Genomic DNA, 45,070 nt, shown 5'->3' on the forward strand with positions numbered 1-45,070 from the left:
CAAAGAACAGCTTGAGTCGATCGAGAAAAAAGAAAAAGAATCCGGTCAAGATCGCAAGCCGAAAGACTTTTACGAAGAACTCAGGACCGATCCGATCGAAATCGAAGTCGGTTATCACCTCATACCGCTCGTCGACGCTTCTCAAGGGGGAGCGCTTCTGGATCAGATCAGCAACCTTCGTAAAAAATTCGCACAGGACAACGGGGTCGTCATTCCTCCGGTAAGAATATTAGACAATCTTGATCTTAATCCGGATACATACTCGATCAAGATCAACGGAACCGAGGTCGGAGCCTCGACCGTAAAACCGGACAAACTCATGGCTCTCAATACGAGTCCGGGAAATGCGGAAGCGATCCAAGGAGAAGATTTCTTGGAACCATCCTTCGGGCAAAAAGCGAAGTGGATTTCTTCCGAAGACAAGTCCGAAGCGGAAGCAAAGGGTTATACGGTCGTCGACGCTTCGACGGTGGTAGTCACTCATCTCAAAGAACTTCTTGCTACACACGCATCCACGTTGCTCGGTCGAGAGGAAGTCAAAAAACTTCTGGATCATTACAAGGCCACCTATCCGACTCTTGTCAACGAGCTGGACGCGGACAAACCGGGTAACTTGGGAATCATTCAGCAGGTCTTGCAGAATCTTCTCAGAGAAGGATTGGGGATTCGAAATCTTGTTCCGATCTTAGAATCGATCGCGAACAATCTTTCCAAGTATCAGAATCCCTATATTCTCACGGAACTCGTCCGTCAGTCTGTCTCTAGGACTGTGGTTCGCGACTATCTTTCGATGGACGGTAAACTCCGAGTGATCACATTAGAGAGTAGAATTTTGGATCGTCTGAACAAGTCGATCACTCAGGACCGGATCGAAAACAGAGATGTCCTTTCTCTTCCTCCCGATTTTTACAGAAGACTCGTCGACGGAGTCGCTGAACTCTATCGAAACTTTAGAACCGAAGGAAAGTTTCCGATCTTTGTGGTCAACAGGGAAGTAAGACTTCCCTTTTCTTACCTTCTCGCAAAGGAATTTCCTCCCCGCAATTTCGGAGTTCTTGCCTATGAGGAAATTCATTCTTCCGTGGATTCCGTGATCGAAGCGGAACTAAAACTTCCCCAGGCTCAAGCCGCGGCGGCGGGAGTGGGAGAAGAAGCATGAAATCATTAGAATATTCGATTTTTCTAAAGCTGAAAGATCAAGGAGCCAAACATGGAGTTTGCTAAAATTCGCGGTAAAAGTTATCAAGACTGTTTGATGGAAATGAAAATGAAATACGGTCCCGAAGCGACCGTGATCTCCCAGACCGTAGTTACGGAAGGTGGAGTGATGGGAACGGGACTTCTCGCAAAAAAAGTCATCGAGATTCAGATCGGGATACCCGAAAAACAGGCTTCTCGTGAAAAGATCGAACGAAAACTTCAGGACTTAAAGGATCTTCTCAAACAAAAGTCTTACGCGGCTCCGGAAAGAAAGAGAACTCTTCAGACCTTAAAACCTCTTTCTCGGACTCTCGAAGAAAAGGAAACCGCGACTCTGGCTTCGGAAGACAACTGGGAACTCGAGGAGATCACGACCGAACCCGAAAGAGTGGGAATCTCCTTTGAAAAAGAACTCTTGGATCGCACTTCTCGAACTTCCAAAGAAACGTCCCCCGTTCGCGGGAGGAAGGATTCTCCGCTCACAAGGCTTGGAGAACGATGGGTTCGCGAAGGTATGAGCCAAGTTTATGTGGACGAGATTCTTTCCAAAATCGAAGAAAGACTTTCTCCGATCGATCAAGGTCGTAATCACACGGTTAGCGAAAGAGCGATCGAGGTTTTGAAAGAAAGGGTGAGTGTGGATTCCGATCTTTTTCGAGGTACGGGAAAGAATCAGAGAAAGGTAGTCTTTTTAGTGGGACCGACGGGTTCCGGAAAAACCACAAGTGTTGCCAAACTTGCGGCAAAATATTTCCTTCATATGGGAAAATCCGTTTCGCTTTATACGACGGACAACTATAGAATCGCGGCGATCGAACAACTCAAACGTTACGCAGACACGATGGGAATGCCGTTCTATCCCGTAAAAGACATAAAAAAGTTTAAGGAAACTCTCGCCCGCGACGGATCCGAACTGATCCTCATCGACACAGCGGGTTATAGTCATCGCAACTTGGAACAACTTGAAAGAATGAATTCTTTTCTTTCGTGTTTTGGAGAAAAGGACTCCGTGGAAAATCTTCTTGTCCTTTCCGCGACTTCTTCCTATCATCATACAAGTGCGGTATTGAAAGCCTATGAGTCTTTGAACTATCGAAGAATTCTTCTCACCAAATTGGACGAAGCAGATTTTTTAGGTGGTTTTCTCGAACTGGCCGATACATACTCTAAGAGTTTCACATACTTCAGCGTTGGTCAGGAAGTTCCTTTTGATATTCTTCCTTCCGATAAAAAGCTCTTGGCTGAATGTGTTGTAATTCCGGAGAAAATTGCTGAGCTGAGAGGAGAAGTCTTCACCGTTGCCGGTGGCTGATCCGATCAGGCTGGAAAGAGGTAAAGAATGGACCAGGCGACTCATTTACGGAAACTCACCGAGGGGAACACGAGTCTAAAAGTTCTGTCATCCAGAAAGCCCACGACTAAGATCATCGCGATCGCGTCCGGGAAAGGAGGGGTTGGTAAGAGTACCATCTCCGTCAACCTCGCTATCTCTATGGCGCGAGCCGGACAAAAGGTTCTCGTATTCGACGGGGACTTGGGTCTTGCAAATGTAAACGTAATTCTCGGGATCATTCCCAAATACAATCTCTATCACGTAGTCAAGGGCCATAAGAGCCTCAAGGACATCGTAATCCAGACTCCGGAAGGAGTGGATATCATCGCGGGGGCTTCGGGTTATTCCCAACTCGCGAACCTAAACGATACACAGAGAAACACCCTGATCAAAGGTTTTTCCGAATTAGACAATTATGATATCATGATCATCGATACCGGAGCCGGGATCAGTTCGAACGTGATCGGTCTTACACTTCCTGCGGACGACGTGATCGTCGTCACGACCCCGGAGCCGACTGCGATTACGGATTCTTACGGACTGATCAAAGCGATCGTATCCCAGAGTCGGGATAAGAATCTAAAGATGGTTGTAAACCGAGTAAGAAGCGCGATCGAAGGAAAAAAAGTCGCCGATCGAGTGATCGATATCAGCGGACAATTTCTCGAAGTCAAGGTGGAAAATCTCGGATTTATCTTTCAAGACGAGGAAGTGGAGAAGAGTATTCGGGAACAAAAACCGTATATCATCAATTCTCCGAAAAGTAAGGCGGCGGCTTGTCTGAATCGTATAACGTATTCCCTTTTGAATCAGGAGATGGAACCTCTGGAAGACGCCGGCATCAGCGGATTTTTCAAAAAATTCTTCAACTTTATGGACGTCCGAGAAAAAGAACTCAAAGACGACGAAGAATAGTCCTTGAACCTCCAGGTTTTATTTATCGCAGTTTTCGCAGTCATTGCGCTCATCGTCAGTCCGATCTGCGGATTTCTCGCAGGGAACCAAGTCGGTCATATCGTTTTAGTCTCCATTCTTTCCACCTTCGCTTTTGCAATTTTCGGTTTTGGAGTACATGCGATCTTAGAAATGAAAGTCCCCGAGTTCTTGGATTTTCTTTCCAATCTTACCGGAGAGTTTTCATCGGCTTCTTCCGGTGACGAAGGTTCTGGAGCCGCCGGGTTTCGGGATTATACAAGCCAAGCCGGAGATTCCGAGTTTGCAACCGCTTCCGCAGACGGTCCTTCCTCATCCGAAGTCTTTGCTTCTTCCACTCCGAAACGCCAGAAAAACGGTAACTTTGGAGATCATATCATGGTCGAAAATATAGCGATCAAAAACGAACCAAAACTGATGGCCGAAGCGATCCGTACGATGCTTGCAAAAGACGACATGGGAGAAAAGTAACAATTTCTTTCCTAAATACCGTTCAAAGCGGTCAAGAACTGCAATGAGACAAAAAACTGCTTGATTTCCCTGTTTTTGCCTCAAAAAATGCTATTGCAATTTTCTGAGAAGCTCGACACTTTAGAATGAAGGTCAAGGTTTTTCCAGATCCGAGCTTATGTCCAAAAAGTATGATAAATATAACCAGCAGGATGAGACGGAACTATGGAAATCCTATCGGGATACCAAAGATCAGGACATCCGAGCTTACCTCGTAGAGAAATATTCTCCCTTAGTCAAACACGTTGCGGGTAGAATCGCAATCGGGATGCCGCAGAACGTCGAGTTTGACGATCTTGTATCTTACGGAGTTTTCGGACTTCTCGATGCGATCGAAAAATTCGATCCGGACAGACTCATCAAATTCAAAACCTATGCGATGACTCGGATTCGAGGAAGTATCTTCGACGAACTTCGATCGATCGATTGGATTCCAAGATCCATCCGTCAAAAAGCAAAACAACTCGAACAGATTATCGGAATGTTGGAGAATAAAGAAGGCCAACAGGTGGACGACGAGGCCATCGCGAAAGAGTTGGGGATTTCGATGGAAGAATACAATACTCTTCTCACCAAGATCAGCGGCACCTCTCTCGTCTCCTTAAACGATATCTGGTTTCTCGGCGACGAAAACGACGAAGTTTCTTTTATGGAAACTCTCGAATCTCCGATGAACATGAATCCGGATACGATCATAGAAAAAGAAGAGATCAAAAACGTAATCGTAGAAGCTATCAAAACCCTCCCGGAAAAGGAAAAGAAAGTCATCGTATTATACTATTATGAAGATCTCACTTTGAAAGAGATTGGAGAAGTTTTGGAAGTAACCGAATCTAGAATTTCCCAACTTCACACAAGAGCGGTTTCTCGTCTGAGAAGCAAACTCGGCAAAGTGAAATCCGTAATCACCCGTAAATAAAGAATTTATTTACCAGGACAAAAATCTATATGGGTTCCCTGATTCCATTCTTAGAAGACCAAAGCCGGGAACTGGATCGAATCCAGAAAGAGCAGGTGGAGGTCTACGGGGATACTCTTGAAAATTCCCTCAAACTCGCCGCAAAACATCTTAAAAAACAAATCCACGAACTCGATTACGTGGTTCTCAAACGGGGAAAGAAAAAACTCTTCGGTCACGAACCCTGGCATATCCGGGTTTCGATTCTTCCGGAAGATAATTTCTTAGACGAACTCACCGAACTCGACAAAAAATTGACCGGAGGTTCCGGAAAGTTAGTTTCCAAGGATCTCAAAGAATTCATTCAACCTAAGGACAAGGACGGAAGATCTCTTGTTCAAATTTTCAGAAACGGAGTTTATCTTACCGTTTTCCCACCGTTAGGCGAAGGTCGTCGTGTGGAGATGGAGGAAGTGACAAAAAAACTTTCTCTAAAAGGTGTTTCCATAGAAGACGAAAAACTCATTCGCAGGCTTGTAAAGGATGCGAAAGGAGAAGCGGAGATGATCTCGGAACAAAAACCGAGACAGGGAATGGAAGCCAAGATGATCTTGGATATCACTCCCGATAAGATGAAAGCCAAGGTCACCATTCTTCCCCCAAGACCGGGAGGAAGAGATCTGGACATGAAAGACGTAGTCAATCATCTCAAAAACGCGGGAGTCAAATACGGATTCAAAGAGGAAGAGATTCAAAAAAGACTCGAAGAAGAATATTTTAATCAGCCCTTTCTTGCCGCGGAAGGCGATTATCCGATCAACGGAAAAAACGCTCAAATCATCTATCACGTTCGAACATCCAAAAACGTTTCTTTCCGAGAGGACGAATCGGGAAGGGTCGACTTCAAAGATCTCGATCTCATCGAAAACGTGGTAGTTGGTCAGCTTCTCGCGGAAAAAATTCCCGCAGAAAAAGGAAAATACGGACGAACTCTTTTTAACGAACTTCTTCCCGCAAAAGACGGAGTGGATACGGATCTCAAACAAGGAAAAGGGACGATTCTTTCGGAAGACAGAAGTAAACTCACCGCCGAAGTCAACGGCCAGGTAGTCTACGCAACCGGAAGATTGTCCGTGGAAACCGTCTACCGAGTTAACGGGGACGTCGGTATCAAAACGGGTAACGTCACATTCTTAGGTTCGATCGTGATTACGGGTAACGTGGAAGATAATTATTCCGTAAAAGCCGCGGGCAATATCGAAATCTACGGAACCGTTCAGAAGGCCAGAGTCGAGGCGGACGGCGATATCATCATACGCCAAGGAATCTCCGGAAGAGAAGAGGCTCATATCGAGTCGACGGGCGGAAACGTAATCGCAAAGTTTATCCAGAGCGCGACCGTAATTACGGAGAAAGACGTTCTCGTTCAGGAAGGAATTCTTCATTCTTTCGTAAGTGCGGGTGGAAAGATTCTCTGCAACGGAAAACGCGGACAAATTGTGGGCGGAACGGTGCGTGCATCCGAGTTGATCGGCGCCAGAAGTATCGGTTCCTCCGCAAACCCCGCGACCGAACTCGTGGTTGGGATCGATCCAAAAGTCCTCAAACAGATCGCAGACTACGAAGCAAAGATGCACGAGAGTCAGTCCAAACACGAACAGGTTTTTAAAAGTCTCAAGACCCTCCAGGCGAGAAAAGAATCGGATCCCGCTTCCTTTACCGAGGATCATCAGAACCAATTGGTGAAGATGCAGAAAGCGGTCGAGAAACTCGATTCCAGAATTAAGGAGTTCGAGACCGAAATCAACAATCTCAAAAGTTATATGGAGGAAAAGTCCTCTCACGGTAAGATCAGCATCGAAAAGGTCCTCTACGGCGGCGTAACGATGAAGATTCGAAACTCCGATTTTAAAACCCGGAACGAGATTAAGAACAAGACCTTTGTGGAAGAAAACGGAATGATTCGCCAGGTTCCTTACGAGGATCCAGATCCGGATAATAAAAAAGACTGGAGAAAAAAACGAAACCGTGGTAATTAAACCATAGGATGCGCCTCAGTGATACTCTTTTAGGCTATGGACAGGCTCCGGACATGATTCGGAGACAACAGGTGGAAAACCCTTTCACCATGCCCCATACGATCTCCGAAACGGCTCGGGTGGTAAAAGAGTACAACGATACCAGAAAATACGCGGTCGAATTGTACACCGACGTATTCTCCCTTTCTCCCGAATCCAGGGAAAGAATGGTTTCCGCTCGCAATCAGAAAATCGATCAGATCCGGGACAAACTCAAAACATACAAACCCGCGTCGGAAGGTCAGTCTGAATTGGTCACGTATTCTGCGGGCGGCGCAAAGGCGACTAACGCACCATCCAATCGAGGAAGAATCGAATTCTTCGCTTAATCTTATTTCCGTGGGAATGTTGTTGGAGACGGTTCCGGGGGAAAAGATATGGAGCTTTTTGCAGTTTTAGCGATCAACGCCGTCATTTCGGTGGTATTGTACTATACGATTACATCCAAGGTTACGGAGAGAATCCGGACTCACATGCTAAAAAAGATCAACGAAGAAATTCGGGATTTTGTGGACGAGTTGGAAACAGAATCGATGAGACAAGTGGATCTGATCGGTTCCCGAATTTTAACCTTTAAAGAAATGACTCTGAAAGCTGAAGAACTGGTCAAGAGGATCGAACAAGCCACGGCCCCGGGAATCCTCGATCCGATTCAAAAGGAAACTTCCGTTTTGAAAAACGATTCTTCCCCTTCCTACTTAGATTCTCAGTTTCAAGAAGCGCCGAAGGTTTTTGAAAAAAATCCGAATCCTCGCGTTTCCGGTTCCGTTCAACAAGGGATCGGAAATATCTATAAGGAGAATTTAGATCTGATCAAGGAAGAAGTCGAATTCGAAATTCCGAAATCACAAAAAGAGACTGTTGCACGGACCAATCCTTATTCTCAAAAGCCAGCGGTAAAAGTGCAAATTCCCAAAAAAGAAATTCCGGTTTCGAAAGGGAACGAAGCGGTAATTCCCGGTTCTACTTCCAATTTAGTTTTGGAAACGATCGGAAAGGGGGTAAGAAAGTTTTTTGGAATTCAAGAAATCAAAGCGGTTTCGGAAGAAGAATCCGATAGAAATGATTTCTTCCCCGGGACCAGAAATACTACCCTCGACATCTCTTTGAACGAAGATCCTTTTGCACCGGTCGCGGAAAATTCAAACGCGTTAGGCGGAACACCGGTCTTTAAGGACAATCTCAAATCGAAGGAATCCGATTTTGGAAGAATTCTCCAGGAGAATGTGACCGGTTACAAACCTCCGAAACCGGATTCCGCTAAAATTTCGGCGGAAGCGGCGTTGTTGGAAATCGGAGAAGACTCCACAAAAATCGAGAAAGTTGTTTTCCTTTTAAAAAGAAAATATTCTCATGAAGAAATTTCCGAAGTCCTGGATTTGGCGCTCGGAGAAGTGGATATCATAGAAAGATTCAGGTTAGACAGAAATAGGAGGTTCTGATGTCCCAGTTTAGCGTATTGAACGTAGGATTCGGGAATATCGTTCTGGTTTCTAAGATCGTAAGCATCATTCATTCGGATTCAGCGTCTGCGAAAAGAATTCGGAATGAAGCAAAAACAAACAACAGTTTGATCGATGCGACTCAAGGTAAAAAGACCCGTTCGATCATCGTGACCGACAGCAATCATCTGATTCTTTCCAATCTGAGAGTGGAATCTCTCACGAGAAGAATCGAGTCCCGCGATAATTCGATCGCATCCGAAGAGGAAGAACTAGACTGAATTCTCCCAAACTTTTTGTTCTCTCTTCCGTTGCCGGAGGAGGGAAGTCGACCCTGATTCAAAAACTGCGACAGAAACACCCGGAGATTTTGTTCTCCATTTCCTGCACGACTCGCGCACCACGCCCCGGAGACAAGGATGGTGTGACCTATCACTTTCTTTCCAGAGAAGAATTTGAAAAAGGCATCGCAGAATCCGCATTCTTAGAATACGCGATCGTTCACGATCAATATTACGGAACTCCCATTAAGTTTATAGAAGACGCTTTTCAAAAAGGAGCGTCCGTGATCATGGACATCGACGTCCAAGGAGCGAAGATCATCCAAGAGAAAATGCCTGAAAGAATCGTAACGATTTTTATTCTTCCGCCTAACGAAGAAGAATGGGAAAAACGTTTGCGCGGGCGTGGGACCGACTCGGAAGAAAATATTTTGAAAAGAATCAAAAACGGAAAAGCTGAACTGGCACGCCAAGACGAATTTAATTTTAAGATCGTAAACGACGATTTGGAAGCTGCTTTCAAAGAATTGGAGGAAATCGTTCTTACGAATTCGAAGTAAGCTTTTTGGAAAGTTTTTTTTGTGAAATTTTGTCGGAGTTCCGACGGGAAGTGTTGCAGAATTTTTTCTTGAAGAATTTTAATTTTCTGATATGGGTGGCTTTGTGGATTTTTCCCGCCACCTCTCCCCTCCACCCAAAATCAGCATAACCTTACCCACAAAGTGGACTGAATCTTTAAAAGAATCTGTCGGAACTACGACAATCCTCCGTGAAACGAAATCCCCGCCCTGTTTTTGGGTGGCGGGGCGGGTGGTGGGAGGCTCCGGGTGACTTTGCTCTATCATAAAATCAATATTTTGCAAGTAAAAAGTCTCGAATGTAGGAACTCCTACAAAAATTTTGATTGGATCGCCCTGATTCGAAATCGCTTTTTTAACTTGTGGGTAAGGTTATGCAAAATCAGGGTGGGCGCGCGTGATTTTTCGGCAAAGTCGTAGTTCCGACCGGGAGGTTTTTACGGAAGGACGTTTCCTCTTCAATCGGTTTTATGTTTCTAAGAAATTCCTTTCTGATAGCAAGCTCCCTTTTTTTCGTAACTTCCATTTCTTTAGGTGAAAAAAACATGAAGATGAAAGACTCTAAAGAATTTCTAAAACGTTTAAAAGAAATTCCGAACCTATTCCTGGAATCGAAAAAGTTAGCTGAAAAAAATTCTGTCACGGATCCATATCCTTATCTGGAAAGTCTTACAAAGGAATTTAGGGAGGCGAGAAAGTCTTACCAGATTGGAATCCCTTATCGACACATTGCGACTTGCTCCACTGGAGAACATCGATTTGTAGAGGTAAAATACGAAGTTTTTATCTTCGCCAAAGGTAAAGAACTGAAATTTTCAATTTTAGAAAGTAAACTTCACGAAATCGAAAAACATCGGGATCAGTTTTTTAAGGAAGAAGAGAAAATCTTAGACAACTTCCATCTGTGATTGTAAATCCGACCTTGATTCGATCCTGAAAATCGAGGAAGTCGAATTCTTATTTTTCCAAATTCTGTTTTGAGTCGAAAACCTAAGTCGTTTTTTTATTTCGAATCGGTCTTTCTACGTTATCTGCAATCGGGTGAATCGACTAAAATAAAGGGCATCGAAGTCGCGACCCCGTTCGCTTTGAGTTCGCGGTCCTTGAGATAAAATCCGCAAACCGAAACGGAACTTCCCACCTGGACGTTGGAAATCAAGGACGGAGAATCCGAATCTAACGCGACCGGTTTTCCGGAGAAATAAACCACAAAACGAATCGAGTTTCCTTTGTATAAAATTTCGGAAACGGTTCCCGCGATTTGGATCGTCTTTCCGAAGGCTGCGGATGGATTGGAGACTAATTCGTATCCGCTAACTTTCGGAGGAGGCGAGTTTTTTTTCTTTCCTAAAACCGGAAGTGTTGCCAAAAGAAAAAAAATACAAAGAAGAATTAGAACTTTATGATATTGTCTCATCGTTTACTCCGTTTATGGATTTGTTTCGACCGCGTCGTCGGGAATTCCGGGTGTTTTGATTCCGCCCGATCTACTCAGCCATTTGTTAGTGATCATAGCTCTTCTGTCCGCCGGAAAAAGAGTCAAAAGATAAGTCGTGATCGTGGGCCTTCCGTCGTCTTCCGCATCCTTATCCATCTGAATAAAGACGTCGATGATGTCTCCGTCCGGCCAGTTTAAAAGCATTCCGACCGCCGAATCGGGAGGCATGTTCCCAACCTTATCCGCGAGAACTTTGACCAGCTTCTGACGACTGTTCTTTTCCGCTTCGGTGGATTTCATGTCCTTCTCTTTTGTGATAAGGCCTTTTCTCATCTCTTCGAGTTTTTCCATCTCGGCTTCGAGTCTTGCTTTTTCGGTGAGGAGTTCGGCTTTTCTTTTTTCCAACTCGTCCAATTCTTCCGCGAAACGTTCTTGTGCTTTCGTAAATTCCAATTTTTGAAGTTCGGAAGGGGATTCGCTGTCTTGATTTACGAGACCCGGTTCCTTTCTGAGGAAAGGAAAAATTTCGGATGCGTTGATGATTTGAAAGTAATCAAAAACAAAAAAACCGATTCCCAAGAGGAAGAAGATAAGAAGAACCAGATAGATTGCTCTTGCTTTGTCGCTTAACGATGCCATATTAAACCTTTAGGTCGATCCGGTTCCTATTGATCTTATTTTCCAATTGTTCGGCCTTTTCTTGAAAATCGGTAATTTTTCTCTGAAGGCTAAGCATAGAATCCGGAGGAACCGAAGAATTTCCCGATGTCGCGTTCAAAATTTTTTGAAAAAACGACTCATTTTTTGAATCGTTCGTAGAGCTTTTTAAGCTCTGAGAGCCCTGCGTCGTCGTTTGCACTTTCAGGGTTTGTTCCCGTATCGAATGTAAAGATTCTCGGAGGCGGTTCAGATTGAGTGGATTCATGGATTTCTCTCCATTGGATGGATTTTAGCTGATTGTAATGTTCTTCGAGCTCGAACTTTTCTTTTTTGAAATAGAGCTTTCTATATTGTTTGTATTGATTGTCTTTTAGAATTTCCAGGATCTTTCGATCCTTCTGAGCAAGAATCAACTCTGTTCTTTTGGAATCGAGCTCGGGCTTTTTTTTATCGATATCCGATTCTAAATTCTCATTTTGAGTGATGAGAGAACGAATATAACCTTGGTGCAATTGATAGTCCCGTAAAGACGCTCCGCGAAGAGAATAAGATTCTCCCGTGAGGAGATCGATCTGTTTCTCATTCTCCAGAATCTCGTTTCGAATCTGATTGATTTCACCCGCGACGAGGGAGAATGCTTTGAGTTTTTCGTCTTCCTTTTTCTTTCTAAGATTGAGGACGGGTTCTAAATTGAATGCAAAACGTTTCAAAGGATTAGAATTCCTCGTCTTCTTGTTCTTCTTCTAAGATTTCTTTGAGGCCTTTGACGGCTTGTGCAAAGGTGCTTCTTTCCTGGATCCTTTGTTTTAGATAACGATCGATCTTGTCCTTTTTTCGGATCGCCATATCGACTCTTGGATCGGAACCGGAGACGTAAGCGTTTAGACGAATCAATTCTTCAGCTGAGTTATAAACGCTGATGAGTTCTCGAATCATTCCCGCTCTTAAGTTTTGATCCTCCGGTGCAATTCTTGCCATAACCCGGGAGAGAGAAGCAGGGACGTCCACGGCGGGATAATGATTTCTTTCGGCGAGTTTTCGACTGAGGATAATATGTCCGTCGATATAACCCCGAACCGCATCGGCAACGGGGTCTTCCATTTCGTCGGCTTCGGTGAGGACTGTGTAAAAGCCCGTAATCGTTCCTCCGGATTTAGAAGTTCCGGAACGTTCTACTAATTTTGCAAGTTTGGAAAAGACGGAGGAACTAAAACCTCTTGTGATGGGAGGTTCGTGATTTGACGCTGAAATTTCCCGATTGGCTTGGGCGAATCTCGTCAAAGAATCCATCATAAGGTTTACGTGTTTTCCTTGGTCTCGAAAGTATTCCGCGATTGCGGTTGCGAGGAGGGCGCAGTTGACCTGTTCCATCTTGGGAGAATCGGACGTTGCGGCGAGGACGACGGATTTCTGAAGTCCTTCTTTCCCGAGATCCAATTCTATGAATTCGTTTACTTCTCGTCCGCGCTCTCCGACGAGCGCGATGACGTTAACGTCCGCGTCCGTGTAACGGGCTATCATTCCTAAAAGGCTGGACTTACCGACGCCGGAACCGGAAAAAATTCCGACACGTTGTCCTCTTCCTATGGTAAGAATTCCGTCGATTGCACGAACTCCGGTCATAAGAATATCTCGAATGATCGGTCTATCGAGAGGATTGGGAACCTCTGCATCCGGTGGACGTTCTTCCTTTGTGATAATATGACCTTTTTTATCGATCGGTCTTCCCACTCCGTTGAGAACCCGACCTAGGAGTTCTTTTCCTACAGGAATGGAGAGTTTACGGCCGGAAGAAAAAACAAAGGCTTCGGGATAAATACCTTCCACCGGTCCGAGAGGCATGAGAGTATAGACGTGCCCTTCAAAGCCGACAATCTCGCACTGGAGATAACCTTCCTTTCCGCTTTTCTGAACGTCCATGAGTTCGCCAATTTTAGAATCCGGAGGGCCCTCCGAATAAATAACATTTCCTGAAACACGAATTACCTTTCCCGATTTTCGGATCGTCTCCGTGCGATCCATGATCAGGAAGTATTTGGACATTACGTCGATTTTCTCGTGAAATTTTTTTTCAATCATAGAAAGACCGGAATTAATCTCTTGGTATCTAGGAATTGTCGGAAAGTCAAGTATCTATGTGAAAATAAAAGAATTATGTCTCTAAGGAAAGAAAACGACTCTGAGATGAATTCGTGATTCTTTCGGGAGAGATTCTTGTCGGAGATACGACGATTTTCTGTGGAAGTCGCGCGCCCCACCCTCGTTGGGTGGTGGAGGCGGGTTGGCGGGGAAAAATCGGTGGAATTTCCCTTAGCACAAAAAGAGCAATTTGTAAAAGCAAAAAAACGAGCGCTCTTTTTGTAGGAGTTCCCACGAGGTTTCACATTCTCTTTGCCAGTTGGAAATAGGCTCACAAATCTCCTTTTCCACAAAGTAGATTTTAAATCGCAAAAGTAGGAACTCACACAATCCGTAAAAGACAGCCTTAATTTCACTGAACACCTCCACTTCTTCCAACCTTTTCGGCATGCTGTGGGAACTCCTAAAAAAAGAAAAGATCTCCCGGAGAACCCGGGAGATCGATAAGAAGGGAGAAGAATGTCTTGGTTAAAAACAGATTCAGAAAAAAGAGAAAGAGAGGAAGCTCCAAAACTTCCCTCGAATAATTTCCTATTTTTAGATCGGCTCCGCATTTCGAATTGCTTCCTCGATTTCTTTGAGCTGAGTGGAAATTCTCGCGTCGATCGCTCCAACGTCGGTCTCGATGATAACTCCGCCTCGATCCACCCGCGAATCTTCGTAGATATTGACCTTGCGAAGAGATTCCATAAGTTTGATGAGTTCGTCCTTGTGCGCCGTCGTGAGTTCCAAGTCTGCGAAGTTGACTCGGATGTCCACGCGGTCTCTGTCCTTGATTCTCTTTAAGGCTTCTCTAATATTGTTGAGAACGATTTCCTTTCTCTCTATAATTTCGTCTTTGATGACCTTACGAGCGATGATCAAAATCATTTCGACCATCTGTTTTTCGGAGGCCTGGATGATCTCTTCTCGAATGTCGATCGCCTTACCGACGATCGTTCCCAAACGGTCGATAAGCCTTCTGACTTCTCCCTGACCTTTTTTGAAACCGACTTCTCGTCCTGCGTCATATCCTTTGAGATAGGCCTCGTGTTCAATCTCCGCGACCTTCATCTCGGCTTCCTTGATCATTCTCTCGACTTCCATCTTTGCGCGGTCGAGAATCTGTTCCGCTTTTGCCTTGCCGGTATCTTCTTCTAATTTAACTTTTTCTTTGGAATCCTGGATCATCTGAAAGGCGCGTTTGCGTCCTTCTTCTTCGATCTCTTCCGATTTTCTTCTCGCGTCTTCGAGAAGTTTACGAACCTGTTCTTCGTTTTCTTCCCGATAACGACTCAGTTCGGCTTCAATCTCTTCGATCGAAGGTCCCTGATATTGTTCGATGATATTCCCTTCTTGGTCTACCTCGAACTCTTCGGCGTCCTCGTCTCTGTGAAACTTTTTGTATTTATCAGGAATTGCTAATTCTACCTGATCTTTGATGTCTGCGATTTGAATCGGTTTAAAGACGAGTTTGGCCATCGGTTAAGTCGCTCTCCAAAATTTGATACTTCCTTCTTCGATCTCTTCCCTGAGTCTCTCGAGAATTCCATTCTGAGCCGTCTCCATCTCCGCAAGGCTGATCGGACCCATGGAATCCGATTCCAGACGAATCGAGGCACTCAATGCCGGTTCTAATTTTTCAAGAATCCGGAGTTGGATTTCCGTCTCCGTACCTTTGAGTGCACAGGCGAGAACGATCGGATGAAAGGAAGAGAAGAACCTGTTCAACGGTTCTCTTTCCAAGAATAAAAGATCCTCCATCCGAAAGAAGTGTTCAATTATATTTTCGGCAAAACCAGGTCTCTTCTCGCGGATTCGATCAAAGATTTTTTGAGAATCTCCCGGATTGAGTCTTCCCAAAAGGTCCGCAGCCTTTTTTCCCCTCTGATTTCGAGTCGGAAGGCTCTTTTCTTCGAGCGCTAAGGCCTCAAGTTTGAACTTGAGAAAACGCTCCAGACGATTCTTCTCGTATTCGCTGGAAAGGTCGAGATCGTGAATTTGAATCAGGATTTCTTCCTTCCGGGATTCCGGAAAGTCGTTTAACACCGAGGCGGCCGCGTCCGGTTCTCCAAAACAGAGAACCAAGGCGATCATGTCCGAATTCTCACCCGAGACGATCCTGGAAATTTCTTCCGCGTTTTTTGTCTTTAGCTCTTGTAAAAGATCTCTTTCTTCTTTTTCTTCTCTGAGGAGGGCTTCCAGTTCTCGGATCAAGTTGAGACTTTCCGGATCTATATTCTCCTCTTTCTGGATTTTAGAAAGAGACCCCAAGAAGGAAGAGAGAATCTCTCTCTCTTCTTTGGAATCGGGTTTTCCCGTTTTGTGAAACGTCTCGAGAAGTTTCCCCGTCGTCTCCGGACCTAAGTGACGGTAGACTTCCGGAGGGAGATGTTCTCCCAGAATCCGGAGAAGGCTTCCCGCTCTATTCTGTCTGGAGGACAGGGAATTCATCAGCTTGCTTCCTCTTCAGAGAGCCAAGTGCGGAGAAGTTGCGCGACTTCTTCCGGTTTTTCCCTTGCGAGGTTGATCGCGTTTTCGAGAAGTTCTCTTCGATACTTTTCGTCGAGTGAGAGTTCGACTTCCGCTCCGCCTTCGTCCATCACTCGAAGGGCCGCTTCTCTCATCATCTGTTGTTGAGCTGCGAGTTCTTCTTCTCTGAGTCTTCTTCTTCTTGCGATCTCTTTTTTAACCGCTCTGTAAACCAGGATGCTTACGATCAGGAGAAGAATGATGATCAAGGATGCGATGATCATTTGGCGGATCGCCTTTTGTTTGCGGAGTTCTTCGTCTTCCGCCGCAAACTGAGCCGATCTGTCTTTCGGAATCGTGATTACTGAAATCTGATCGCCTCTTGCCTTATCGAGTCCGACTGCGGCTTCGAGGTTTTTACGAATCTGTCTGAGTTCGTCGTCGGAGATGGGAACGTATTTGCGTTCGTATCCGGTTCCGTCTTCTTTCTCTTTCTTTTCCCACATTCCGTCGATCACTACGGAGAGGTTGATCTTTTCGACTTTCCAAGGTTGTTTTTGAACTTCGGAAACTCTTCTGTTGAATTCGTAATTGTTGATGTTTTCGGATTTGCTATATTCGGATTTTTGATAGTCGGTGTCTTTGTAGCCCGGAGGAATGTTAGGTTCGGTTCCGGCTGGTCCGTCCGGTGTGAAACCTCTTCCTTTAAAATCTTCTTTTGTTTCCTTGGAGGAAACTTTCAAAGAATAACCGTCCACGAGTTTTAATTCCGAATAAGGAGTATTTGGGTTATCGGGAATCGCAACAACGGGAGACACTGAGTTGTCTTTAAAGGATTCTTTGTCCCAGTTTAAGTTGTATTCAAAACGAGTGATATCGACTCTTTCTTCGCCGCCGAGCAACCAACGAAGGGTGTTTCTCATGTCGATCAATCTCTGGATTCTTTGTTCTTCTCCGATTCTTAACTTTTCTTGAACGATTCTAAGTTCGAGTCTTTCCTTTTCCAGGTCTTCTTCGAAGTCGCTGATGATCTTTCCGTCCGCGTCCGCGACGCTTACGTTTTCCGGTTTTAACTTAGGAACGGCTCTGGAGATTAAGTTTACGATCCCTTTGACTTCTTTTCTGGAAAGGGATTCCACACCCGGAATGTAATGGAGAATTACGGAAGCTTTAACAGGCGATGCGTTTGAGCTAAAAAGTTCGTCTTCGGGAAATGCGATGTTGACGTATGCCTTGTCAACCGAACGAAGTGTCATCAAGGATTGTTCGATGGCTCCTTTGAGAGCTCGATACTTTTTGATGTCCTTGTCAAACTGGGTTTCCGTGAATTTATCTACGTTAAAAAGTTCCCAGCCTTGAACCCCCGCGGGAATCAAATTTTCCTGCGCGAGTTTGGTCACGATCTCTTGTCTCTGTTCCGGGTCTACGGTTACTATGCTTGTATCCGAGGTTCCGTAAGGATATCCAAGTGAATCCAGTTTTTTTGTGACCTCGGCGAAATCTTTGCTCGTGAGGTCTTTGAAGAGGACGACTCGGTTTTTTTGCAGAGAAATCGTAGAAAGGATTCCGATCGCTACGATGACGGTTAACGCGACTCCTCCGAGGATGAGCTTTTTGGTCGTGTCCAGGGTCGTGAAAAATTCCCGAACGTTATTAATGATTTTCTGCAACTGCTCTGGCATAGCGGATCTCCACCGAATTTACAATACGGGACATAATCAAATATCGGAAAGAAAGTACAATCCCTTTTCAAATTTTTTTAGAAAATTTTAGATTGGTACACAGATGTTAAGCGTAGCGAAAGCGTTGCATTCGGCATTTTGAATGTGTTTGTGAAACGTGTTTGTGTACTCAATCTTTGAGTAGTGGTTTTTCTGGAAAATTTTGAGATATAAATTTGGAAGAGGGGATTAGTGATTACATTAGAATTCAATGAAATACGAATTTGCTCCTTATTAAGAGAATCGAGGGATCCAAAGAATTGTTTTCTTTGAAGATTTCCTTTTTAAGAATGGAATTTGAAAATTATACGCCGTTTTTACGTGTAGTGTGGATTTTCTGATGCAGGAGTTTTTGCGAAGAAGATTTTTTGAGGACTAAAACTACAAGGCCCGATATTTCGATTTTTTTTCTTTAAAATTTTAAACTTCCTCAGCTGGAAATGTCTTAAAGGTGCAAGGGGATCTTAAAAAGCGCGGAGTTTGTGTTTTGATTCGAACGTAAAGGGTTCGTCCCATGCCAGTCTGGCGCTAATAAAAGATAGCGACGAGTTTCACAAAAATGTGGGAACTCCCATGAGAATTTATCAAAATTGGTCTGTTGCGAAGGCGCCTAAACCGATAGAGACGTAATCTGTGGGAACTCCTGCGTTTTAATCGACCAATCCGGAGAAAAATTATAAAAGTCAGAATGAAAGGGCCCTTGTAATAGCTCCTACAAATTTCCTACTAAGTTTTAGACTGAGATCTAACAGAGAATTTATACCCCGGCCGATTTGTTTGAGACCTTTCACTTCCTTGAAAATTATTTTTTTCCAGTTCTATATTCAAAAAGAGAATCGATATTCTTAATCTCCGCCGTTTCGTTTAAAAAAGAACTGCAACAACTTGCGAACCTGTGTCGGAGAAAGTCCATTCCCGAAAAATTCTCCATCCACCCAGATTTCGAAGTGAAGATGAATGTTGTCCGTTGTGCCCTTGGCTTCTTCCACCAAACCCGAGTTACCGACTGTTCCTAGGCTTTCCCCTTGTTTGATTTTACTTCCCACTCGAACGTTGTTTTTGATCGAAGAAAGATGATTGAAACTCGTCATCACTCCGTTTCCGTGATCGATCCAGACCTGTCTTCCTCCGAAATCTTTTTCCACATACGTTACAGTTCCTTTATGCGATTGTGCGGTATGATATTCGTAATCGGCAAGCGTCATAGGAGAATACGAATGATCCGCGCGTACGACGATCCCGTCTCCCGGAGCCACCGCTTCGTCTTCAAAGGTTAGATTACGAATTTGACCTTCTATATCTTTTTTTTTGTATATATCAATTCCCTTATGCACTCCGTTTCGATAGACCCGAGGGGCGTTTGGAAGTTGAAAATCAAACGTGGGAATGAGTCCGCCGGTCACGGGAAATGAATATCCTCTGAGACGATTTTCGATTCCGTTCAAAAGTTTCTGATTGAGAAAAAGTTTTAGATCGCTGATTACTACGCCGCGTTCGGTCGTATTCGGAAAAAGAATTCTTACCACGGAAGCGTCCAGACTTTCGAGTTTGTGAAAATTGACGAGTTCCACTTTTTCATTCGTAAGAATGGTTCTCCATTCGTCACGGATCAAAACCTGAATCTCGTATTTTTTTACGGCTCTCTCTTTTCGAAAAAGAGGAACCGTGATTTCAAGACCGTTCATCAGACGTTTCGAACCGAAGTCCACGATGATCCATTCGTTTCCCGGTTGATTGGAAGAATACCAATGTGTCTGTTGATCGGAATCAAAAAGATTAAAACCTCCATATTCGGCTGAAAATGCGGAGGATACGGAATAACTAAACGGCGCGGTCGTCCATCTTCCAAAGTCGATAAAGTCCACTTCGGACCCGAAGTTTCCAAAATTGGGAGCGCCTACGATCGACGCTGTGGAAAGTAGAATCAAAAAAAATATTTTTGATAAGCGAATTTGATATTTGTAAATTATGAAATTCTTATACATGAAACGGCTTGCCGGGTGTCGTTTTGAGATGTTTTGCGGTTTCGATTTCCCAGGAATCCAAAAAACCGGAGCTTTTTTGCGTAAGATCCGGTCTGAGCGCGATCGGATCTCCGTTTTTATCCGCGTATAAAGCTCTTCTTCCAAAAAATCTTCCACTCGTTTCTTCTTTCCAGGGCTTCTTTTCTCCGTTTCCCCTCATCTTCCAGGCTAGAAGCGAAGAATCGCAGAGTTCTTTGAGTTCTTTTGGATCCACCGAGATTCCGTGATCGGGTCCGTCCAAATTCTTATCCAACGTAAAATGTTTTTCGATCATAGTCGCTCCCAGCGAAACGGCGCTCGTCGCGGCGACACTTCCCCCGGTATGATCGGAAAATCCGATCGGAAACGCATAAAGATTTTGGAATGTTTCTATGATTCTCAGATTGGCCTTTTCGGGAGGAGTCGGATAGAGGGAGACACAATGTAAAAGACAAAGTTGGGTCGTTCCTTCCTCTTCCAAAAAAGAAACGGCTCGGTTGACTTCAAAAAAATCCGCGGCGCCTGAAGATAAAATTACGGGAAGTTTTGTTTTAGCCGTCTCTCTCAAAAGAATCTTGTTTGTAACGTCCCCGCTTGCGATCTTGATCGCGGGAACTTTCAAACTTACGAGGAGTTGAAGGGAACTCACGCAGAGGGGAGTGGAAAAAAAAATCAATCCTTCGTCTTCCGCAGCCTTTTGAAATTTTCTGTGCATTGCTTCCGATAGTTCATATTTTTTGAATATATCCACGAGGACTTTCGCGTCCGGATTCGCGACGTCTATAAATTCTTCAGTTACATAGGATTGAAACTTCACGGCTTGGACTCCGGCTTTTTTGGCGGCGGCGATCGTTCGTTTGCCGATCTCTTCGTCGTTGTTGTGATTGAGTCCGATTTCGGCGACGATTACGGGAGGGTGTTCGTTTCCGACGATCACGTTATTTGAGATTGAGAATTCTTTTTGAAATGTCATGGTTTACTTCGTTTTCTAATTTTTTGGCGGATATATAAGATTTCGGCTCATCAGCTCATAACTTAAGTTCCAAAATGATTTTGCTTTGATATGATACGATTCGCATTTTACGGGATTGTTTTTACATTCTTCGGTTTCTCCGATTCGAGGCGTGATGGAAAAGGAAGAATTTCGGATCTTATCGGTAAAACTATAAAAGATCCAGTTGTCTTCGATCCAACCGAAAAGATTCCCGAATGCAAAATAGGCGGTTCCTCCGCTTAGCCCCGGATCCAAGAGGTCTCTTCCCATCGCCGAAAATCGAACCTTCTTTCCGACGATTCCAAGGATGGTTGGAATGACGTCGAGTTGAGAGGAAATTCTTGAATCCATCCTGGGAGTGATTCTTCCGGGAGCATAGATCAAGAATGGAATGTTCCTGTCTTCGAAGTAGTCTAGGTTTCGATGGTGCGCGTGATCTCCCACAAAGACAAAAATTGTATTCTTAAAATACGGAGCCTTTCTTGCCTTTTGTAAAAAAGAATAAATCGCCTCGTCTGCATAGTGATAGACGTTGAAATAGTCCGCTTCCTCAAGCTCATTCGAAAAAACTTTGTCGCTCGGGTTCGGCGTTTGATAAGGATAGTGTGTCGTCAGGGTCAAGGTTACGGCGAGGAAAGGGGATTTCTGAAGCATTAGGGTTTCATGAAGTTCGCTTAACAAATCACCGTCGTAATAACCCCACGGGCCCGGTTTGTATTTTTTGAGGCCGTCGAAATGTTCCTGACCTATAATCGTGTCGAATCCCCAGTGCGGGAAAAGAAAGTTCATGTTGTCAAAACCCACGTCTCCTCCGTGAACAAAGAGGGTTTGATAGCCGATCGATTTTAATACGGTTCCCAGTCCCCCGAAACGACTGAGAACGAGGGGACTTCTAACGACCGTCAATCCGGGACCGTCCGGAATTCCGGTTAACGTGGATAAAAGACCGTTGGTGGTTCTTCCTCCACTGGCAAAAAATGATGTAAAGTAGACACTTTCTTTAACGAGTTCTTCGAAATGGGGCGCTACTAACTTTCCCTCGGGGCGAAAACTTCCGTTCGAAAATGCGTATTTTCCGGTCCAGCTTTCCAGGAGAATCAAAACGATGTTAGGCGGTTTTTCAGGATTTTTTTCTTCCGTTTCACGAAGAAGAGGATACTCCCGAGAGATGAATTTTGCTCCCGGATATTGAATCTCCTTTTTTACGGTTTCGATCGCCTGCGCATACGGGACGACCAAGTTGGGAGGAATGGATTGATTTTTTAAATCCATGATCGAAGTAAAAACTCCGTTGAGGGCCAATTGGTTTATTAGATGAGTCTTCGACGTCATCGCGTCGCTCGGCCTCAAGGGTCTGGGCTGAAATCCGCCACGAATTAATAAGAAGATAAGAGGCGGAATATAGAGAAGTTGAAAAAGTTCTTTTTTTCGAATTTCAGGAATATAAACATAGTATGATTTTTGAATATATCTAACGGTTGTGAGAGGAAGAGCGGTGACGATGAAAATCGTCGAGACAAAGGCCAAAATCGGATTCCCAACAAAAAAAGATTTGAGAATCACAAAAAATTCTACACCTAAAAATACAAATCCTTCGTAACCCAGGTGTTTGTTTGTTTCTCCGAAATAGAGAATGTCTCCCACGAGGTGGGCGATGGCCCAGAAAAAAAGAAGAATCGGACCGAGTCCCCAGAAAAGAGTATAGATCCTCCATCGATTGAGAGGATGCAACGCGGAAAGAATCAAAAAAGGTCCGAGGAGCATGGCGCAAACGGAAAGGTCGAATCGGATTCCTACTAAAAAACTGAGGATAATTTCCGAAAACGGAGCTGATTCTATTTTGGAAAAAAAAACTCCCAAAAAAAAGAGTCTGTAGACTAGGAAAAGAATCAGAAATCCCGAGGTGTAGGCCGAGAAAATCCTGAGATTTAAAGGCAATTTTTTAAACATCGATCCGATTTAGGAAAACAAATTCCAGGTCTGAAAAACGAGAAAAGAAACGGTATATGCTAAAATTGTCATGTATCCAAAAAGAAACAAAGGCCAGAACATGGAATTAGTTTCTTTTTTTACGACCGCGAGTGTGGACATACACTGACAGGCAAACGCGAAAAAAAGGAGTAAACTCACCGAATTTCGTAGTCCCCAAACCGGTTTTCCATTTTCATCGACGTCTTTTCGAATCGCTTCCTTGAGATCGTCTTCCGATTTTTCTCCTCCGACTCCGTAGATGATGGAAAGGGTCGATACCATAACCTCTCTCGCGGCAAAGGAAGTGATGATTCCGATTCCCATCTTCCAGTCAAAGCCGATCGGTTTTAAAACGGGTTCCATAAATTTTCCCATTTCTCCCGCGTAGGATTCTCGAATCTGGATTTTTTTTACTTCCGATTCGGTTGAGTTCGGAAACTTCGAGGCGTCGATTCTCGGATAGTTTGCGAGGAACCAAAGAAGAATAGAGATAAAAAGAATGAGTTTTCCCGCCGTGCTCAAAAACGCTTTCAATTTTTTGAATACTGTAATTCCTAAACTTTTGAGAGAAGGGGTGTTGTATGCGGGGAGTTCCATCAAAAAGTAAGAAGAATCCGATCGAAAAAAAGTCTTTTTAAAGACCAGAGCGGCGAGCATCGACGCGATCATTCCGAGTAGAAAAAGTCCGAGAAGCGCCAATGCCTTTATGCTGAAAATTCCCCAGACCGCGCCGGCGGGAAAAACCGCACCAATAACGAGGATGTATACCGGATAACGCGCCGAACACGTGATAAGCGGCGAAACAAGAATGGTTGTGATCCTGTCGGCTTTATTTTCGATCGTCCTTGTTCCCATGATCGCAGGAACCGCACAAGCCGCCGAGGATAAAAGTGGAATAAACGATTTTCCGGAAAGACCGAACTTACTCATAAAACGGTCCATCACAAACGAAGCTCTCGCGATATAACCCGTCTCTTCCAAAATTCCGATAAAGAAAAACAAAAGACTGATCTGCGGAATAAAAACGAGGACGGCTCCGACTCCTCCGATGATCCCTTCTTGTACGAGCGATCGTAACGGACCTTCCGCAAAATAAATTCCTACAAAAGTTCCTACGTTCTGAACGTTTGACTCGATCCAGTCCATCGGAACTTCGGACCAGGTGAACAAAGCTTGGAATACGAGAGCCATGATTCCCAAAAAGGAAAGAACTCCCCAAAAAGGATGAAGAAGAATCCGATCCACTCCGGAAAGGAGGCTTTCGTTGTTAAGCGAAGTTCCCGAGATCGCAGAACCCAAGACTTTTTTGATATAGATCGATTTTTGGGTCAGTTCTTCCAGATAGGTAAACTTCAGTTTTGTTTCCGCAAGCCGTTCTTTTACAAACGTTTGCGATTTTTCCGGAAGGAGGGAAAGACCGGGGAGCCCTTTTTGTAAGGTTTCTCCGGAAAGTTCTTTGAGCGCGTTTATCAAAACGAACTTTAGAGAATTGGAATCTTCCGAAGAGAATGATTTTAAAAGACGATGGACGAATTTTTCGCGCTCGTTATCCCACTGAAAGGATTTGATCGGAAGACGAAACGCGCCCGGAGAAACAAGAAGACTTTTTAGCTCCTTGATTCCTTCCCCTTTTTTCGGATTTACGTATTGAAATAAAATTCCGAATTCACGCGAAAGGACGTCGAGATCAAGACTGACCCTTTTTTTTTCCAGAACGTCTCTCATCGTCACCGCGACCAAAACGGGAACGTTCAATTCTAAAATTTGAAGTAAAAACTGAAGGGATCGTTCCGCAAGAGAAGCGTCCATTACAAAAAGAATCCGGTCTCCTTCTTCGTGAGCAATCAAAACGCGACTTGTGACTTGTTTGTCTTCCGCGTTTCCGCCGAGACTAAAGGCGCCCGGAAGGTCCAAAACCTTTAGGGAATTTTCTCCGTGTCCTAAAATCCCTTCCGCTTTTTCCACGGTTACGCCGTGATAGTTTCCGGTTTTTTGTCTAAGTCCTGTTAGGCGATTGAAGAGGGTAGTTTTACCGCAGTTCGGATTGCCCGTCATTAAAACCCGGGATGTTTTCGAATTCGTGTCTACGTTAGAATGACCCATTTTTGACGTCTCCTATTCGGATCAATGCGGCTTCTCCTTCTCGGATCGCAATTTCGACTTCGCCCGCCCTAAGGATAATTTTTTTTTGAGATTCGTATCTTTCCAATACGAGAACCTTCACTCCCGGCAAAAGTCCGATGTCTAGGATGTTTCGAAAAAGATCTTCTTTGTCGGGTTCGTGGACGAGAGATACGATCGAGGCTTCTTGACCTTTTTTCAATTCGTTTAACAAAATGGTCATATCAGAAATTTTTCTCGGTCTCGGATGAGATCGATATCGGGAGCCATCGTCTTTACGTATCGATCAAAGTATAATATCTGTTTGATCAGAAGTCCGAATTCTTTCGGAATTTTGAGCCCGTTGCGAAGGGAAATTTCACGGAACTCGAAAAGGATCGCGTTTAATTTTTTATCGTCGAGAGATTCCAAATCTCCCATCTGAAGTTTCATCACCATTTCCGTCATACGCGAGAAAACCGCTTCCAAATCCTTGGAAAGTTTTTTCTCGTCGATTCCCTTCGCCGTGGAATCCATCTGGATCAAACCTTTCGCGATTTTTTCGGTTCGATTGAGGCTTAAGCCCTCTAAAAAGATCATCAGGCCGTCCCAGACTCGAGGCGAAATTCTTCCCACGATTCCGAAATCGATAAAACCTACGGTTCCGTCCCGAAGAATCATTAGATTTCCTGCATGTACATCCGCGTGAAAAAAACCGTTTCTCGCAAGAGTGGAAAACCAAATTTCCAGAGCCTCGGTCAGGGTTTTTTGAGGATCGGAAGAATATCTTCGGATCGATTGTTCGTCCGTGATGGGCGCCCCGTAAAAACGTTCCATCGTAAGAATTTTTTTCGTCGAAAGTTCCCTGTAAACTTTCGGAACCCTCGCCCTGGTTTCTCCCATAGAAAGAAGTTCTCTTTCAAATTCTTCTATGTTATCGGCTTCTTTATAAAAATCAATTTCTTCTAATATAGAGCTCTGGAACTGTTCGACCATATCGGAGATTCCGGATTTGCTGAGACCCGGCGCGAACCTTTCAAAAAGAACGGAGGCAAAGTAGATCAGATTCAAATCAGCCGACAATGTGGCTTCTATATCCGGTCTTTGGACCTTGATTACGACGTCGAGTCCGTCTTTTGTAACGGCAGCGTGCACTTGTGCGATGGAGGCGGAGGCGATTGGGATCGGTTCGACGCTGTAAAAATGATCGGTGAGTTGACCGCCGAGTTCTTTGCGGATGATTTTTTCGATCGAAGAATAGGGGATCGGACGGATCGAGTCCAAACATTTTTGCATTTCGTTTACAAACTCGTCGGGGAACAAAGAAGGAGCCGAAGCGATAAACTGACCTAATTTGATATAGGTGGCCCCGAGGTCTTCAAAGGCTTCCCTGAGTCGGATGGGAAAGGTTTCCAAAGAACCTCCGCCCAAAGCGAGATCTTTTAAGAGAAGAAGGGTTTTTGTAGAGAATACAAAACCGCTGTTTAAGATACGGGAGGCACCGCCAAAACCCATTTTCAGGGAATCAAAAAATCCGGCCATATTCACAAATGTTTTGAACTTCCTTTCAAAAGACAACTACAGAAAGGAGGCTTAAAAAATGGGCGTTGTCTGCGAGAGGAAACCGCTTTTTTGTTTACGAACGAAGCCAAATTCTGATTATGACTAAATAAAATACACCTCCGCGGGCGTATCTTCTCTATGAGTAGCGATTCAGTATTACTTCAGGAACTCGATAAACTTGAACTCAACGACCTGAAGAAAGTCGCCACCCTCTGGAATCTAGCCAAACTTCCCTACAAAGAAAAAAACAAAAACGTAACCTATCTCTACGAGATCTTTCAGGATGAATTTTATCTGAAAGGAGTTTTGGAAAAACTCACTCAGCTTCAGGTTACGATCTATACAAGCATTCTTAAGAATAAAAACGTTCTGACCTTGGGGGAAATTTCCCGCAAGGTGAACATTCCTCCGATCAACGTCGAGATGGAACTCAATCTTCTTCGCAAATATCAGCTCGTCTATCAGAGAAAAAACCGCGAAAGGCTTACAAACAATTTAGATAAATATCATGCTTTTGAAGAGATCTCCGATCTTGTTCCTCTCGAACAGAATCTCAAAGGGGATAAATACAAAATTTCCCTGGAGAAAATACTCGATCGGAAAAAAACGACCGAAATTCCGGACGAGTGGAAGACTGCCGTAAAGTCTCCAAAACAAGTCGACTCGATCAAAAAATTCTACTCGATCGCGACTTCCGAAGAAGGGATCGATCTCAATCTGCAATCTCTCGCGGATCTGGAAAGAGACACCTTGGTGCGGATTTATCTGAGCGGGGGTGTTTCGGAGGCGGAAGACATTCGTAGCTACGTCGTCACCAGTCGCGGAAAATACGAACAAGTAGTTCCGGCTCTCATCGCAAAGGGAATGGTCGTAGACGTATGTTTTGTCGACGAAAAGTTCGTTCGTGTATTTGCGATCCCCGATGAAATTCTAAAATACGTTCAAACCCATCCGATTCTTCCTTCCGTAAAAAAAGGAACAAAACAAAGAACCGAAAAACTAGCGGCCAACGATCTCGATTTCTTTCTCAACACGAAAAAATTGATTTCTTATATCAGCCGTAAAGGACTCGTTCTTGCAAAATCGGGAAAGGTAAAACAAGCCGATCACAAAAGAACGGAACAGGAACTTCTCAATCCCGATATCGGAATTTTTCCTGAAAAAAGCCAGATCTATCAGATGGAGCTCATTCTACCCGTTCTTAAACTTTTGAACCTCGTGGACATCAAAGGTGAGAATATCGTCCTCAAAGGGGACGTGAGCGGATTTATAGAAAAAGATATCTTTGAAATTATGAAACTCGTCGTACACGAGGTCAACGAAGCGAGAATGAAACGTGTCATTCCCGCGGAAGTGTTTACCGCGACCGAGATGCCTTTTTACGATAAACTCATTCTCGATAAGTGTGTGAGTTTGATCATCAAGGCGAAACGAATTCATCTTTCCGTGATCTTTTCCAATATCATTCGGGAACACATGATTCTTTCTCCCGGATTTAGAACTAAGAATTTCCAATCCGACCTCGCGGAACTCCGCAAGGAAATCATGAGCGGAATTTTCTATCTTCATCTTTTCGGGCTTTTGGAAATCGAATATCCGAATCGTTTTTTGACCCTTTCCAAACTGGGAGAATACTTTTTCCAAACAGGAGAATTGTCTCACAAAACGGAAAAGGGCGGAATCACGATCAATCCGGACTTTACGATCATTGCGTTTCCGGATCGGGTTTCGATTCACGGACTTCATCTTCTCAAAGCATTTACCGAACTCAAGGACTACGACCGAGTTTATACGTTTGTTCTCACGAAAGAAGCGTTCCAACTCGGAATTCTTCTTGGATACAAACCGGCGGAGTTTATCGATTTTTTAAAAACTTCCAGCAAAGCGGATCTCGCGCAAAACCTTCTTTTCTTATTGGAAGACTGGGGTGGAAACCTTCCCGTTGTGGATATCACGGAAGACTGCGTGCTCGTTCGCACCAAGGATCAAAATACGATGGAACTCCTCTTGGGCCAAATCAAAGGCAAGAAGATCGTCCTCGACGAGATCGGGCCGACTGCGGTTCTTGTGGATAAGAATCGGGTGCAAGACGTGATCACCGTTTCCGAAAAGCTGAATCTGATCGTTAATCTCACTCGTTAAAAATTCCGATTCTCGACAATTCTTATCCTTCGTTTTTGCTTTTGTGAAACGGCGATTCTTCCGTCCGCAACTGCTTATAAAACAAAATTCTCCGAAAACATACTCGCAATCCGAAATTGGCGAGGCTTTTCAAAGCCAATCAATGGACTTCGAATTTTTTTCGCGACAAAAAACTCTCCCAAAAATTGGCAATGAGTGTATTCCACAAGACGTAGAAAAGCGCTCCCCTCGGATAAGGACACTTTTAGTTTTTGTTTCTTTTTGTAAGAATCTACAAAACAACCTTTGTAGAATTGTTTCCGGGGCTGGAATTTAAAGACGGAAATATAAATCGATAATTCGGACGGCGGAAGAATCAAAAGGAAGGGAACAGAAGAAACGAGATACGAAGAAAAAAACGAATCTCATTTTCCGAGCTCGAAAGCTCGAAAAAGATGTGGAAGAATCATTCTTCTACTTTGATTTTTCCTTTGAATTCCCATTTGCGATAGGGAGCAATCGCTTGGAGTCTTTCGTCGGTCACGAAAAAAAGAGCCTCTCCGTATTTTACCAGACCACCTTTGTAGTGAGCGTATTTGGTCTTATGATCGATCAGTCCGATTTCTCTGACCTTGCTCCAGTCGTCACACGTCTTGAGAGTCGGGACTTTTCTGAGATGCAACTCCTTGATCTTATTGTCCTTAACGGAGTCTCTGAGTATCTTTTCCCATTCCATAAAGTGCAAACTAAAAGGAAGGGGGGAAAAATCAAGGGTTTTTGCGGACCCTGCGACTCTCTTTCTTCCTCTTTAGAGTTTGAAAAATTCCACTTCTTTTTTTAGATCCTCTGCGAGTCTCGCAAGACCGATCGAACTCGAACTCAGCTCTTCGGAAGAAGCGGCCGAGGACTGATTGAGATCGTTTATCATCGTGATCGTTCTTGAAATTTCTTCGATCGCGATTTTTTGTTCTCTCACTGCGACCTGGATCACGTCCGATCTTCCTTTGACTTCTTTTGCCGTAAGATTCATCTGATCATTTTTGGAAAGTTGATCTTCCATAAATTGATTTACGATCTTCATCTGACGATTGATCTCGGAAATCCCTTGGATGATTCCCGAGATGACGGTTACGGTGTTTGTGATGTTTCTGATTCCGTTTCCGATTTCGGTTTCGTTACTCTGGATGATTTCCTCGATGTCCTTGATGCTGTTGGTGGTTTTGTCCGCGAGTTTTGAAATTTCATCGGCGACGACGGCAAATCCTTTTCCTGCGGATCCGGCTCTTGCCGCTTCGATCGCCGCGTTTAACGCCAACAGGTGAATCTGTTCCGAGATCGTATTGATGATTTCTATGACGCCGGAGATATCTTCCGAACTACGGCTGATCTTTGTGATCGATTGGTTCGTGAGTTCGAGGGCGTTTCCTCCTTTTTTGGCTTCTTCGGTAATTCGTTCCACGTCCGACATCGTCTTTTCGAGATTAGTCGAGGTTTCATGGATGGAATTGGAAAATTTATTCATATCAAGACCCAGTCTGTCCAAAAGACCGACCTGTTCCCTGGTTTGAGTTTCGACTCCGTCCATTCCTGCGGAGATTTCTTCGATCGAAGCCGAAATTTCCTCGGAGGACGCGGCTTGATTCTGCGCGTTGTCGGAGATAAAATTGAGTGCGCCCGACATTTCATCGGAAGAGGAGGCGAGATTTCCCGAGGCTTCGATGATTTTACCGAGAATCATTTTCACCTTTTTGTTAAACGAATTGATGGAGATGGACATCTCTCCGATTTCATCCATCGATAAAACCTTGAGACCTTTTGTAAGATCTCCTTCCGCCATCGCTTCCAAAACGTTCTTACTTTCTTCCAGAGGTCGAAGTCTTTTTTGCAGGATGATGTAGATCAAAAATCCGATAAACAACATTCCCAGCGTGGAAATCGCCGCCATCGCAAGGACTGATATGATCGCGTCGTCCGCGATTTCTTCGTTTTCGATCGAGGCGAACGTGATAAAGTCGTATTTTGGATTTTTACGAAGAATCATATACTTATACTTTCCGTTGAATAGATAACGGATGGGAACGTTGTCCTTATAATTCTTAACCTGCTCGTAAAACGGAAAGTCAGTAAGTTTTTTTAAATTGAGAGCCGGGTTTACGTGATTGATGATCACTTCTCCGTGATTGAGAAGACCGGGATAACCCGACTTTCCGATTTGGATCGAACCGATCAATTTGCTCGTGAGATCCGCGATTCTAAGACCGAGCGCTAAATACGTGGACTTTTCTCCCGGAATCGACTCCAGAGCCAAAACCACGGGAGTCCCCGATACCGAAGACGCGATCGGTTTGCTTAGGAACATTTTTTCGGAGGAAAGCGCTTCGATCACTTTTTCTTCGGGCGGAAGTTCATACTCGGAAAGTTTGGAGGTTCCGTTAGAGGCAAGAGTTCCCGTTGCCGCGAGAATTTTCCAATTCTTCCCCTCGGCTCGAACGAGCGCGAGAGACTCGTATTTCGAAGTTCTTTCCAGAAGATTCTCAAAATGTCTCTGGGTTTCCTTTTCTTTTCCACCCGAGACCGAAAAAAGAAAGTTCGGATCGTTACGAAGTCTATCCGCGTCTCCTTGCACTTCCTCAAAAATCGTTTCGGTAAGAATGTGAAGCGTTTCGTTTACGTTGATCATCTGATTGAAATACGACTTTCGAATCGCGGTGTAATTGAGTTTGAAGACAAGACTCGAAACACCGATCGCTAGAATGATTACGATAAAGATAAAAGTGATCGTGAGAGATCTTGTCAGTTTGATTTTTACGAGACTGGAAGTATCGATATTACTGAACGCGCCGGATTCGATCAACTTGGAGGTAAGTCTTTCCGAAACAAGAAACGAATAGACTCCCAAAGAAAGCGAAAGCATAAGAATGATCGAAAAAAGATTGTAATAATCCGATTTATCCAGAACGGTAAAACGGCCGAGCAAAATCACGATGACCAATCCGGTGATAAAAATTCTCAAAGCGATTTCAATCGAATGTCCGAATGGAAGTCTTAAGACCGCCTTTTGTGCGCCGATGGCCGTGTCCTTATCGATGATTCCTTGGTCGACCGTATGAACGTAATTCTGGATCGGTTTTAACCTGCGTTTGTCCGCGAATACGGTGTAGATCAGAGTAAAAAATGTGGTTCCGAGAGTGATATATACCGCGATTTTTAGATGCTCCGGTTCCATTTCCAGAAACGTCTGGTAAAAAAGGATCGCGGTTCCAACCGCGATTAGGTAACTGATTCCTTCGGTGATAAGAATAAATTGAAATATAAATTTGCGGATCGACTTTGTAATTTCATCCATGAGGCGGGTTCCCGATATCCACCGTTGCGAAACACGCATCGGTTTTTACTTCTTTTCGGTAAATTTCCAGGTTTACGCGCTTGAATACAAGGAGAAACTAAATCGCCGATGGAAAATCTTAAGTTAGCTCTGATCGGAGACATTCACGGTTTTTGGGATCGGAAGGACAACGAGTATTTCGACAATTCCGATTACGACGCCCTCTTAGTAACGGGCGATTTTCCCGGATATCTTCCTTTTTCGGAAAGAAAGGTGACTCGAGGAATAGCGGACCTTAAAAAGAAAGTCTATTGGATTCCGGGTAATCACGATTCGACTAACGTAGTTCAGTTACTCGGAGAAATTCTACATTCAAAATGGATGATACGAACCGGAAGTATCGGACATCGATTTCGTCTAACTCGTCTCCAAAGAAGAATGGGCGACTCCATTTGTGTGGGATATTCCGCGACGGATCTGGATTCTAAAACCGTTTTGATCGGAGCTCGTCCTTTTTCCATGGGAGGGACTTTGAGTTTTCTTCCCTTACTCAAAAAAGTGTATGGAGTCTCTTCGATGAAAGAATCGTTCGAAAAGATGAAGTCTCTTTATCCAAAAATCAAAGGAAAGGAATGTATAATTTTAGCTCACAACGGACCCGCCGGATACGGTTCCAAACGAGACGATATCTGGGGTTGTGATTTTAGAAAAAAGGGCGGGGATTGGGGAGACGGAGATCTTCGTCGTTTTTTGGATTTTCTAAAAGAAAGAGAAGAAAAGGTTTCCCTCGTTCTCGCGGGTCACATGCATCATAGAATCAAGGATCTACAAAGGGATCGAACTTGGAAGATCAGCGAGAATTCTTTACACACGATCAATGCGGCGAAGGTTCCGAGAATTCTAAAAGACAAAAAGGGAAATTTTTACCGTCATCACGTTCGCCTCGAACGAAAAAACGGAGTTTGGGATTGTAAGGAGATTTTTGTAGGAGAGAAAGGGGAGGAAAAAATTTCCCTCCCGAACGAGGAACTTTTATTCTCCTCTGATACTTTCTAACTTGAGTTTGACTTCCTCGTTGAGAGGTTGTTTTTTCTGAAAGTCCTCCAGTAAACGAACCGCTTCCGTAGGTTTTTCCACTTCCACATAAAGATCGGACAATTCAAGAAGAGGTCTCGGATCCATCGGGAACTTTTTGTGAAGGTCGAGATAGATTTCTTCGGCCTTGTCTCTTTTTCCGATCAACTTGAGAGAAGAGGCCTTTCCAAGCAGCGCAAAGTAATCCTCACCTTCAGCGAGAATTCTGTTAAAACATTCGAGCGCCTTGTCGAATTCTCCCATTCCCCGCAGACTGTCCGCGTAACGGTTGATGATGAGTTTGTTATCGGGATCGAATTCCAAAATTCTTTCCCAATACTGGTTGGCTTTGTGGAAATCCTTTTTACCGCGATAACTTTCGGCAAGACCGTATAACGCGAAAAAATTCTTTCGATCCAGTTCCGCGGCTCTGTGGTAATACTGGATCGCTTCGTCGTAGTCCTTGATCTTGCGGTAGGAATTCCCGATTTCGGTTAATATTTTGATATTGTCCGGTTGGATGAGGAGGAGTTTTTCCCACCAATGGATGGCGTCCTTATATTTTTGACAGGCGAAGTAGAGGTGACCCAAACCGACGATCACATACTGATCTTTCGGGTTGATCTGAAGAGCCTGCATATAATAAATTTCCGATTCTTTAAAGTTTTTGAGTTTTCTATGAGCGTCCGCAACACGGCTGAGAATGGAGGCGTCGGTGATCGTGATATGTCTGTAATCTTCGGCGACTTCGATCACTCGGGAAAGAAGATTCATTTCCCGATAGCAGTTCATAAGTCCCATGAGGGAAAACTTGTTCGAAGGATCTTCTTGTATACATTTATGATAATATTCTATGGCATTCTTATAGTCTTTTTTCTTAAAAAAGAGATCTCCCATTCCGACGAGACCGTATGTGTTGTGAGGATCTTTTTCCAAAAGCTCTTTGAGCTTCGCTTCCGCCTTTGGAAATTGATGAGAATCTAATAATTTATAGGCCTCTTTCGCGAGACTTTTGATGACCGCGAATTGTTTGTCCTCTTCTTCTTTTTCAATATTAGGATTTTCCATTTGATTCTCTCTTTTTAAAGTTTACTCTCTTCCAATTTTTGAATTCGCATTATTATTTTCGACGTTCGACTTTGATTGAATATTCTTTTGAGGCTTAAATATTCTGTAAAGAAAATAAGAACAGATTGCAAGAATCCGAAAGTAAAATGTAAACCGGACCGAAAATTAGTCCTTTCTATCTATTTAGTTTTGGAAAAAAATTTCCGTTCTGTTTTTCTTAGAACGATCTCCTTGGAACTCGGTTCCGGATCCGCAAAGAACGGCGGATTCTCTCGGATAAACTAACTCATTCGGGGCGGATCGGTCAATTTTTTACCGTTCATTCCGAATCGTACATTGTGAACTCCGGATTCTTGTTTTATTGCGGATTCATTTTTATCGAACAGGTATTTCTTTTTGCGAATCTCGAATTTCAAAGATGTTCATTTCGAGAGCAATTTTGATATTAAGCTTTCAAAATGAACAAAGCAAGTCCCTTCTTACAAATTAGAAACCATCGGATTGAACCTTCTTTGCATATTATATTTGAGAATAAGGAGACGGGATAAAACTCCTATTTCGAGACCTTGGAATGAGGAGCATAGGATTCGGTTCCTCTTGACAGTAGCCTTTCCGGTATCTTTATGGACGTAAGGGGAGGGACCATGTCCTCAGAATCAGGAAGAATTACGGGCGCCAGACTGATGGTGGAACTTCTGGAAGAATACGGAGTGGATATCGTCTTTGGATACCCGGGCGGAGCCATTCTACCCTTTTATGACGAGATCTACAAAAGTAAGAAAATAAAACACATTCTCGTTCGACACGAGCAAGGCGCCGTTCATATGGCCGAAGGTTATGCGAGAGCGACCGGTAAACTCGGTGTGTGCATTGCAACATCCGGACCGGGAGCCACAAATCTTGTGACCGGTCTTACCGACGCGAAGATGGACTCTGTTCCGGTGCTTGCGATCACGGGTCAAGTCGCGACAAACACGATCGGGACCGACGCTTTTCAAGAAGCCGATATCTTCGGGATCACAATTCCCATTACAAAATACAACGCACTTATGAAGTCCGCGGACGATATCGCGAGACATTTCGAAGAAGCAACCTTAATCGCGTTAGGCGGTCGTCCCGGCCCCGTTCTTTTGGATTTTCCGAAAGACGTTCAAACCGAGTTGACTAACGTGCGAAAGGCGGCTCGTCTTAAAATTGCTCCTCATCACTATAAAAAACCCGAAGTCAAAGGAAACGTGGAAGAGTTTGCGGAAGTTTTAAACTCCGCAAAAAAACCTCTTCTTTATATAGGCGGGGGGGCGATCAACGCAAACGCTCACAAGGAAATTTTCGAACTCGCGACAAAGGCCGGAATTCCGGTGACTACAACTCTGATGGGGATCGGAGCTTTTCCCGGAACACACGCGCTCAGTGTGGGAATGTTGGGAATGCACGGAACCGCCGCGGCAAACAAAGCGGTATTAGAATGCGATTATATTCTCAATCTGGGAGCTCGTTTTGACGACCGTGTCGCTAAGATCGGAGAATTTGCGGAAAAAGCGGTTCGCGCTCATATCGATATCGATACCGCAGAATTTAATAAACGAATTCAAGTGGATCATCTTTTGCACGGGGATTTGAAAGACGCAATCCAGGCGATTCTTCCCTTTGTAAAAAAACAGGATCATTCTTCTTGGACCAATTATCTCCAAGGGCTCAAAAAAGATCATCCTCTGGATTTTGATAATTCCGGATCCACGATCAAACCCCAGGACTTTCTGGATCGTCTCTACAAAAGAACACAAGGTAAGGCGATCGTTTCGACGGACGTCGGACAACACCAGATGTGGGCGGCTCAGTATTATCTTTTTGACGAACCGAACAACTGGCTCACTTCGGGCGGACTCGGAACTATGGGTTACGGACTTCCCGCTGCGATCGGCGCAAAGTTTGGAAGACCGGATAAGATGACGATTTGTGTTTCCGGAGACGGTTCGATTCAGATGAACATTCAGGAGTTGGCGACGATCGCGGCCAACAAACTGGGAGTCAAAATTCTTATCTTCAACAATAACTTTCTCGGAATGGTCCGTCAGTGGCAGGAGCTCTTTTACGAAGAACGATTTTCTCAATCGGAATGGAACTTCAATCCCGACTTTGTTAAACTCGCTGAAGCGTATTCGATTCCTGCGATGAAAGTTTCCGATAAATCGGAGATAGACAAGGCGATCGATTTTTTTATCAAAGACGACGGGGCTGCGCTTTTGGAAGTAATGATTCCCGCCGAAGAAAAAGTGTTCCCTATGATCCCGGCGGGAAAGTCGCAAAAGGATATGATTGAATTTAAGGATCTGGCCGGGCTAAAAAAACCATGAAACATATTCTGAAAATTCTGGTAAACAATCATCCCGGAGTCATGAGTCATGTTTCCGGTCTATTTACTCGCAGAAGTTATAATATTGATTCGATCGCGGTCGGAGTTACGGTGAACCCCGAAGTTTCGAGTATGGTGATCGTTGTCAAAGGCGACGAATCCACGGTGGATCAAGTCAAAAGACAACTTTTCAAACTGCCGGACGTTCTGGAAGTCGAAGATTTGGCGTATCACGATTGTGTGAGCAGAGAGTTGGTGCTTCTGGTGGTCAAACTTTCGGAGACTACAAGAACCGAGATTCTTTCCGTTTGCGAAGTTTTTGAAGCCAAGATTGCGGACTTAACACATTCTTCTTTGACGATTGAGTATTCCGGAAATTCAAGAAAGGTGAATGCGATCGTGGAAATCATGTCCAAATATGGAATCGAAGAAATCGTGAGGACTGGTCAGATTGCGCTTCGTTATAGAAGTATCGGATCTTAATTAGGAATTCCTTTTTTAGAAAGAATTGGAATTCTAAACCATAGAATGGAAATCGGTTCGCCGTGTAGAAGGATTTATTTTCGGCGATTGGATTTCGGATCCTTTTTTAGTTCAACCAGCTAACAACGATTCTCTTTTTTTCCAAGGTTTCTTTTTATGGGAATCAAAAAGAATACAAAGAGAGCTGGATTGACAGAGAATCTTATAATCCGATTTTCGGATCATCCTCTGTAGAATCTTGTATCGGGGACCGGTCAGTTTTTGGAGTTCGGTTTGAACGAGGACCGAATCCGAAAAAGAAGGAATTTCAGTGAAATTGCTCTCCGACCAGAGAACCAAGGGCTGGATCGTACTTACTCCCGAAGAAAAAGAATGCAGCTCTATATTCTGCAGGGCTTCTTTTCTTGCTTCGTTTAATATCATCTGAACCTTTTCAAAGGTCAATTTCTCATACCCTGCAATTTGCGAATCCAGGATGGATGTTTCATATTCGTGTGTTTTTGTTTTGGTCATCGTGGTTGTCTCTTTTCTAACTAATAATCATAATCAATAAAGAACGAAGAGAGGGAATCGAAACGGATTTTGAACAAAGTGTTGTCTTGGTTTTGAATACAAATCGATCGTATGGAATTGAAACATTCTACACCGTCCTTTGGTCGCAAGGGTATCGTTTTCGTATATGTTAAAAATTGTATACAATTATTTTTGAATGTAATTATAAGAAGAGGTAGGGCAATTGTTTCTTTTTTATCGGATCGGTTTCGAAAAAAAGAAACCGATTTATAAGGAAGCGAGTTTTAGGATTTCAGAATCTAGAAAAAGAATGGATTCCGGTTTCCAAGTAAAGATTCCGTTTTGAAACGCGGCTAGTCCCGCGGTTTCGAGAGATTTTAGGGATTGTTCCAGTTTTCCTTTTTTGTCGGGAATGAGTCCGTAAAAGGAATTCAAATCGACGGGTTGAAACAAACGAAAAAGAGAAAGGACCAATTCTTCAAAGATATCCGGTGCGGAGTATTCTCCGGAAATTTCTTTTCGTTTGTAAGTTTCCACGTTTCTCGGATTCGAATATCTTCCTTTTGGGAGATAGCCGTGAGCTCCGGGCCCGATTCCCAAATAATATTCCATAGTCCAATACTTGAGGTTGTGCCTGGATTGATATCCCGGTTTTGAATAATTGCTTACCTCATACTGAGACATTCCGTAAGGAGAAAGCAGTTTTGGGAGTTGTTTCAAAATTTCCTCTTGGACCTCTTCTTCGGGGCCGGGGAGAAGAGAGTCCATTACCTTTCTGGAATATTCTGTTCCTTTTTCCACGGTGAGAGCGTAGAGACTGATATGTTTGCCTCCGTAGGAGAGAACCTGTCGAATGTCCTTTAGGATTTCTTCCACCGTTTGACCCGGAATTCCGTAGATCAAATCGGCGGAAAAGTTTTGGATCGGAGAATTCTTTACGGTTTCTAAGATGGTTCCGTAACGCTCCGGATCGTAATGTCTTCCTAAAAATCGAAGTCTTTCGGGTTGAAAGCTCTGGATTCCTACCGAGATTCGATTGATTCCGGCTCGCGAGAGGGAATCCAAAAAGTCGGGAGTGATATCTTCCGGATTGCATTCCATCGTGACTTCGGCGCCGGAAGAAATCGAAAGATTTTGTTTTAAGAATCGAACGAGGTCTTGGATTTGATTGAGATCGGCACGGCTAGGGGTTCCGCCTCCGAAGAAGATCGTATCGAATTGGAATTGGGAGAGTGATGGATTGTCGGAGATTCGCTTTATAATCTCCTCTTTATATTTGGAGAAAAGACCTTCTTCGTCCGGGATCGCCGCTTTTCCGTTTCCGACCGAGAAAAAATCACAATATTCACATTTTTGAATGCAGTAGGGGTAGTGGAGATAGATTCCCGGGAGACCGGTTCTGAAAATTGGCTTTACCGAGTCTGTTAGATTGTCCTTCATAACCTGCCTATGGAATTTCTAAAATGAAAAGAATTGTAGGAACTCCAACAATCCACTGTGAAAGTCGCGCGCCCCGCCCTGAACTAGGGTGGAGGGGAGCGGTGGCGGGAAAAACTCGGGGAGATTTCTCTCTATCACAAAAATGCCTTTTAGCCAAGAAGAATTCTTCCGCGGCAAACTGTAGGAGCTCCTATCCTTATTTCACCGCCGTCTTTTCGTTTGTGTTTTTTAAGATTAAATCCACGACCGGAACCGGAGTGGTTCTTTCCAAAACAGTATAAAGAAGAGCCTTTTTGGATTCCAACGTCGGGGAAAACGAAAAAAGAATTTTTAAATTGGGAAGAGTATTCAATTTTAAGAATGGAGTTCCATAATGAAGGGTAACGATCTCCAGTGTCGGATAACGTTTTGCCAATCCGGCCGCAAGATCGAGTTCCAACTGACTAAAAGAGGTAAGAACGATTCTTCTGAATTTATTTTCTTTGACGAGCGACGTTATTCTTCCTCCGTTTGAGTTGGTTAGATTTTTTTCTCCAAGAACGCCTTCAAATTCTTTTCCTCTGACGACGAAGATCGTTTCTTCAGCCTTAACCGAGTTTGGAACAAAGGCCTCCGGAAAGGAAACGATGGAAGCTTTGGAAACGTCGGCGTTCAGAGTTGGAGAAAAAATTTCCAAAAAGATTCTTTCCCTTTCCGCAATCTGATCTTGAAAGAACGACATTTCTTTTTCTTCCATCGGAGATAATTCTTTTGGATTCGATTTTTTAGCGGAGAATTCGTAGATGATTCCGTGTTTGAGTTTGAGAAGAATTTGTCTATAAGCCGCTTCTTTCAAAAGATCCCTTTCCCCTTTTTGAAAGGTTCCTTTTTTGTAGGCGTTCAAAATTTGGTCTCTCATGTCGTGTGTGGTTTTTCCCCAGCTCGTCATAAGAAGAATATCAGCGCCTGCTAATATAGCAAGAACGCCCGGATCCACGTCTTTGTAGTGAACGGAAATCGCGTTCATCTCCATCGCATCCGTGATGATCACACCTTTGAATCCCATTCTTTCTCTTAAAATTCCCGTAAGAATTTTGGAAGAGAGCGTCGCCGGAAGATTCGGATCCAGTTTCGGATACAAGATATGAGCGCTCATCACCACTTCCGCGCCTTGTTCTATGGATTCCTTGAAAGGAATGAGTTCCATCTTTTCCAATTCTTCCAGATTCTTATCGATCTTAGGAAGTCCTAAGTGACTGTCTACGTTCGTATCGCCGTGTCCGGGGAAATGTTTGATCGTAGGAATCGCCCCCCCGAGTCTCGCTCCTTTTTCATAACCGATTCCCGCTTTCGAAACCATCTCGGGAGAACTTCCCAGAGAACGAGTGTTGATCACAGGATTGTCCGGATTGTTATTGATGTCCAAGTCGGGCGCGAAGACAAAGTTGAGCCCGAGTTTACGGAGCTGATACGAAGTCACAAAACCCACTTTATAAGCGTAGTCCGCGTTCTTCGTTTGTCCGAGCGCCATCGCACCCGGAAACTGAGTGACTCCGTCTTTTACACGAAGCACTCTTCCGCCCTCTTGATCCACGGAAATCAGAAGAGGAAGTTTAGAATGTTTTAAACTTTTTCTCTGAAGTTCGAAGTTGAGTTTGAGAATTTCCTGTTTGGTCCCCAGATTCATTCCAAAAAGAATGATTCCTCCCGGAAGAATCTCCTCGATTTCTTTTTCAGCGGTCTGATCCAAGGTTTTGCCCGGGATTGCGACGTGGATGACCTGACCCGCCAGCTCTTCGGGAGTCATCTTGTCCACGATGGACTTTGCCTGAGATTCTAAATAACCGTCCCAACCGTCCGCCTGGAGTTCTTGTTGGTAAGAAGGAATGTAGTAAAACGCGGTAAGGAAAGCCAAAAGAAGAAGGAACACAAAGAGAAAACGTCGGATCATAGTTTGACAGGATATAAGAACGTTGAATTCTGTAAAAACAAATTCCTTTCGGTAGGTCGTCGTTATGATTCGTTTTCGATTCTTACTTGCAGCGCGTCCCAAAACTCGGTTGTACTTTGTTAGAAAGATCAAGCTGAAGGGTTCTTTCGCAGTTTTGGGAAAGGTTCTTCTTATCTTTTGTTCTTTGTGGTTTACATCCATCTCCGCCGATCCCGAAGTTTCTCCGATTCGAATTCTCTTTTTTGGAGACAGTCTCACGGCGGGGCTTGGGTTAAATTCTCCGGAGGAAGCCTATCCTGCGGTTTTGGAGAAAGAACTTTCCAAACAAGGAATTTCAGTAAAGTCAGTCAACGCGGGCATGAGCGGGGACACAAGTTCGGGCGGTTTGTCCCGTCTCGATTGGGCTCTTACCAATCCCTTCGACCTCTTTGTCCTCGAACTCGGAGCCAATGATTCTATGCGGGGAATTTCTCCGGATCAAACGGAGAAAAATCTAAAAGAAATTCTTTCGAAAGTAAGAAAAAAAAATCCGAAGGCAAAGATCCTCCTCATCGGAATGAAAACGTTTCCAAATTTAGGAAAAGAATATCGAAAAAAATTCGAATCCATTTTTCCAAAGATCGCAAAGGAAGAAAACATTCCTCTGGTTCCGTTTTTTTTGAACGGGGTAGCTGGAAATAAAAAACTCAATCAAAAAGACGGAATTCATCCGACTGCCGAAGGACATCGGATCCTTGCGAAAAATCTTTTGCCCTTCTTTCAAAAAATTCTAAGGAAAAGATGATTCTCCAAAAAGTGAGTTTACACCGGACTTTTGCCGAAAATCATGGATCTACCTGAATAATCGCGGGAATAGCTCAGTGGTAGAGCACCTCCTTGCCAAGGAGGGGGTCGCGGGTTCGAATCCCGTTTCCCGCTTTTTCTTCTATACTCTTTCTCCTCCAGGCCCATTTACATCATGGATTATAAAACAAAAAAGAATTCTAACGCGACCGTTGATATTAAACTTACCTTCGAAGCTTCCGATATCGAGAAGGCTTTTGAAAAAACCTACGCTGAAAAACAAAAAGACGTAAAAATTCCCGGCTTCCGCCAAGGCAAGGCCCCTCTGCAAATGGTGAAACGTCACCTCGGGGACGCGGTGGCGAGTGACGCGATCAACACTTTGATCGTGGACGGGATGACTTCCATCATCACAAAATTAGAACATCCGATGGTTCGATTTCCAAAATTCGAAATCCAAGACTATCAGCCCGGAAAAACTCTGATCGCAACCGCGGTCTATGAAACCAACCCGGAAATCACCCTCGGAAAATATAAGAAGGTCAAAATAAAACTTCCCGAAGTTGTGGTCTCTGACGCCGATGTTCAAGAAGAGATCGAAACCATTCGCAAACAATTGGCTCGCAAACAACTCAAGGAAGAGGGCCAAATCACCGCGACCGGAGACATTATCGATATGGAATATGTGGTTCGCGAATCCGGCCAAGAGCCCAAGAACGCGAGCAACACTTCGAACGACTATCATTTAGGCCATGAAAGCAATCTAAAAGGTTTTGATGAGAATCTCTACGGTTTGAAAACCGGAGAAAGTAAGGATTTTGTGCATGCATTCCCTGAGGACTACGCTCAGAACGAAGTTGCGGGCAAATCTTTCGAATATTCCGTAACCGTAAAAGCCCAATATGCAAACATTCTCCCTCCGATTGACGACGATCTTGCTTCCGAGTTCGACGGATCCGAGTCTCTAAACGCCCTCAAGGACAAAATCCGGAAAAATCTCAAGGAACGTTTTGAGGATGGAGTGAAGAATAAGAAGATGGAGGAGATTTACAAGGAAGTCATCGACGACTCTAAGTATATCTTCCCGGAATCCTATGTAAAAGAAGAATCCGAACACGTTTTTCACAATATGATCCACGAATTCCGCCTTCCTCACATTACGATGGAAAAATACGCGGAGATGATCAAAAAAGATCTAAAAGAAGTGCAAGAATCTTTCAAAAATCTTGCCGAAACTCGCCTGAAGCACTTTTTCACCCGTCAAAAGATCGCTCAGACGGAGAACATCGTGTATTCCGATTCGGATTTTGATGCAGATCTAGAAAAACTTGCGTCAAGTTACCAGATTTCTCTGTCCGATCTTAAAAAAGAGCTGGAAAAGGGAAAACTCATGGATAATTATCGAGAGAATTTTTTCGCGAAAAAAGTGGACGATATCCTCTTTGATCTTGTAGAAAAGAAATATACTGACAAATTGAGCATTGGCCAGGTAAAAGATTATCTGAACCAAAAGGAAGAGCAGAAAGCATGAGTGTAATTCCGTATGTGATCGAGCAAACGAGCAGGGGAGAAAGATCCTATGATATCTTTTCCCGTCTTTTAAAAGATAGAATCATCTTTCTCGGGAATGCAATCAACGACGATTACGCAAACGTGATTACAGCCCAATTGTTATTCTTGGAAGCCGAAAATCCGGAGAGAGATATTTATTTGTATCTCAATTCTCCCGGAGGTTATGTTTCTTCCGGTCTAGCCATTTACGATACCATGCAATACATTAAGCCCGATGTGAGAACTCTTTGTTTAGGACAGGCCTCTTCGATGGCGGCTTTGCTTCTCGCAGGCGGCGCTCACGGAAAACGTTCGGCGCTTCCGAATTCCAGAATTATGATGCACCAACCGATGGGTGGCGCGACCGGTCAGGCGAGTGATATCGAGATCCAAGCGCGGGAAGTTCTAAAACTCAAAGAAATTCTAAATTCTATCTATCACAAACACACAGGAAAGAGTGTGGAGCAAATTCAAAAAGACACCGAAAGAAATTTCTATATGACCGCGGAAGAGGCGAAAAATTACGGAATCTTAGATACCGTGATCGATATAGACCGTAGTAAACCTGCGCAAGTCGCAACCCCAGCTTAATCAGGAGATACTCCCTTGGCGAAGAAAACACCGGGAACGAACGGTAAACAAAAACTATTCTGCTCTTTTTGCGGAAAAGAACAGGATGCAGTAAAACGTTTAGTCGCCGGCCCGGGTGTTTACATCTGCGACGAGTGTATTTCTCTCTGCAATGAAATCATCGCGGAAGACCACGATCATACTCACGAAAAATCGGAAGTTTTCAGCGAGGTTCCAAGCCCGGCCGACATCAAAGCTATCTTAGATCAGTATGTCATCGGACAGGATCACGCAAAGAAGGCCCTCTCCGTAGCGGTTTACAACCACTACAAACGCGTAAATCTGAAAGAAAAGAAATCCGATATCGAAATCGAAAAATCGAATATTCTTCTCATTGGACCGACGGGAAGCGGGAAAACTCTTCTCGCCCAAACTCTTGCAAGAATCATCAAGGTTCCTTTCGCGATCGTGGATGCGACCGCATTGACAGAAGCCGGATATGTGGGAGAAGACGTTGAGAACATCATTCTCAAATTGATCCAAAACGCGGACAACGATATCAAAAAAGCGGAGATCGGAATCATCTATATCGACGAGGTCGACAAGATTGCGCGCAAGTCCGACAGCGCTTCGATCACAAGAGACGTGAGCGGGGAAGGTGTTCAGCAAGCTCTTCTCAAGATCATCGAAGGAACCGTCGCAAACGTTCCTCCACAGGGTGGAAGAAAACATCCACATCAGGAATACTTACAAGTAGATACAAAAAATATCCTTTTTATTCTCGGAGGGGCTTTTGTGGATCTTCCGAATATCATCAAGTCTAGAACCGGAGTGAAGACAATCGGTTTCGGATCCGAAGAGACAAGACCTCAATCCGACAACAAGGACGCTTTGATGGGACAGGTGATTCCGGAAGATTTGATCAAATTTGGTCTGATCCCCGAGTTTATCGGAAGATTGCCGATCGTGGCCACGCTCCAAGAATTGGATGTGGATATGCTCAAACAAATCTTTCGGGAGCCGAAAAATTCAGTTCTCAAACAATACACTCGTTTATTAGAACTCGAGAATGTAAAACTCACCTTTCGCGAAGACGCCATCGATAGGATCGCGGAACTTGCGATCAAAAGAGAATCGGGCGCAAGAGGACTCAGAGCGATCGTGGAAAATATCATGTTAGATCTGATGTTTGATATCCCTTCTCGAAAAGACATCGAGGAAGTGATCATCACGGGCGAAGTGATTTCCGATCGTGTGATGCCGACTCTCATTCTAAAAAAAGAATCTAAGATCGCTTAATCTTTGACCGGGTCATCTCAAAGATAGCTAAGTATTGGTTTCATCCGGTGGACTCGTCGAGTTCGCTTCGCGTTTTAACCTTTAGCTCTTTTGATTACAGATTTTCCTCTCGCAGATCTTAATCTCACGATCATTTCGTAGGACCTACAACCTACCGTCAAAAACGGGCTGGCCCCACCCTGATTTTGCATAACCTTACCCACAAAGTGGACTGAATCTTTAAAAGAATCTGTCGGAACTACGACAATCCTCCGTGAAACGAAATCC

General features: G+C 44.0%; 39 protein-coding genes and 1 tRNA gene. 20 read left to right on the top strand and 20 right to left on the bottom strand.

What is annotated here, in order from left to right:
• From JWG44_RS18265 to JWG44_RS18315, 11 genes are all read left to right on the top strand, one after another.
• The coding region (locus tag JWG44_RS18265) for a flagellar biosynthesis protein FlhA (RefSeq protein WP_205276445.1) at positions 1–1,159 on the top strand (1,159 nt) is incomplete at its 5' end.
• 51 nt (positions 1,160–1,210) lie between these two features.
• On the top strand, positions 1,211–2,512 hold the full coding sequence (gene flhF, locus JWG44_RS18270; RefSeq protein ID WP_205276446.1) for a flagellar biosynthesis protein FlhF: 1,302 nt from the start codon (positions 1,211–1,213) through the stop codon (positions 2,510–2,512).
• Between the two features lie 27 nt (positions 2,513–2,539).
• Positions 2,540–3,448, top strand: a complete 909-nt coding sequence (locus JWG44_RS18275) for a MinD/ParA family protein (protein ID WP_118968875.1) — start codon at positions 2,540–2,542, stop codon at positions 3,446–3,448.
• 3 nt (positions 3,449–3,451) lie between these two features.
• Positions 3,452–3,937, top strand: a complete 486-nt coding sequence (locus JWG44_RS18280) for a hypothetical protein (protein ID WP_205276447.1) — start codon at positions 3,452–3,454, stop codon at positions 3,935–3,937.
• Between the two features lie 157 nt (positions 3,938–4,094).
• Positions 4,095–4,895 (top strand): RNA polymerase sigma factor WhiG, encoded by an 801-nt coding sequence (gene whiG / locus JWG44_RS18285; protein ID WP_118968872.1) that lies wholly within the window; start codon positions 4,095–4,097, stop codon positions 4,893–4,895.
• A gap of 29 nt (positions 4,896–4,924) precedes the next feature.
• Positions 4,925–6,913: a FapA family protein gene (locus tag JWG44_RS18290; RefSeq protein ID WP_205276448.1), complete on the top strand. Its 1,989-nt coding sequence runs from the start codon at positions 4,925–4,927 to the stop codon at positions 6,911–6,913.
• An 8-nt stretch (positions 6,914–6,921) separates the two neighbouring features.
• A complete protein-coding gene (locus JWG44_RS18295) occupies positions 6,922–7,281 on the top strand; it encodes a hypothetical protein (protein ID WP_205276449.1) in 360 nt (119 codons plus the stop codon).
• 48 nt (positions 7,282–7,329) lie between these two features.
• On the top strand, positions 7,330–8,394 hold the full coding sequence (locus JWG44_RS18300) for a hypothetical protein (protein ID WP_205276450.1): 1,065 nt from the start codon (positions 7,330–7,332) through the stop codon (positions 8,392–8,394).
• The gene (locus JWG44_RS18305) at positions 8,394–8,675 is read left to right on the top strand and encodes a DUF370 domain-containing protein (RefSeq protein WP_069607657.1); all 282 of its coding nucleotides are present in this window, start codon (positions 8,394–8,396) and stop codon (positions 8,673–8,675) included. The genes JWG44_RS18300 and JWG44_RS18305 overlap by 1 nt, the downstream gene beginning before the upstream one ends.
• A complete protein-coding gene (locus tag JWG44_RS18310) occupies positions 8,672–9,235 on the top strand; it encodes a guanylate kinase (protein ID WP_205276478.1) in 564 nt (187 codons plus the stop codon). Before JWG44_RS18305 ends, JWG44_RS18310 begins: the two co-directional genes overlap by 4 nt.
• Positions 9,236–9,798: 563 nt before the next feature.
• A complete protein-coding gene (locus JWG44_RS18315) occupies positions 9,799–10,161 on the top strand; it encodes a hypothetical protein (RefSeq protein WP_205276451.1) in 363 nt (120 codons plus the stop codon).
• 119 nt (positions 10,162–10,280) lie between these two features.
• On the opposite strand, the gene JWG44_RS18320 is transcribed toward JWG44_RS18315, so the two are convergent.
• The 13 genes from JWG44_RS18320 to JWG44_RS18380 all read right to left on the bottom strand — a co-directional run bounded on the left by JWG44_RS18320 (position 10,281) and on the right by JWG44_RS18380 (position 26,272).
• Positions 10,281–10,670 carry a TOBE domain-containing protein gene (locus tag JWG44_RS18320; protein ID WP_205276452.1) on the bottom strand — a complete coding sequence of 130 codons (390 nt, stop codon included), beginning with the start codon at positions 10,668–10,670 and terminating at the stop codon, positions 10,281–10,283.
• Between the two features lie 12 nt (positions 10,671–10,682).
• On the bottom strand, positions 10,683–11,330 hold the full coding sequence (locus JWG44_RS18325; RefSeq protein ID WP_205276453.1) for a periplasmic-type flagellar collar protein FlbB: 648 nt from the start codon (positions 11,328–11,330) through the stop codon (positions 10,683–10,685).
• A 158-nt stretch (positions 11,331–11,488) separates the two neighbouring features.
• A complete protein-coding gene (gene fliJ / locus JWG44_RS18330) occupies positions 11,489–12,061 on the bottom strand; it encodes a flagellar export protein FliJ (protein WP_205276454.1) in 573 nt (190 codons plus the stop codon).
• Between the two features lie 4 nt (positions 12,062–12,065).
• Positions 12,066–13,430 (bottom strand): flagellar protein export ATPase FliI, encoded by a 1,365-nt coding sequence (gene fliI / locus JWG44_RS18335; protein ID WP_205276455.1) that lies wholly within the window; start codon positions 13,428–13,430, stop codon positions 12,066–12,068.
• A gap of 597 nt (positions 13,431–14,027) precedes the next feature.
• Positions 14,028–14,951 (bottom strand): flagellar assembly protein FliH, encoded by a 924-nt coding sequence (fliH, locus tag JWG44_RS18340; RefSeq protein WP_002626492.1) that lies wholly within the window; start codon positions 14,949–14,951, stop codon positions 14,028–14,030.
• Between the two features lie 3 nt (positions 14,952–14,954).
• Entirely contained in the window at positions 14,955–15,923 is a 969-nt protein-coding gene (locus tag JWG44_RS18345; protein WP_205276456.1) for a FliG C-terminal domain-containing protein, read from the bottom strand.
• Positions 15,923–17,623, bottom strand: a complete 1,701-nt coding sequence (gene fliF / locus JWG44_RS18350) for a flagellar basal-body MS-ring/collar protein FliF (RefSeq protein WP_205276457.1) — start codon at positions 17,621–17,623, stop codon at positions 15,923–15,925. The genes JWG44_RS18345 and fliF overlap by 1 nt, the downstream gene beginning before the upstream one ends.
• A gap of 884 nt (positions 17,624–18,507) precedes the next feature.
• On the bottom strand, positions 18,508–19,647 hold the full coding sequence (locus tag JWG44_RS18355) for a peptidoglycan DD-metalloendopeptidase family protein (protein ID WP_205276458.1): 1,140 nt from the start codon (positions 19,645–19,647) through the stop codon (positions 18,508–18,510).
• A complete protein-coding gene (locus JWG44_RS18360; protein WP_205276459.1) occupies positions 19,640–20,638 on the bottom strand; it encodes an N-acetylneuraminate synthase family protein in 999 nt (332 codons plus the stop codon). Before JWG44_RS18360 ends, JWG44_RS18355 begins: the two co-directional genes overlap by 8 nt.
• Positions 20,639–20,653: 15 nt before the next feature.
• Positions 20,654–22,609, bottom strand: coding sequence for an LTA synthase family protein (locus JWG44_RS18365; protein WP_205276460.1), 1,956 nt, complete (start codon positions 22,607–22,609; stop codon positions 20,654–20,656).
• Positions 22,610–22,618: 9 nt separating this feature from the next.
• The gene (gene feoB / locus JWG44_RS18370; RefSeq protein ID WP_205276461.1) at positions 22,619–24,733 is read right to left on the bottom strand and encodes a ferrous iron transport protein B; all 2,115 of its coding nucleotides are present in this window, start codon (positions 24,731–24,733) and stop codon (positions 22,619–22,621) included.
• Positions 24,720–24,974, bottom strand: a complete 255-nt coding sequence (locus JWG44_RS18375; RefSeq protein WP_205276462.1) for a FeoA family protein — start codon at positions 24,972–24,974, stop codon at positions 24,720–24,722. The genes feoB and JWG44_RS18375 overlap by 14 nt, the downstream gene beginning before the upstream one ends.
• Positions 24,971–26,272, bottom strand: coding sequence for an ABC1 kinase family protein (locus JWG44_RS18380; protein ID WP_205276463.1), 1,302 nt, complete (start codon positions 26,270–26,272; stop codon positions 24,971–24,973). Before JWG44_RS18380 ends, JWG44_RS18375 begins: the two co-directional genes overlap by 4 nt.
• A 159-nt stretch (positions 26,273–26,431) precedes the next feature.
• Here JWG44_RS18380 and JWG44_RS18385 point away from each other — a divergent pair, with 159 nt between their 5' ends.
• Positions 26,432–28,435 carry a helicase gene (locus JWG44_RS18385; protein ID WP_205276464.1) on the top strand — a complete coding sequence of 668 codons (2,004 nt, stop codon included), beginning with the start codon at positions 26,432–26,434 and terminating at the stop codon, positions 28,433–28,435.
• 445 nt (positions 28,436–28,880) lie between these two features.
• Here the strand turns inward: JWG44_RS18385 and JWG44_RS18390 are convergent, their stop codons facing one another.
• Positions 28,881–29,150 carry a hypothetical protein gene (locus JWG44_RS18390; RefSeq protein WP_100784506.1) on the bottom strand — a complete coding sequence of 90 codons (270 nt, stop codon included), beginning with the start codon at positions 29,148–29,150 and terminating at the stop codon, positions 28,881–28,883.
• Positions 29,151–29,222: 72 nt separating this feature from the next.
• Positions 29,223–31,799: a methyl-accepting chemotaxis protein gene (locus JWG44_RS18395; RefSeq protein WP_232371737.1), complete on the bottom strand. Its 2,577-nt coding sequence runs from the start codon at positions 31,797–31,799 to the stop codon at positions 29,223–29,225.
• Between the two features lie 69 nt (positions 31,800–31,868).
• On the opposite strand from JWG44_RS18395, the gene JWG44_RS18400 reads away from it, so the two are divergent.
• Positions 31,869–32,795, top strand: a complete 927-nt coding sequence (locus tag JWG44_RS18400; protein ID WP_205276466.1) for a metallophosphoesterase — start codon at positions 31,869–31,871, stop codon at positions 32,793–32,795.
• On the opposite strand, the gene JWG44_RS18405 is transcribed toward JWG44_RS18400, so the two are convergent.
• The gene (locus JWG44_RS18405) at positions 32,772–33,881 is read right to left on the bottom strand and encodes a tetratricopeptide repeat protein (protein WP_205276467.1); all 1,110 of its coding nucleotides are present in this window, start codon (positions 33,879–33,881) and stop codon (positions 32,772–32,774) included. The two genes, JWG44_RS18400 and JWG44_RS18405, sit on opposite strands and share 24 nt — an antisense overlap.
• Before the next feature lie 644 nt (positions 33,882–34,525).
• On the opposite strand from JWG44_RS18405, the gene ilvB reads away from it, so the two are divergent.
• Both ilvB and ilvN read left to right on the top strand, forming a co-directional pair.
• Positions 34,526–36,235, top strand: coding sequence for a biosynthetic-type acetolactate synthase large subunit (ilvB, locus tag JWG44_RS18410; protein WP_205276468.1), 1,710 nt, complete (start codon positions 34,526–34,528; stop codon positions 36,233–36,235).
• The gene (gene ilvN, locus JWG44_RS18415) at positions 36,232–36,717 is read left to right on the top strand and encodes an acetolactate synthase small subunit (RefSeq protein ID WP_205276469.1); all 486 of its coding nucleotides are present in this window, start codon (positions 36,232–36,234) and stop codon (positions 36,715–36,717) included. Before ilvB ends, ilvN begins: the two co-directional genes overlap by 4 nt.
• Positions 36,718–36,828: 111 nt before the next feature.
• Here the strand turns inward: ilvN and JWG44_RS18420 are convergent, their stop codons facing one another.
• From JWG44_RS18420 to JWG44_RS18430, 3 genes are all read right to left on the bottom strand, one after another.
• Positions 36,829–37,230: an acyl-CoA thioesterase family protein gene (locus JWG44_RS18420; protein ID WP_205276470.1), complete on the bottom strand. Its 402-nt coding sequence runs from the start codon at positions 37,228–37,230 to the stop codon at positions 36,829–36,831.
• 267 nt (positions 37,231–37,497) lie between these two features.
• Positions 37,498–38,670 (bottom strand): radical SAM family heme chaperone HemW, encoded by a 1,173-nt coding sequence (gene hemW, locus JWG44_RS18425; protein WP_205276471.1) that lies wholly within the window; start codon positions 38,668–38,670, stop codon positions 37,498–37,500.
• A 196-nt stretch (positions 38,671–38,866) separates the two neighbouring features.
• Complete coding sequence (locus JWG44_RS18430; RefSeq protein WP_205276472.1) at positions 38,867–40,600, bottom strand: glycoside hydrolase family 3 protein; 1,734 nt, start codon at positions 40,598–40,600, stop codon at positions 38,867–38,869.
• A 64-nt stretch (positions 40,601–40,664) separates the two neighbouring features.
• Between JWG44_RS18430 and JWG44_RS18435 the strand changes: the two genes are divergently transcribed.
• The 5 genes from JWG44_RS18435 (at position 40,665) to clpX (ending at position 44,803) form a co-directional block, all read left to right on the top strand.
• Entirely contained in the window at positions 40,665–41,384 is a 720-nt protein-coding gene (locus tag JWG44_RS18435; protein ID WP_205276473.1) for an arylesterase, read from the top strand.
• A 62-nt stretch (positions 41,385–41,446) separates the two neighbouring features.
• A tRNA-Gly gene (locus JWG44_RS18440) sits at positions 41,447–41,518 on the top strand.
• 40 nt (positions 41,519–41,558) lie between these two features.
• Positions 41,559–42,914 (top strand): trigger factor, encoded by a 1,356-nt coding sequence (tig, locus tag JWG44_RS18445; protein WP_205276474.1) that lies wholly within the window; start codon positions 41,559–41,561, stop codon positions 42,912–42,914.
• Positions 42,911–43,525, top strand: coding sequence for an ATP-dependent Clp endopeptidase proteolytic subunit ClpP (gene clpP / locus JWG44_RS18450; protein WP_205276475.1), 615 nt, complete (start codon positions 42,911–42,913; stop codon positions 43,523–43,525). Before tig ends, clpP begins: the two co-directional genes overlap by 4 nt.
• 15 nt (positions 43,526–43,540) lie before the next feature.
• Entirely contained in the window at positions 43,541–44,803 is a 1,263-nt protein-coding gene (clpX, locus tag JWG44_RS18455) for an ATP-dependent Clp protease ATP-binding subunit ClpX (RefSeq protein WP_205276476.1), read from the top strand.
• A 74-nt stretch (positions 44,804–44,877) separates the two neighbouring features.
• On the opposite strand, the gene JWG44_RS18460 is transcribed toward clpX, so the two are convergent.
• Positions 44,878–45,070, bottom strand: a 193-nt coding sequence (locus JWG44_RS18460) for a hypothetical protein (RefSeq protein ID WP_205276477.1), incomplete at its 5' end; no start/stop codon positions are given.

Origin of the sequence: Leptospira ainazelensis (genome assembly GCF_016918785.1) — a bacterium.
Classification (GTDB): Bacteria; Spirochaetota; Leptospiria; order Leptospirales; family Leptospiraceae; genus Leptospira; species Leptospira ainazelensis.

What these genes read in the sequence shown, in the direction of transcription:
- whiG (WP_118968872.1), top strand. Translation starts at nt 4,095, where the DNA reads ATGTCCAAAAAGTATGATAAATATAACCAGCAGGATGAGACGGAACTA.
- tig (WP_205276474.1), top strand. Translation starts at nt 41,559, where the DNA reads ATGGATTATAAAACAAAAAAGAATTCTAACGCGACCGTTGATATTAAA.
- fliH (WP_002626492.1), bottom strand. Translation starts at nt 14,951, where the DNA reads ATGGCCAAACTCGTCTTTAAACCGATTCAAATCGCAGACATCAAAGAT.
- JWG44_RS18375 (WP_205276462.1), bottom strand. Translation starts at nt 24,974, where the DNA reads ATGACCATTTTGTTAAACGAATTGAAAAAAGGTCAAGAAGCCTCGATC.
- fliF (WP_205276457.1), bottom strand. Translation starts at nt 17,623, where the DNA reads ATGCCAGAGCAGTTGCAGAAAATCATTAATAACGTTCGGGAATTTTTC.
- JWG44_RS18420 (WP_205276470.1), bottom strand. Translation starts at nt 37,230, where the DNA reads ATGACCAAAACAAAAACACACGAATATGAAACATCCATCCTGGATTCG.
- JWG44_RS18305 (WP_069607657.1), top strand. Translation starts at nt 8,394, where the DNA reads ATGTCCCAGTTTAGCGTATTGAACGTAGGATTCGGGAATATCGTTCTG.
- JWG44_RS18325 (WP_205276453.1), bottom strand. Translation starts at nt 11,330, where the DNA reads ATGGCATCGTTAAGCGACAAAGCAAGAGCAATCTATCTGGTTCTTCTT.
- feoB (WP_205276461.1), bottom strand. Translation starts at nt 24,733, where the DNA reads ATGGGTCATTCTAACGTAGACACGAATTCGAAAACATCCCGGGTTTTA.
- fliI (WP_205276455.1), bottom strand. Translation starts at nt 13,430, where the DNA reads ATGATTGAAAAAAAATTTCACGAGAAAATCGACGTAATGTCCAAATAC.
- JWG44_RS18355 (WP_205276458.1), bottom strand. Translation starts at nt 19,647, where the DNA reads ATGTATAAGAATTTCATAATTTACAAATATCAAATTCGCTTATCAAAA.
- JWG44_RS18380 (WP_205276463.1), bottom strand. Translation starts at nt 26,272, where the DNA reads ATGGCCGGATTTTTTGATTCCCTGAAAATGGGTTTTGGCGGTGCCTCC.
- ilvN (WP_205276469.1), top strand. Translation starts at nt 36,232, where the DNA reads ATGAAACATATTCTGAAAATTCTGGTAAACAATCATCCCGGAGTCATG.
- JWG44_RS18345 (WP_205276456.1), bottom strand. Translation starts at nt 15,923, where the DNA reads ATGAATTCCCTGTCCTCCAGACAGAATAGAGCGGGAAGCCTTCTCCGG.
- JWG44_RS18275 (WP_118968875.1), top strand. Translation starts at nt 2,540, where the DNA reads ATGGACCAGGCGACTCATTTACGGAAACTCACCGAGGGGAACACGAGT.
- JWG44_RS18390 (WP_100784506.1), bottom strand. Translation starts at nt 29,150, where the DNA reads ATGGAATGGGAAAAGATACTCAGAGACTCCGTTAAGGACAATAAGATC.
- JWG44_RS18360 (WP_205276459.1), bottom strand. Translation starts at nt 20,638, where the DNA reads ATGACATTTCAAAAAGAATTCTCAATCTCAAATAACGTGATCGTCGGA.
- JWG44_RS18435 (WP_205276473.1), top strand. Translation starts at nt 40,665, where the DNA reads ATGATTCGTTTTCGATTCTTACTTGCAGCGCGTCCCAAAACTCGGTTG.
- ilvB (WP_205276468.1), top strand. Translation starts at nt 34,526, where the DNA reads ATGTCCTCAGAATCAGGAAGAATTACGGGCGCCAGACTGATGGTGGAA.
- JWG44_RS18295 (WP_205276449.1), top strand. Translation starts at nt 6,922, where the DNA reads ATGCGCCTCAGTGATACTCTTTTAGGCTATGGACAGGCTCCGGACATG.
- JWG44_RS18320 (WP_205276452.1), bottom strand. Translation starts at nt 10,670, where the DNA reads ATGAGACAATATCATAAAGTTCTAATTCTTCTTTGTATTTTTTTTCTT.
- JWG44_RS18405 (WP_205276467.1), bottom strand. Translation starts at nt 33,881, where the DNA reads ATGGAAAATCCTAATATTGAAAAAGAAGAAGAGGACAAACAATTCGCG.
- JWG44_RS18395 (WP_232371737.1), bottom strand. Translation starts at nt 31,799, where the DNA reads ATGCGTGTTTCGCAACGGTGGATATCGGGAACCCGCCTCATGGATGAA.
- JWG44_RS18430 (WP_205276472.1), bottom strand. Translation starts at nt 40,600, where the DNA reads ATGATCCGACGTTTTCTCTTTGTGTTCCTTCTTCTTTTGGCTTTCCTT.
- JWG44_RS18400 (WP_205276466.1), top strand. Translation starts at nt 31,869, where the DNA reads ATGGAAAATCTTAAGTTAGCTCTGATCGGAGACATTCACGGTTTTTGG.
- hemW (WP_205276471.1), bottom strand. Translation starts at nt 38,670, where the DNA reads ATGAAGGACAATCTAACAGACTCGGTAAAGCCAATTTTCAGAACCGGT.
- clpP (WP_205276475.1), top strand. Translation starts at nt 42,911, where the DNA reads ATGAGTGTAATTCCGTATGTGATCGAGCAAACGAGCAGGGGAGAAAGA.
- JWG44_RS18365 (WP_205276460.1), bottom strand. Translation starts at nt 22,609, where the DNA reads ATGTTTAAAAAATTGCCTTTAAATCTCAGGATTTTCTCGGCCTACACC.
- JWG44_RS18300 (WP_205276450.1), top strand. Translation starts at nt 7,330, where the DNA reads ATGGAGCTTTTTGCAGTTTTAGCGATCAACGCCGTCATTTCGGTGGTA.
- flhF (WP_205276446.1), top strand. Translation starts at nt 1,211, where the DNA reads ATGGAGTTTGCTAAAATTCGCGGTAAAAGTTATCAAGACTGTTTGATG.
- JWG44_RS18290 (WP_205276448.1), top strand. Translation starts at nt 4,925, where the DNA reads ATGGGTTCCCTGATTCCATTCTTAGAAGACCAAAGCCGGGAACTGGAT.
- JWG44_RS18315 (WP_205276451.1), top strand. Translation starts at nt 9,799, where the DNA reads ATGAAGATGAAAGACTCTAAAGAATTTCTAAAACGTTTAAAAGAAATT.
- JWG44_RS18385 (WP_205276464.1), top strand. Translation starts at nt 26,432, where the DNA reads ATGAGTAGCGATTCAGTATTACTTCAGGAACTCGATAAACTTGAACTC.